This window comes from Lachnoanaerobaculum sp. MSX33 (genome assembly GCF_000512995.1).
Lineage (GTDB): Bacteria > Bacillota > Clostridia > Lachnospirales > Lachnospiraceae > Lachnoanaerobaculum.
This window is the reverse complement of record NZ_AZXX01000071.1, coordinates 1-57,671: the sequence shown is the minus strand read 5'-3', so window position 1 is coordinate 57,671 and position 57,671 is coordinate 1. Positions and strand designations below refer to the sequence as shown.

Here is a 57,671-nt window from a genome sequence, read left to right as displayed (position 1 = left end):
CTATATCACTGTTTAGATGCCCCATAATAACAGAGTACATTGAAAAGGCCACTCCCCAAACTATCTCATTTCCGAAGGCAGGAAGAGAATATTTCATAAAATCAAAAAATAATATTTTATTTACTTCCAAAACATTCTTTATATGAAAATGAATGGCTTTCGGTATAAAATTATCTATAACACATATTGTAAACTCAACACCTCTTGCAATTACGGTTGCCAGTGCAACACCAATTATTCCAAGTTTTGGTGCCCCGAAGAGACCGAAAATAAAAACAGCATTAAGTATAATATTTAAAATCAGTGCAACGGCATTTGTAACAGTTGAGAAATTAACTCGTTCTATACTTCTCATAGCACATAGATATACTTGAGAGAAACTCATAAATAGATATGAGAAACTTACCATTCTAAGATAAGGTATACCTGCAGTTATCAAGTTTACATCATTTGTAAAAATCCTCATTAAAATATGTGGAAAAAAGAATGCCATAATAAAAAACATACTTGATATAAACATGGACAGCTGCATACCTATGCCCATTATATGTTCAATTGTCTTTGTATCCTTTTTCCCCCAGTATTGTGCGGCAAGCATTATGACACCGGATGAAATACCTGTATATACAAGGTTTAATATAAACATAACCTGATTCGCCAGTGATCCGGCTGAAAGTGCATCTTGTCCTACAAAGCCCAGCATTATTACATCAGCTGAATTTACAGCGGTTGTAACAATATTTTGTAAAACTATCGGAACGGCAAGCCTTAAAATATCTTTATTAAAAGATGAGCTGCCTTTTGTAGCGGTGTACATAATAATCCTCCATACTGATAAATCTCTTATTTAAGAGCGTGATTTTACCATTATATGTGCAGTGTACTTACAAGTCAAATGATTACAAAGAATATGTTAAAATTCATTTTATGAAATATTTATTTTTATATGATATAATAAAATTTCATTAAGTATAATTTGATTTATAAATATATAAAAATATGAGGGAAACTATGGAATTAAATAAACGATTTGAATCTGATAAATTAAAAAGAATTCAAATCTTTTCAGGAGCACAGCTAAAATACATAGCATTTGTTTCAATGCTTATTGATCATATAAACAATGCTCTTATAACACCTTTACTTGACGGAAGCGGATTTTTATTGTACTTGTCAAATATATTCTCGGTATTGGGAAGAATTGCTTTCCCTATTTTTGTGTTTTTTATAGTGGAAGGATTTTATAAAACAAAAAACAGGAAGAAATATCTGCTTACTTTGACAGTGTTCGGAGTGATATCTGAAGTACCATTTGATATGTTTACATCGAAAACATTCTTTAATCCGTATTGGAACAATATGATGTTTACTCTGGCACTATGTCTAATAACTATATGGATAATAGATACCTTAAAAGGGAAGATTAAGGGTAAAGTTTTATGGTATACAGTTTCTATTATAATAGTTATTTTTTCAGGACTGTCGGCAATGGAACTTAGCCTTGACTATGATTACCACGCGGTAGTAGTGGCGTATATTTTCTATATTTTTTATGATAAACCTCTGATTGGAGCGGGGCTTGGATATTTATCTATTATAAAGGAGTTATACTCATGTTTGGGATTTTTTATGACTCTAACCTATAACGGAAAAAGAGGTAAACAATATAAGTGGTTCAATTATCTTTTTTATCCTGTACATATATTCATTTTGGGTATTTTACGTTTTTATTTAAATATTTAAATTCTATTGACAAACACAAAACACTAATGTAGAATATGTACTTGCAATGTGTGTGTAGCTCAGCTGGATAGAGCACTTGGCTACGGACCAAGGTGTCGGGAGTTCGAATCTTCTCACGCACGTTATTAGAACCTCAGCAACCTTGCTGAGGTTTTTGTTTTATAAAAAGTAAGTAAAAGGAAAATATGGGAATAGTAAAAGCAACAAAGCTTATATTTGATTATATAACAAGAGATGAAGCGGACAATGTAGAGGATGTAAAAAGAGCTATCAATAATTTAAATATTGATATTACACAAGGTGATTTTGTGGCGGTTTTAGGACATAACGGCTCGGGAAAATCTACTTTTGCAAAACATTTAAACGGTATATTATTACCTACAGAAGGTACTGTATTTATCTCTGATTTGGATACGGCAAATGATGAAACACTTCTTGATTTGAGAAAGATGGTAGGAATGGTATTCCAAAATCCGGATAATCAGATCATAGGAAATGTAGTGGAAGAAGATGTGGCATTCGGTCCTGAAAATATCGGTATTCCGACAGATGATATGTGGAAGAGGGTAGATGCTGCTCTGGAAGCGGTAGGAATGACTGCTTACAGATATAAATCTCCGAATAAACTTTCAGGCGGACAAAAGCAAAGAGTGGCTATAGCGGGTATTATGGCAATGAAGCCAAAATGTATAGTACTTGATGAGCCGACAGCAATGCTTGATCCAAATGGAAGAAAAGAAGTTATAAAGACGGTTCTTGAATTAAATAAAAAAGAAAAAATCACGGTAATACTGATTACTCACTATATGGAAGAGGTTATAGAAGCCGACAGAGTTATAGTTATGGATGAGGGTAAGATAGTTATGGACGGCACACCTAAAGAGGTCTTCTCACATGTTGAGGAATTAAAGAAACTTCGACTTGACGTACCAAGTACTACAGAGCTTGCATTTGAACTGAAACAATCAGGACTTGATTTACCGGACGGCATACTTACATTGGATGAGCTTGTAGACAGCCTTTTACCGATATTAAAATAAACACATTTGGAGATAATAATGCAAGATAATGTGCAAATAGAAGCAAAGAAATTAAACTTTATATATGGAGAAGGAACCGCATTTGAACAGTACGCCATAAAGGATGTATCATTTACCATCAAAAGGGGTGAGTTTGTAGGTATTATTGGGCATACAGGCTCGGGTAAATCCACTTTGATACAGCATCTGAACGGACTGATTAAGGCGACCTCAGGCGAGCTTTTCTTTAACGGAGAAAATATATATACAGCAAAGTATGATATGAAACTTCTTAGACAAAAGGTAGGTTTGGTTTTCCAATATCCCGAACATCAGCTTTTTGAGGTAGACGTACTTTCAGATGTGGAATTCGGACCGAGAAATCAAAAGCTTCCTGAAGATGTAGTGGAAGCAAGAGCAAAGGAAAGCCTTGCTTTGGTTGGTCTTGATGAAAGTTATTATAAAAAATCACCTTTTGAACTTTCCGGAGGACAAAAAAGAAGAGTAGCCATAGCCGGAGTTTTAGCTATGAATCCGGAAGTGCTTATCTTAGATGAGCCTACAGCAGGACTTGATCCTAAGGGAAGAGATGAGCTCTTTGATGAAATTATAGAATTGAAAAAATCAAGGGATATGACAGTCATTTTAGTTTCACACAGTATGGAGGACGTAGCAAAGTATGTCGACAGATTGCTTGTTATGAATGCCGGTGAGCTTGTTTTAGACGGAACACCTAAGGAAGTTTTCAAGAAGTATAAATATCTTGAGAGCATAGGACTTAGTGCGCCGGGAATAACTTATATAGTGGAGAGACTTAAAAAAGAAGGTGTAGACTTGGGAGACGATATTACCACAATAGAGGAAGCTAGGTATAAAATATTAGAATATATTAAGAGGAAGGATAAAAATGCTTAGAGATATTACATTGGGACAGTATTACCCAATAGATTCTGTAATACATAGACTTGATCCTAGAACAAAGCTTTTTGGAACCATGATTTTTATTGTTTCTCTGTTTATAGCAAATTCATGGCCGGGATACGCGCTGGCAACACTCTTTTTAGTGGTTGCTATTTCGCTTTCAAAGGTTCCTGTGAAATTCATGATAAAGGGTCTGAAAGCTGTCTTAATACTTTTGATTATCAGTGTCAGCTTTAATTTATTTTTGACTGACGGAGAAGTAGTATTCAAACTATGGATAATTAAAATAACTAAAGAAGGTATCAGAATTTCAATATTCATGGGACTGAGATTGATCTTCCTTATAGTGGGATCATCTGTAATGACCTTGACCACGACTCCGAATGCACTTACAGACGGTCTTGAAAAAAGCATGGGCTTTTTGAAAGTTATAAAGATACCTGTACATGAGATATCAATGATGATGTCGATTGCACTTAGATTTATTCCCATATTGATAGAGGAAACGGACAAAATAATGAAGGCTCAGATGGCAAGAGGTGCCGATTTTGAGTCGGGAAATATAATACAAAAAGCAAAGGCAATGGTTCCGCTTTTGGTACCGCTTTTTATTTCTGCAATGAGAAGAGCTACAGATCTTGCTATGGCGATGGAAGCCAGATGTTATCATGGTGGTGAGGGCAGAACCAAGCTGAAGCCTTTAAAATATAAGAAGATTGATATAATTGCATATTTATATTATTTGATATATATGCTTATATGTATTGCTTTGGTTTTTGTTTTTAGGAAGTAGGGTAATGAGAAGAATAAGACTTATAGTATCCTATGACGGTACAAATTACTGTGGCTGGCAAAAGCAGCCTAACGGAATAACTATAGAAGAAGTATTAAATAATGCCATTTCAAAACTTACAGGTGAAGAAACAGAGATAATAGGTGCCTCCAGAACAGACTCGGGAGTACATGCCTATGGAAATGTGGCCGTATTTGATACTAATGCAAGAATGGCGGCAGATAAGTTTGCATTTGCCATAAATCAAAGACTTCCTGATGATATCAGAATACAATATTCCGATGAGGTGGAAGCAGGTTGGCATCCGAGAAAGAATGACTGTATAAAGACATATACCTATAGAATCTTGAATCGAAAAATCGATATACCTACAGAAAGACTTTATGCACATTTTTGCTATTTCAATCTGGATGTTGAGAAGATGAGGGAGGCAAGCGGATACTTTATAGGAACACATGATTTTACAAGCTTTTGTTCACAGAAATCTCAGGCCTCATCATCTGTAAGAACCATCTTTTCTTTGGAAGTGTTACAGGATGAAGATATGATCACTGTTGTAATAAGAGGTGACGGTTTCCTCTACAATATGATTCGTATTATAGCAGGTACTCTTATAAAGGTCGGTATGGGAGTTTATCCGCCAAGTTATATAACAGAGATAATGAAAGCAAAAAACAGAAAACTTGCAGGGCAGACAATGCCCGCAAAGGGGCTTACTTTAGTTGAAATTGAATATATTTAAGCAGGATGCGAGATGATCGCATCCTTTTTTATAATAAAGATATTGTTTGCTTTTTAGTGTAAAATAATTCATAATAATAGGAATTATTATTAGTTAAAACGCCGAAATTACAAAAATGCTATTGTGTATACAATAATTTTATGGTAAATATAATAACAACAGGTTAGGAAAACCTATCATTTACCTTTTGAGTAAAGATATTTCCTATGCTGATTTAGAAAAAAAATATTTTATTTATATAAGGAGGCAGTTATGTCATTAATTAACAAAGAAGTTGGAGAGTTTAGCGTACAGGGATTTCATAAGGGAGATTTCGTTGAAGTATCTAAGAAGGATATCTTAGGAAAGTGGAGTGTATTCTTCTTCTATCCTGCAGATTTCACATTTGTATGTCCTACAGAGCTGGAGGATTTACAGAAGAATTATAAGGAGTTTAAAGAGGCAGGATGTGAGATCTATTCAGTTTCAACAGATACACATTTCACACATAAGGCATGGCATGATCATTCAGAGCGTATCTCAAAGATTGAGTATCCGATGCTTGCAGATCCTACACATGTACTTTCAAGAGATTTTGAAGTATATATCGAGGAGAACGGTTTGGCAGAGAGAGGTTCTTTCATCATCAATCCTGACGGAAAGATTGTTTCTTATGAAGTAAACGCAGGTGGCGTAGGAAGAAACGCTGAAGAGCTTTTAAGAAAGCTTCGTGCTTGCCAGTTCGTTCATGAGCATGGCGATCAGGTTTGCCCTGCTAAGTGGCAGCCGGGTGCTGAGACATTAAAGCCAAGTCTTGATCTTGTAGGTCAGTTATAATATTAGGGGACATTATGAGTAAAAACATGTATGATGCAGTCATTGTGGGCGGAGGTCCTGCAGGTCTGACAGCGGCTATTTATTTAGCCAGAGCATATTATCGTGTACTTGTTATAGAAAAAGAAAAATTTGGCGGTCAGATAACTCTGACCGCTGAAGTTGTAAATTATCCGGGTATAGAGCATATCTCAGGAGCCAAGCTTGGAGAGCAGATGAGAAAACAGGCGGAAAACTTCGGTGCCGAATTCTTACTTGCTACAGTGGACTCCATCGATATGGACGGTGATATCAAGAAGGTCCATACATCAAAGGGAGATATCGAGTGCTTCGGAGTAGTACTTGCAACAGGTGCATCACCAAGAATGATCGGATTTGAAGGTGAGGCAAAGTTTAAGGGTCATGGTGTTGCATATTGTGCTACATGTGACGGAGAATTCTTTAAAGGAAAGGAAGTCTTTGTTGTAGGAGGAGGCTTTGCGGCTGCGGAAGAAAGCGTATTCCTGACAAAGTATGCAAAGCATGTAACCATTCTTATCAGAGAGCCTGACTTTACCTGTGCAAAAACAACAGCACAACATGCATATGATAATGAGAAAATTACCGTACTTACACATACTGAGGTGGTGAAAGTTGAAGGTGGAGACGTACTTGAGAGAATTGTTTATAAGAACAATGAAACAGGTAAAGAAGAAGTATTTGAAGACAAGGAAGGTTTCGGTGTATTCGTATTTGCAGGATATGAGCCGGCAACCTCTTTGGTAAAGGACTTCGGAATACTTGATGAAAGAGGATATGTAATTACAGACGCCTCAAAGAAAACTGCAATTGACGGATTGTATGCGGCCGGAGATGTTTGTATAAAGCCGCTTAGACAGGTTGTAACAACTGTCGGAGATGCAGGTATTGCAGCAACGGAACTTGAAAAGTATATCTCTGTAATGCATAAAAAGACAGGTATCAAGCCGGTAGTTCCTATAAGGCAATCAGGAGCCGGAAAGGGAAGTTTGCCGAAAGAAGAAGTCAAGGAAGAAGGATTATTCTCATCTGATATGCTTGCACAGTTAAATACCGTATTCGGTAAGATGGAAAAAGATATCTTACTTAAGGTATTTGTGAAGGATGATGATGTATCAAAAGAATTGCTTTCATATATGACCGAGCTTGGTAAACTTACAGATAAGATATCTGTTGAAGAGGTTAAAGATGAAACAAAGGCGCCTGTTGTAGAAATACATAGAGACGGAGAGTTCAGCGGTCTGGCTTTCCACGGCGTTCCGGGAGGACATGAATTTACTTCGTTTATTCTCGGTATATACAATGTATCAGGTCCGGGACAGGGCTTAAGTGATGATATAAGAGAAAAGATACTTGAAATCAAAGATAAGGTTACATTTAAGATTTTAGTATCACTTAGCTGTACAATGTGCCCTGACCTTGTTGTAGCGGTTCAAAGAATTGCTTCTCTAAATCCGAATATTGATGCACAAGTTTATGATATAAATCATTTCGGGGATCTCAGAGAAAAATATCATGTAATGAGTGTGCCATGTTTGGTAATGAATGAAGACAAGGTATTTTTCGGTAAGAAGAGCATAGAAGAAGTCCTTGAGTATATAAACAATTAAACATTAAAACTATTGAATTAAGTAGGCTGAACAGTGTTATAAAAGTGAAGTTTTGTAACGGTTCAGCCTTGCTTTTTATATGAAAAAGATGATAAAATATTGAATATCTGACAACGTAAATTGTAATATATTTTAAGGTCGGAGTCGTGGCTTATAAATATCGTTTATAAGCTTTTTAGGTCAAAATGAGGAGAAGAATAATGAAACTCAATCAAAGAAGTATTTTAGAAAATGCAGCAGCTTGGGAAAAACTCGGATACTCTCTACCAAAGTATGACAGAGAGCAGGTGAAAAAGAATACACTTGCAAATCCGAACTGGATACATTTCGGTGCAGGAAACATTTTCAGAGCATTTCAGGCAAATGTTTTAAACAATCTTTTAAATGAAAAGAAAACCGATATAGGTCTTGTTGTTGCTGAAGGATTCGACTACGAAATAATAGATAAGGCATTCAAGTCATTTGACGATCTGACTATATATATGAAACTTTGCTGTAACGGAACGGTTGAGAAGAATATTGTAGGCTCTGTAGTAGAGTCTTTGAGGGTGGATCCTCAAAATTCAGACTATGAAACTTTAAAGGAGCTGTTTAGAAAGCCTTCACTTCAAATGGTAAGTTTTACAATAACCGAAAAAGGTTATGCGGTAGTTGACGGAAACGGAAACACTCCTGCAGGAATAGAGGCGGACTTTAAGGTGGGTCCTGATAAAGCCACAAGTTACATGGGTAAGGTATGTGCCATGCTTTATGAGAGATTTAAGGCGGGTGCTCTTCCTTTAGCCATGGTGAGCATGGATAACTGTTCACATAACGGTGACAAACTTAAGGCTGCTGTGGTAGCATTTGCAAAGAACTGGTGTGATAACAATGTCTGTGATAAAGACTTTTTAGCATATGTGGAAGATGAAAAAAAGGTAAGTTTCCCTTGGTCTATGATTGATAAAATAACACCGAGACCTGCAGAGTCCGTAATGGATATGCTTGTTAAAGACGGTATAGAGGATGTAGACTTTGTAAAAACAAGCAAGAACACATTTGTAGCACCTTTTGTAAATGCGGAAGAGGCTGAATATCTTGTAATAGAGGACAGCTTCCCAAACGGCAGACCTAAGCTTGAAGAAGGTGGAGTAATGTTTACAAAGCGTGAAGTTGTAGACATGGTGGAAAGAATGAAGGTGTGTACCTGCCTTAATCCTCTTCATACGGCACTTGCAATATACGGTTGTATATTGGGATATGAAAAAATCAGCGATGAGATGAAAGATGGCGAGCTTACAAAACTTATAAAGACAATAGGATATAAAGAAGGTCTTCCTGTAGTTACAGATCCGGGAATTATTAATCCTAAAGATTTCATAGATACCGTAGTGGAAGTAAGACTCCCAAATCCGTTTATGCCTGATACACCGCAAAGAATTGCCTGTGATACATCACAAAAGCTTGCAATAAGATTCGGTGAGACAATAAAGGCATATGAAAAGAACGAAAACTTAAAAGTATCAGACCTCCAGCTTATACCTCTTGTATTTGCAGGATGGGCAAGATATCTGATGGGAATAGATGACAATTTAAATAAATTTGAGCTCAGTCCGGATCCTTTACTTGAAAAGGTGGTTCCGATGGTGGCAGATATTAAGATAGGTGATACTGATGTACATTCAAGACTGGAAAAGCTCTTTGGCGATGCTTCCATATTCGGAGTAAACTTATATGAAGCAGGACTTGGTGAGCTTGCAGAAAAATACTTTGTGGAACTTATAGCAGGAAAGGGAGCTGTAAGGGAGACATTGAAGAAATATGTGGGATAATATCAGTGACTTAGGTTACTTATATTTATAGATACTATAGTAAGGAGAAATTTATGCAAATGACTTGGCGATGGTACGGAGAAGGAAATGACTCCGTTACTTTAAAGCAAATCAAGCAGATTCCCGGTGTTGAAGGTATTGTTTGGGCCTTGCACAACAAGGCAGCAGGAGAAGTTTGGGAAGTGGCCGAAATCGAAGAAGTAAGAAAGCAACTGGAACCATATGGCTTTAATATGGATGTGGTTGAATCTGTAAATGTTCACGATGATATAAAGATAGGTTTACCTACAAGAGATGCACTTATAGAAAACTATAAAACAACTCTAAGAAATCTTGCAAAATTCGGTGTAAAGGTTGTATGTTACAACTTTATGCCGGTATTTGACTGGACCAGAACTGATTTACATCATGAGTTGCCTGACGGGTCAAATGCACTTTTCTATGAAAAGAAAGTTATCAGAGAAGATCCTATTGAGATGGCAAGATATATCATAGAAGGATCAAAGGGATATACAATGCCGGGTTGGGAACCTGAAAGACTTGAGCATCTGAAGGAACTCTTTGAGGCATATAAGCCTGTTACCAAAGAAAAGCTTTGGGAAAACTTAAAGTATTTCCTTGAAGCGATAATGCCTACTTGTGAGGAATGTAATATCAAGATGGCTATTCACCAGGATGATCCGCCATGGGATATTTTCGGACTTCCAAGACTTTTGGTTGATGAAGCCGCAATTGATAAGTTTTTAAAGCTTGTAGATAATCCTTATTCAGGTCTTACACTTTGTTCAGGTTCACTTGGTGCAAATGAACATAACAGAGTTGCAGACATAGTCAGAAAGCACTGTGACAGAATCTACTTTGCACATATAAGAAATGTAAAGCATTATGAGGGAGGAGATTTCTCAGAAGTTTCACATAGAGATTGTGACGGAGATGTAGGAATCTTAGATATAATCAAAGCTTATCACGACTGCGGATATACAGGATATATTCGTCCTGACCACGGAAGACATATTTGGGATGAGAAGTGTAGACCGGGATACGGACTGTATGACAGAGCGCTTGGTGTAATGTATATACTAGGTGTATGGGATGCACTTGAAAAATTTGATAAGAAATAAGGTTTTAAGGGGAGGTTATGCCTTCCCTTTTATGTTATGTTAAAACTATTTAAACAATAGAATTTAACATATGTTAATTAATTGTATCAGTAAATATATGTGTTTCATAGATTACATTTGATTATGTAAGAAAGTTGTAATTTTTTAGAAAGGTAATTTACATTGCATTATTTGTTGAATGATGTTATTATCCTAAATGTTTCGTTAAGAAATATTAAATTAATTTGATATATGGAGGGATATATGAAACGTTTAATAGCGACACTTACATTAGGATTAGGTTTAACATTTGGAGCGGTTTTTGCAGCTAATGCAGCTCCATCAACAATTATTATACCGTCAAGAAGTACTGCTGCAGTAGTGGCAACATCATCAACAGCAACACCTTCAACACCATCTGTTGCAACACCTTCAAGTTCAGGAAGAGGAAGAGGCGGTTCTTCATCATCAGGCGGTTCAGGTTCAAGCAACAGAAGAAGCAGCTCGGTATCTACTTTAAGTTCTTCAGCAGGCACATGGGTAAAGGATGCTAAAGGCTGGTGGTTAAACTATGGTGCAGGAAATTATGCAAAGAATACTTGGGTATTCAAGGATTCTAAGTGGTATTATTTCAATGCAGACGGTTATATGTATACTTCATGGTTACATATCAATAACAACTGGTACTACTTACATGATGACGGACATATGAACATCGGTTGGTTACTCACAGAGAATACACATCTTTGGTACTATTTCGATGCTAACGGTGCTATGTGGTACAATGCAACAACTCCTGACGGTTACTATGTAAATAATGACGGAGTTTATGTAGCAAAATAATTCAAGAATTATTCAAGCGGACAGGGATATTGCCTGTCTGCTTTTTTAGTATAATGCTCGCAGAAAACTTTACGTATTCCGTTATGGAAAAGTAAGAAAAACACAAACTTTACACTTGAAGCACACATTTTGAACATATCTTTTGTAGATAATACAGAGCATAAACAACAAACCCCATTTTAGAAACGAGGTACAATATGAAAAAGAATAAAAAGAAAATGTGTGCTTGGCTTATAACTATGGCACTTGGATTAGCAATAGTAGGTTGTTCAAATAACAAGACAACAACTACAACAGAAACTACAATGCAGCAGAGCGAAACTACTGCAACCGATACTTCAAGTATAACAACAGTTGGTGAGTACTCGGATGAAGATCTGGATACTTCATATTCAGACTCAGATACGAAGATTGAACTCAGTGCAGGTAGTGCCGATATAACAGGTGACGGTGCTACATTTGAAGACGGAAATATTAAAATAACAAAGGCGGGTACATATGTTCTCAGCGGAGACTTTGACGGACAGATAATAACTGAAGTCGGTGATGAGGATGTGGTACATCTGGTATTCAACGATGTAAATATTACAAATACCACATCGTCAGCTATTAATGCAGCTACAGGAAAGAAAGTTGTAATTACACTTGTAGACGGAACAACAAATACACTCAGTGACGGAACAAGCTATGAGTATGCAGACGGTGAAGATGAGCCTGATGCAACACTTTTTGTTAAAAACAATTTAACTATTAACGGAAACGGAAGCCTAAACATTGATTCTAATTATGCAGCGGCAATAAAATCTAAAGACAACCTTATTATACTTGGAGGAAATATCACTATTGATTCTGTAGATAAGGCTATAAAGGGTAAAGATTCTGTTACTATTGAAAATGCAAATATAAATATAAATGCGGAAGATGACGGAATCACAACAGACGGAGCGCTGGTAATAAACAGTGGAAATATTAATATAGAGAAGGCCGGAGAAGGTCTTGAGGCTGTTACTATTGATATTAACGGTGGAAATATTGATATTGTTGCAACAGATGACGGTCTTAATGCAAGGGGACTTATCGATGACAGTGCCTCAGACGCCGAGAAGGAAGCATATGGAGAGGAAAACCAGGCTGATACGTACTTAAAGATCACAGGCGGTGTGGTGAATGTAGATGCAGGAGCAGACGGTATTGATTCAAACGGTCAGGTATATATTGAAGGAGGAACTGTATATATATCAGGAGCTACTTCAGGTCCGGACGTTGCACTTGATTACAACGGTGAAGCAACTATTTCAAGCGGTACATTTGTAAGTACAGGTGTTCAGGAGATGTCACAGACATTTTCAAGCAATTCAACACAGAACTTTATAACTGCTTACTATTCAAGTACTCTTGAGGCAGGAACGGAGATAAAGGTAACCGATAAGAGCGGTAATGTCATTGTAAGTTATACGGCAGCCAAGTCATTCAGTTTTGCGGTTATATCTTCAGATAAGTTAACCACAGGAGAGACATATACAGTAACTGCAGGAGATAACAGTGATGAGGTAACTATAACAGCAGGTGGAAATACTATCGGTGAAAGCACCGGTGGAGGACCTGGAGGTCAAGGAGGCATGGGTGCCCCTGATGGAAACGGAGGTCCGGGAGGAAATCCTCCTACAGGAGAGCCGCCACAAAAGCCTACCGATGCAAACGGAAATGAACTTGAAATGCCGGAGTCGCCAAGCAGTGATTCATCACAGACAGAAAAAAATTAAAAATTATATTTGATAAATGCATATAAAATGATAAACTTAGATAGAGGGTTGTTTGCCCTCTATTTTTTGATTTGAGGAGATTTATGGAGATATACATGGCACCTATGGAGGGTGTGACAAATTATGTTTTCAGAAAGGTATATATAAAGCATTTTAGCGGAGTGGACAAATTTTTTACACCTTTCATTACACCGCATATGAAAAAAGGGTTTTCAAAATCCGAATTGATGGAATTAAATACAGAGTACAATAAGGGACAATATTTGATACCGCAAATCCTTACAAACAGTGCAGAAGATTTTTTAAAGCTGGTAGATGAAATAGAAGAGATGGGTTATAGTGAATTCAATATAAATCTCGGCTGTCCGTCAGGCACTGTAACATCAAAGGGACGCGGCTCAGGTTTTTTACAGAACCCTGAAGTGTTAGACAGATTCTTTTATGAAATATTTGAAAAGAAAAACAATATAACAATTTCTGTAAAAACAAGAATAGGTTTTTCGGATTATGGAGAGTGGGATGATTTACTGAAAGTATATGAAAAATATGATTTTAATGAAATAATAATTCATCCGAGACTACGAAGTGATTTTTATAAAAATAATATACACTTACCTTCATTTACACAAGCGTGTAATACTTTGGAACAGAATATTATATATAACGGTGATATAAAGACATTAGACGATATCAATGTTTTGAAAACAAAAATTTTTGATGAGAAGGTTACAGGAATTATGATTGGAAGAGGTTTGGTAAGAAATCCTCTACTGGCCGAGTCCATAAAGGAAAATAAAGAAAACATCTGTATTGAAAGGACGGTAGCATTTTTGGATGATATAGTTGAAGAGTATATGTCTTTGGATTTCGGAGAAAGAAATACTTTGTTTAAACTCAAAGAAATCTGGGGAATGATACTTGGTGATGATGACAGATATGCTAAAATACTGAAAAAGATAAGAAAATCCGGTGGACTGAAAGAATATAAAATGGCTGTAAATGAATTATATTAAAGTGAAGCCCGAATTAAAAATAAAATTATTTATGAATAAGGATAATGTTATAAAAAAGTAAGAAAATTTAGAATATAAATTTGTTGCAGAATAATAAAAAGTACTATATACTTTAAAAAGTATTGATAAAAACTTAATGCGTTTTATCACTACAAGAAACTGTTTTAGGAGGCAAAATTATGGGTATATTGCAGTTCTTTGTTAATTGTTTTTCGTTTATTCTCTACGTACTTGCAGTTGTAGGAATGTTCAAGGTCTTTGAGAAGATGAATATTGAAGGATGGAAATCAATTATTCCATTTTATAATGATTATCTTTACGCAGGAAAGACATGGGATCAGAAATACATTATTTATTTATGGTGTGCGTTCATTCTTTCAAGAATAGTAGCATTGATAGCAGGTGTAGGCGGATTTATCGGTTTCTTATTCGGTTTGGTAAGCTTTGCATTTTTGGTAGTATTCATTGTTGCAAGAGCAAGATTCTGCTATTGGAAAGCAAAAGCTTTCGGATATGATGTAGGATTCGCAATAGGCTTATTCTTTTTACCGTTCGTATGTGAGATTATTCTTGGCTTCGGTGATGCACAGTATCAGGGAAATGTATTCACAGAGAGTGGATCACAGTATTAAAGTTAAATATTTACTACTATATAAAAGAGGGTTTTATCCCTCTTTTTTTATTTATATATTTTCGATATAAAAATATATAAAAGCTTTGAATGAGGTATCAAAATACTTAAATATATAGACTAATAATTAAAAGATAATATATGCGAATTCATAATAAACAATGTAAAAAAGAAAAACTAACCTTTGAAAAATTATATATAATTTATTGTGGCATTGAATAAAATTTTACAAAAATAGTAAAATATAGATTATATTATATCAATATATATATTACTTGACGATAATTATCTTTGGATATATAATAAATTTAAGTACAATTTTCACATATTTATATAAGGAGGATTTGAAATATGGGTAAAAGAAAGTTGTTAGAAGGCATACGAGTCATTGAATATGCGAATTTTGTTGCAGGACCTATAAGTGGTAGAGTTTTAGCAGATTGGGGTGCAGAAGTAATAAAAATTGAACCTGCATTTGGAGATATGACTAGAGCCGTAGGAATGCAATGGAATTTTCCTACCGGAGAAGATGAATGTCCACTGTTTGAGATGGAAAACTCCGGAAAGAAGGGTATTGTAGTTGACACAGGAACACCTGAGGGAGTCGAGATAATATACAAATTACTTGAATCAGCTGATATTTTCTTGACTAATACTCGAGAAAAAGCTTTGGTTAAAAGTGGTTTGGATTATGAGAGTGTTCACAAGAGACTTCCGCATGTTATATATGCTCATTTGTTAGGATATGGTGAAAAAGGTCCTGCAAAGGATAATCCGGCATTTGATTACACAGCATATTTTGCTAGAGGTGGAGTGGCTGCAAGTCTTATGGAGAAAGATACATCTCCATGTAATTCAGCGGCGGCATTAGGCGATCATTATGCCGGAATGAACCTTACAGCAGGTATACTGGCTGCTCTGTATAATAAAGGTCAGACAGGAGAAGGCGAAAAAGTAACAGTGTCTTTATTCCATACAGCTGTATTTGGATTAGGCTTATATGTTAATGCGGCACAGTATGGATATAATATGCCGATAACACGTAAGAATCCTCCAAATCCACTTAATACTACATATAAGTGTTCTGATGGAAATTGGTTACAATTGGCATTTTTCCAATACGACAAGTGGTTCCCGGGATTTTGCGATATAGTAATAGAACGTCCTGATTTAAAGGATTCTAAATATAGCACAATGAAAAGTGTTGTAAATTATATTGAAGAATTTGTAGATATGATGGAAGTTGAATTTGCAAAACGTCCTATCAATGAATGGTGTGAGAGATTACAAAAAGCGGGTATTCCATTTGAAAAGTTACAGACTCCTGTTGATATTGCGAATGATATGCAGTGTTGGGATAATGACTTCTTGATTAAAATAAAATACAGAAATGGAAATGAAAGAACTATGTTCACAAATCCTGTACAATTCCCAAAGAGAGAAAGGGAAGAATACAAGCTTTCACCTTTACTTGGAGAACATACAGTAGAAGTATTAAAAGAAGCAGGATACAGTGATGATGAGCTTAACAAACTCAGAGAAAACAAAGTTATAAATTAATCATAATTAATGAGGTAGAAAAGTGTATACAATGGGATTGGATTTCGGCTCTACTGCATCAAAGGGAGTTGTGCTAAAGGATGGTAAAGAAATCGTTTGTACGGCAATTATTACCTCAGGCACAGGTACCAGTGGACCGGAACGTGTAAAGGAAAAATTGTTAACGGAAAGTAATCTTTTAGAAAGTGATATGGAGGCTGTTGTTGTAACCGGTTATGGAAGGATGACATATCAGGGAGCAAAAAAGCAGATTAGTGAGTTGAGTTGTCATGCTAAAGGAGTACATTTTCTTGTTCCGGATGTAGGAACAGTTATTGATATTGGTGGACAGGATATAAAGGCACTTTTATTAGATAAGAATGGAAATTTATCTAATTTTGTCATGAATGATAAATGTGCAGCAGGTACAGGCAGGTTCTTAGATGTTATGGCAGGGGTATTGGAAACAGAGGTTTCAATGTTGGGTGAAATTTCAATGATGTCAAAATCACCTGTTAATATAAGCAGTACATGTACAGTATTTGCAGAGTCGGAAGTTATTTCGCATTTGTCTGCAGGTGTTAATAAAGAAGATATAATAGCCGGAATCCATATTTCTGTAGCAGGTAGAGTGGCAGCACTTGCAAAAAGAGTTGGTATAAAGGATAAAGTTGTCATGGTTGGTGGAGTGGCAAAAAACATAGGTGTCGTGAAGGCTATGGAGGATGCTCTTGGAAAGAATATAGAAGTTCCTAAACTCGCTCAGTTGACAGGAGCTTTAGGTGCAGCTCTTTTTGCATTCGAAGCATTGAATAAGTGATTATAAGTAAAGGAGGAAAAATGGCAGAAGAAAATAAAATCACTGCGATGAAGATGATTAACGGTCTTTTAGCCAAGTCTTACAAAGAGGCATGGGAGGCTAAAGAAAAAGGAATTCCGGTAGGTTGGTCTACATCCGTATTTCCACAGGAAATTGTAGAGTGTTTTGGATTACCTTTATTATATCCGGAAAACCAGGCGGCCGGTGTGGCAGCTAAAAAGGAATCATTGTCATTACAGGAAAAGGCTGAATCAAGAGGATATTCTATTGATTTATGTGCATATGCAAGAACAAATTTTGGATTACTTGAAAACGGCGGATCTGAAAATCTTAATATGCCGAAGCCTGATTTTGTGTGTTGTTGTAATAATATTTGTAATGAAGTTATAAAATGGTATGAGAGTCTTGCAAGAGAGCTTAATATACCTCTAATAATGATTGATGCGGCATATAATAATTCAGGAGAAGTGAGTCAGAGTCGTATTGACTATTTTGTAGAGCAATTTAAAGAAGCTGCAAATCAATTGGAAAAAATCTCAGGAAAGAAGTTCGATCCTAAAAAATTAGAAGAAGTTATGGCTATTTCATCCGAAAACGGCAAGTTGTGGAAAGAGTCAATGTCATTATCAAAAGATGTATATCCTGCTCCAATGAATGGATTCGACTTATTTTCATATATGGCAGTTATAGTTTGTTATAGAGGGAAGAAAGAAACTACAGAGGCCTTTAAGCTACTTATTTCTGAACTTAAAGAACATATAAAAAATGGTACAACTTCTAACAGATGTGAAGAAAAGTATAGAATAATGATGGAAGGAATACCGTGTTGGCCATATATCGGATACAAGATGAAGTCTTTTGGAAAATATGGTGTAAACATGACAGGAAGCGTTTATCCTCATGCATGGGCTTTAGTATATGAGAAGAATGATCTTGACGGATTAGCACGAGCATATTGTAGTATGTTCAACAATGTTGATTTGAATAAGATGACAGATTACAGAGTAAACGCTCTTAAAGACGGAAACTGTGAGGGTGTATTCTACCACATGAATCGTAGCTGTAAGCTTATGAGCTTTATACAATATCAAATGGCTAGAGAAGTACATGAAAAAACAGGTTTACCATATGCTTCATTTGATGGAGATCAAGCCGATCCGAGAGCTTTTTCAGACGCACAATTTGAGACAAGACTTCAAGGTTTAGTAGAAGTCATGGAACATCAAAAAGAAAATGGAGGTAAGGCAGATGACAACAATTGATAATTTAATAAGTGAATTGGAACATATTGCTGAAAATCCAAGAGAAGCGGTTGCTGATTATTTGAGTAAAACAGGAAGCAAAGCAGTTGGAGTTGCGCCTGTGTACACACCTGAAGAGTTGGTTCATGCAGCCGGTATGTTGCCGGTAGGCATTTGGGGTGGACAAAATGTTACATTAGATCTGGCCAAACAATATTTTCCTGCATTCTGCAATTCTGTAGTGTTTACTTGTATGGAATTAGCATTAAAAGGAACATATAATCAATTGTCCGCAGCTATTATTCCGGGTATGGATGATACATTGATTTGTTTGGGACAAAACTGGAAAGCTGCTATTAAGGATATTCCATTTATTACACTTGTATACCCACAGAATAGAAAATTATCTGCAGGTGTAAAGTATCTTGTTTCTGAACTTGAGAGCGTAAAAAAAGAATTAGAGAAGGTTTGTGAAAAAGAAATATCCGAGGAAGCAATTTTTAACAGCATAGATATTTATAATGAGCATAGAAAGACTATGAGAGAGTTTGTTGAGTTGGCAGCAACACATCCTAATTCTATAAATAATGTACAAAGAAGCCATATAATAAAGTCAGCTTACTTTATGTTAAAGGAAGAACATACACAAAAGGTAAAGCTCATCAATGATGAGTTAAAAAAATTACCTGAAGAAAAGTATGACGGTCACAAGATAATAACAACAGGATTCATTTTGGATTCCAAAGAAATTCTTGAAATTATGGAGTCTAACGCGTTAAGGATTGTTGGTGATGATATTGCTCATGAAACAAGACAGTTTAGAACCGATGTGCCAAGAAAAGAAAATGCGCTCTTAAGCATTGCAACACAGTGGTCAGAAATAGAAGGATGCTCTTTCGCATATGATCCTTTTAGAATTAGAGGAAAGATGGTTGCAAAGCTTGCAAAAGATAGAGATGCGGAAGGTGTTGTATTTGCACTTTTAAAATTCTGTGATACAGAAGAGTATGATGCTCCTATTTTGTTGGACGACATTCATGATGCAGGATTAAAGGCTGTTACAATTGAAATTGACCAGGAGTCAGGTAGTATTGAACAAATAAGGACAAGATTACAAACATTTGCTGAAATGCTTTAAAAAAGCGGGGGTAATATGATTTTAAAAAAAGAACACGAATTGTTAAGAAAAACTATCAGAGATTTCGTAGAAAGAGAGATGTCTACTTATCCTGATGAGGTTGATAAAACCGGGAAAATCCCGGAGGAAGTTATTGATAAACTGGTAAAGTATAAGTTTATTTCATCAATAATTCCAAAGGAATACGGTGGTGCAGGAGCAGATTATGTTTCTTATGCCATAATTATGGAAGAAATCAGTAGGAGATGTGCATCTACAGGAACATATATCACAGCAGGATCATCTCTTGTTGCACTTCCTTTGGTTAACTTTGGAACACCTGAACAAAAAGAAAAGTATTTAAGACCACTTGCAGAAGGAAAATACATTGGAAGCTTTGGATTAACAGAACCCGGAGCAGGATCAGATGCAGGAGCAGGACAGACAATTGCTATTGATAAGGGTGAATATTACGAATTAAGCGGAAGAAAATGTTTTATAACTAACGCTCCTATTTGTGATTTTGCAATAATTTCCGCAATGACAGATAAAAGTAAGGGAACTAAGGGGATAAGTACTTTTATAGTTGAATCTAAATGGGATGGTTTTTCAGTCGGTGCACATGAAGATAAGATGGGAATTCGTGGTACAGAGACTTCAGATATTATATTGGATAAAGTAAAGGTTCCTAAGTCTAATTTACTTGGAGGAGAAGGACGTGGCTTTAAGATAATGCTGAACACATTGGATTACGGACGAATTGGAGTCGCAGCACAGGCTCTTGGAGTAGCACAAGGAGCATTAGATGAAGCGATAAAGTACACTCAAGAAAGAATTCAGTTTAATAGACCTTTAGCAAAATTCCAAAATACACAGTTTACCATTGCAGATATGGCTACAAAGGTTCAGGCTGCAAGATTGCTTGTGTATGATGCAGCTATGAAAAAAGATAGTGGCGGAGTACCCGGACTTGAGTCAGCTATGGCAAAATATTATGCAGCAGAAACAGCAAACGAGGTTGCATATAAAGCACTACAACTCCATGGAGGATATGGATATATCAAGGATTATCCTATTGAGAGAATATATAGAGATGCAAGGATTTTGTCAATTTATGAAGGAACATCACAGGTACAACAAATGGTTATTGCAGGCCATGTGATAAAAAAGTGATAAAATAACAAGCTTATAGTTTATTTTAATTAACATGGAGGATTTATTTTGAGAATTATAGTATGTGCAAAACAGGTACCTGATACTACAGAAGTGCGTATAGATCCTAAAACAAATACGCTTATAAGAGATGGTGTACCTAGTATTTTAAACCCGGATGATGCAAATGCCTTGGAGGCAGCGTTAACAATAAAAGATAAGTTACCTGATACAATAGTAAGTGTCATTTCTATGGGACCGCCACAGGCTGAAAACATGCTTAGAGAGTGCTTGGCTATGGGTGCGGATGAAGCATATTTGATTTCAGACAGAGCGTTCGGCGGATCAGATACATGGGCTACATCAAATGCATTGGCATCGGCATGTCGCAAATTGAAAGATTATGATTTTATATTTGGTGGAAGACAGGCAATAGATGGAGATACAGCTCAAGTAGGGCCACAAACAGCAGAAAAACTTGGAATTCCACAGATAACATATGTGCAGGATATTGTATTAAATGACGATAACACTGTGACAGTACAAAGACAGCTGGAAGATGGATATGAAGTAATAAAGGTAAAGTCACCGGCTATGTTGACTGCTGTTAAAGAATTAAACAGTCCAAGATACATGAGCGTTGATAGAATATTTGAAGCTATGAAGATGGATATAACACGTTGGAATATTGATGATTTGGACGTATCACCAACAGATGTAGGTCTTAAGGCATCTCCTACAAGAGTATATAAATCCTTTACTCCACCGGCTAAGGGAAAGTCTGTTATGCTTGAAGGAAGCGTAAAAGATATGGTTGAACAATTGGCTATCAAGTTTAAACATCATCACATTATCTGATAGGAGGAAAGCATGGATAACAGAGATATAAAATCATTTAAAGGAGTGTGGGTATTTGCCGAACAACGTCAGGGAGTACTTACACCTGTAGTTATTGAACTTTTGGGAGAAGGAAAGAAACTCGCAAGTAAGATTGGCGTTGAGCTATGTGCATTTCTTGCAGGAGATAATGTTGATGATTTGATACCTGAGCTTATACAACATGGTGCCGATAAGGTATATTATGTAAATAACAAGTTATTACATAATTATACTACAGACGGTTATGCAAAGGTGTTGGAAAAGGCAGTAGAAGAGTATAAGCCTGAGATAATTCTTATTGGAGCCACCCATATAGGTAGAGATTTGGCACCAAGAATTGCTTCAAAACTTAACACAGGACTTACTGCAGATTGTACAAAGCTTGAAATAGATGAGGAAGATGGAAAGCTTTTGCAGACAAGACCTGCATTTGGCGGTAATTTGATGGCAACTATTATCTGCCCTGAAACAAGACCTCAAATGTGTACAGTTCGTCCGGGAGTTATGGATAAGGCTATAAAAGATACATCAAAAACAGGAGATATCATTGACGTAAAGGTTGATTTATCCGAGGACGATATAAGAACAGAAGTATTAGATATAATAAAAATTAAAAAGGATATGATTCCATTAACTGATGCAGATATTATAGTATCAGGTGGAATGGGAATCAAGAATGCGGACGGTTTTAAACTATTAAAGGAGCTTGCAGATATCTTGGGAGGCACTATAGGTGCTTCAAGAGCTACAGTTGATGCCGGATGGATTGACAGATCAAGACAAGTTGGGCAAACAGGAACAACTGTACGTCCAAAAGTGTATATTGCATGTGGTATTTCAGGTGCTATACAGCATTTGGCCGGTATGCAGGATTCGGGAATTATTGTTGCTATTAATACAAATCCTAACGCACCTATATTTGATGTAGCTGACTATGGTATTGTAGGAGATATATATGAAGTAGTCCCACAACTAATAGAGCTTTTAAAAGATGGTGCTCGTTTAGAAGAATTATTTAATAAAGGTTAAGGAGGAAGTATATGGATAAGAATACTTCTCAAAAATCAGCTTTAGGGGCAATGTTTTCAGTTGCAGCGGTTTGGTTTGGCACACATGTAGGTGGTGGATTTGCAACAGGTAATCAAACTGTACAGTATTTTGTAAAGTATAGATTTACCGCCCTGTTTATGCCTGCATTGGTAATAATACTTTTGGGATGGTGCTATTATAATGGTGCAGTAATGGCTAAGAATCACAAAGCTTTCCGTTATGATGAATTAGCACATCATTTATATGCTCCATTTTCATCTGCAGGTAAATTGTTTTTTGATATTGCTTTCTTCGTATTGGTTGTAGTCGGTGCCGGTATTGCAATTGCAGGTGGAGGAAAGTTGTTTGCAAGCCTTTGGGGATTGAACTTTTATATCGGTTGTATAATAACAGGAGCGATATTCTTTGTTCTGACTATATTCGGAGCAGGACTTGTTAGAAAGGCATCTACAATTATAACAATTATGATTTTGGTTTGCCTTATTGCACTATTGATTCCGGGATTGTCACTTGGACAGGCAGGCATAAGTGAAGTTGCTGCAACAAAGCATGTAGAAGGATCTTTAGGAACTGCAATATGGAACGGATTGTTGTACGCCGGATTTCAGAGTTTGGTAGTTGCATCTATTATCAGTACATCTCAGCTTCTTGATACAACAAAAAAATGTATGGGATTTGCTATAATTGGAACTGTTATAAACGGTCTTATGACAGCACTTTGTGCCATAATGATACTGGGAAATCTGAATGCGCTCACACAACTTGAAGATGGTATGAGTCTTCCAATTTTCAATATAGCCAAATTTATAAATGCACCAATTTTGTTATATGCATATTCAGTTATATTGTTCTGTGCATTTGTATCAACAGGTGTAGGAGTAGTATTTGGACTTGTAACAAGATTTGAGAAAGTTGGATTTAAATCATTAAATATCGAGCAAAGAAGAATAATTATATCACTCATTTCAATTGTGATAGCTACATTGTTGTCATTTGCAGGACTTACAAAGCTTATAGCTGTAGGTTATGGATGGATTGGTAGAGTTTGTGTATTCTTGCTTGTAATACCTTTGGCAGTTGTGGCTCCTATAAAGAACGCGAAGTTTAAAAAGGAACACCCTGAAGTAGAATAAGTTTTATAACTTAGGTTTATTATATAAGAGATATGGTAAACCTAAGTTTTTTTTATAATCAGATATAAAAAATACATAGGAGAAATGACAATATATGAGTGACAACCAAAAATTATCTTCACTGACCACGGAGCAAACAGAATTCAAGCGTGAAATCGGTGTGTTTGGTGGAATAAGCATTATTGGTGGTATTATGATCGGTTCAGGTATATTTTATCTTGGGTCATATGTATTACAAAGAACAGGAATGAATAGTGGATTGGCATTGATTTGTTGGATACTTGCAGGTATTGTATCTTTAGTAGCAGGACTATGCTATGCGGAACTTGGAACAGCAATGCCAAAAGCCGGTGGAAGAGTAATATATCTTAATGAGGCTTTTCATCCCGTGGTTGGATTTATGGCAGGTTTTACCGATTGGTTACTTGGTGGACCGGGTTCTATTGCTGCAGTTGCTATTGCTCTTATGAATGTAGCAAAATCTTTCTTTCATATTAGTGATTTAGGTATAAAGGTTGCAGCCATTATACTTATTATTGGCGCTACTATCTACAATTTAGTTGGAGTTAAGGTGGCTTCCGCCGTACAAAGCCTTTCAATGGTGGCAAAACTTGTGCCTATTGCAGTGGTTATGTTTGTTGCATTATTTGTTGGAAAAGTAAGTCCGGATCTTTCGCTTGGATCGGCAAGTACTTATGCTGTGGAACATAATACCAATATTATATCAATGTTAGCTATTGCAATTGTAGCGGCACTTTGGGCATATGAGGGATGGAGTAATCTAAATACTGTTGCTGAAGAAATAAAAAATCCAAAAAGAAATTTACCACTGGCTATTATCATAGGTATAGGTGGAGTGACTGTGTTATATGCATTATTTAATTTTGCAATTATGAAAGTATTGCCACATGAAAAGATTGTAGAAATGATAAATAATGATGATTTGTATCTTGGAACGGCAGTTGCAAAAACAGTTTTAGGAAATGCCGGTGGAATAATTGTTTCAATCGGAATGATATTCGCTATGTTTGGGACCATGAATGGAATGGTTCTTGCACAACCTAGAATGTATTATGCTATGGCAGAAGAAGGACATTTTTTCAAGAGTTTTAAAAAACTTCATCCAAAGTATAAAGTTCCAACTGTACCAATTATTGTTCAATGTATTTTCTCTGTAGTATTAGTATTACTTAGAAACTTGGATCAGTTGACAAATCTTGTGGTAATAAGTGGAATGATATTTAATGTGTTGGTTATACTTGCACTTCCTATATTGAGACACAAGTATCCCAATATAGATAGACCTTACAAAGTGTGGTTATATCCGATATCTGTTATTGTAGTTGCATTGGTATTTGTAGGGCTTTTGATCCAAGGTATTATAGAAGATCCTATAAATGGTTCATTGGGGCTTTTAGTTCCTGCAGCAGGTGCTGTTGTTTACTTTATCTTTGATAAAAGAATAAAGAGTGAGGCAAAGTAATATGAGAAAGGTCTTGTTTAATGCAAAAGTTTATGTTGAAAGAGGTAAGTTTGCACAAGCTGTTCTGGTAGAAAATGATAAAATTGTTGCTGTGGGCAGTAATGATGAGATTAAAAATAATTTAGATGATAAGCAAAAAATAGAAGTAATTGACTGCAAGGGGAAAACTCTTATTCCGGGATTGAATGACTCACATTTACATTTTATGCAATTTGGTGAGACGAGAAATCAAGCTATGATTGAAGGTGTTACTTCTATAGATGAGATGATTGATATTTGTAAAGAATTTGCAAGTACACATCAAAATTATGTGAAAGAAGGGCTTCATGCTATAGGTTGGAATCAAGATAATTTTACAGAAAGTAATAGATTACCTGATAAAAATGACCTTGATAAGATAAGTACTGATTTTCCTATTGTTTTAGAAAGAGTTTGTGGTCATATAGTTTCTGCAAACTCAAAACTTTTAGAGATGTTGGATATAGAAAATAATAAGAACTTGTTTAAAGATGGGGACTTTCTTGTGGGAGAGGATGGAAAGCCTAACGGTATTTTTACAGGGAACGGTTGCAATATTGCAAAACGTTTGATTCCGGATTTTTCACTTGAAGAACGTAGAAAAATTTTGATTGAAACCATGGAATATGCAGTAGCACATGGGCTTACCAGTGTGCAAAGCAATGATGTTGGAACAACATTTATGGATGGACCGGCCGCTTTTAAACTTTTTCATGATATATATGATAAAGGCGAAGGATTGCTTAGATATAGGCATCAAGTATGTTTTAATAATGTAGAAGACTTTAAAGAGTACTTAGAAAATGGTGAATATGTACATGGTGTTTATCCAAAAGATTCTTGGCTTACTCTTGGACCTTTAAAATTATTTAAAGATGGAAGTCTTGGGGCTAGAACAGCTCTTATGACAGATGGATATGTTGGTAGACCTGATGACCATGGGCTTGAATGGATTAGCGTTGAGGATATGGACAGGTACTGCAAGTTAGCTAAGGAAAAAGGACTTCAAGTTGTTACTCATGTTATTGGTGATGAGGCTGTAAAACGTACTATTGATAGTTATGAAAAGGCATTTGTGGATGGTGAAAATAAATTAAGACATACTTTGATACATTGTCAAATTACAAGTAGTGAGTTAATAGATAGGATTGCTAAACTCAATATACTTGTTTTTGCACAGCCAATATTCTTGGATTATGATATGAAGATCGCGGATAATCTTGTAGGCTCTAAGCTTGCCTCGACTTCATATGCATTTGGAAGTTTGGCCGGAAAAGGAGCACATGTAGCGTATGGTACAGATTGTCCGGTAGAAGATTGTAATCCGTTTCCAAATATATATATGGCTGTAACCAGGAAGGATAAAAATGAAAATCCTAAGGAAGGTTATTATCCTAATGAGTGTGTTGATGTGGAAACAGCCATTGATGCTTATACATTAGAAAGTGCATATGGAGAGTTCATGGAAGATGTTAAAGGACGTATAAAACCAGGATTTTTGGCGGATATGGTGCTACTGGACAAAGATATTTTTACCGTAGAACATGACGATATCAAAAATATATTGCCTGTATTGACTATGGTTGGTGGTAAAGTTGTATATAAGAAAGATTAAGAAAATATACGGTCTGTTATGAAATTACAGCGACCATAAGTTTTATATATAACCATGAAACTCCTTTTTTAAGTTATTCACCAGATTAGCAAGATAAAGTGCGCCGAAACTTATCAAGAAAAACTCTCGAATTCATGTTTTTATTGGCATATTATCAATAGAAAGTACACATATATTTGTGCGAGATTAATATAATCAAAAATATTATAAGGTCAATATTCACAAAGTTATAAAGGGGATATTGACATAAAATTAGTTGCTATTTATAATTAAATCATTAGAAGATTGTTGAAGCAACAATGAATATATCGGTAGTATTTGATATATTCAAATATTGATATAAAGATATTATATCTTTATATATAAAGGGCTATCATAAATGCTACAGGAAAGACTTGATTTGAATGACTTATAATTAATCCTGCAGTGTATGATAGCCTTCATTTTATGTCCATCCGCCGTCTATTGTGATTATTTGTCCTGTAAGATATTTGGATGTTGCAATTTTGTATACAAGATCGGCAACTTCATCGGTTTCACCACTTCTTCCAAGCGGTATTTCATCAAATATAGCGTTTAATTCATCATTATCAAAGCATTTATTCATTTCAGTATTAATAAATCCGGGAGAGATTGCATTTACCAAAATATTACTTGGTGCAAGCTCTTTTGCCAGTGCTTTTGTAAAACTGTTTAAACCTCCCTTGGAGGCTGAATATGCCACCTCCATGGATGCACCTATATTCCCCCAGACAGACGAAATATTTATAATATGCCCTTTTTGTTCCTTTAACATGTATGGAATTATATGCTTTGACATTAAAAATACTGATGTGAGATTGGTATTAATTACATTATTCCACTCATCTATTGACATATCCTGCATCAAACCGATAAAGGATATACCTGCATTATTTACCAGTATTTCTGTAGGTCCTATTTCTTTTATTGAAGATGATATAAAATCTATTACAGCTTTTTCATTCGTGATATCACAGAGTTCTGTATAACATTTTACACCTGTATCTTCAATTATCTTTTTTGTTTCTTCAAGTCCTTTGGCATTTGTTTTTGCACAGCCGATTATATTACATTTATGTTTTGCGAATTCTATTGCGACGGCTCTGCCGATACCGCCGGAAGCACCTGTTATAAGTACATTCATAATGTTCCTCTTTTTGTATATTTTATTTTACATTAAGGTAAAGAAAACGATATAATTAATATGAATAATGCAGTTTATACCTTAAAAACCGTATTTTATACCTTTCATGTAGATTATATAGAAATTCATGTATAATGGCAATTGTTAGAGAAATCAGATGTTAAAGAGTGATACGGGAGTTCCATCCAATCTTGAGTGAATTTGTTTGGAGTATATAGGAGATCACAGTAAAAAAGCTATCATTTAGATAGCTTTTTTACGTTAAAAATTAAAACAAATAGATTTACTGCAGTTTGTACCTTAAAAACCGCAGTTTATACTTTTTTTATAAAAAGTATATTTTTGCTGCTATAATCATAATTGTCAAAGCCAAGAAATGTTTGAGAAGTCAAACTTTTCATAAATATCAATGTTTTATTTTAGAGTGATTGTTACAGTGATATAGCAAAGGCTGAGTGATAATAGGAGTGTTTTAAGGGTGATTGTAGAGTGTGTTATATAGTTAGAGCGATATAACATAGTTAGAGTGATTCTTAGAGTGATATATTTACGCAAGGGTTAGAGTTATATAAAAATGTTAGAGTAAAATAAAAGGCATGGTGATGTAAGGCGCCATGCCTTTTATTTTTGCACTGTCAAAGGTAGAATATGAGATATATAAATGGTATAATAGAACCGGACATGATTAAGGAGAAGATATGAAGAAGATATTGTCTTATATATTTGTAGCGGTTTGGTGTATTTGTATTATATTACTTGCATTAAACAGCTCTACCGATATTGTTAAATTAAGTGATAAAACTTTTGAATTCATTATTTTCATGATGGTGTTTGGAATATTCGGGACAATGGTATTTTCAAATATTTTAACAGGCAGACTTAAATTTAGGTTAGCAAGGATTGTTATAATAATACTATCCGGGATATTTTCAGTACTTTCGTTGTATACGTTTTTAACCAAATAAAATATTGAGGTGTTGTATGAGAAGGAGTTTGCATTTTATATTTGATTCTATATAGATAATATGTTTATTAGTATTGTCTTTAAATAATTTTACAAAGTATATTGATTTAAGTGAAAAGTATGAGACCTTGTTGTTTTGCAAACTGAAACGGTTGCCTCATATCACCTTTATGTGATTTTATGGCAACCGTTTTTATCATTTGATTCAAGTTCTTTTTCTCTTTTTCTAATATCAAGTTCATCATCAACCAGATCTTGCAGTGATATATTGTCAACTACATTATTTATAGCATCTTCAACCTTTTTAAACAGGTTCTGTGTTACGCAAAAGTCTGAATGCACACAGGAACCGTTGCCGTCAAGACAGTCAACCGGAGAGAGTGAGCCTTCGGTAAGTCTCAGTATTTCACCAACAGTATATTCTTCTACAGGTTTGATGAGTAAATATCCGCCTTGAGCACCACGAATACTTTTTACAAGCTTAGCCTTTGAAAGAATGGAAACTATCTGCTCCAAGTATTTTTCTGAAATTCCGTAGGATTTGGAAACCTGATTTATTTTTGTGGGTGTATCGGAGTTTATTGCAAACTCGACCATCATTTTTAAAGCATATCTACCTCTAGTAGAAATTTTCATTTGATTCCTCTTTTCTATGTAATCTGATGATTTATTTCAGCCGAGAGCCTTTGGAGTTTGAGCGAAATCATCAGTTTGCTTTGATTTAATACCTAGTGTCTAACTAGGAATTGATACCATCATATCAAATATGGAAATAAATGTAAACTAAGTATGGTGATATTATTATAAATATGTGGTATAATAAAGACTTTAAGAGAGCTTATTAATTTACATATATTATGTTTTACGATAGAAAGGGCAAAGATGGAGAAGAACAGTCGATTTTTTGATAATGCCGAAGCTATATTTAACGGTATGAATACTTTTCTTACAACAAAGACTGTAGTGGGAGAACCTATTGTTGTAGGTGATACTACAATAATACCATTGGTGGATGTAAGTTGCGGAATGGCAACGGGTACATTTGAAGAAACCTCAAAGTCAAAGGGTGGCGGCGGAATGAGTGCCAAGATAACACCGAGTGCAATGCTTATTATTCAAGACGGAAGAACCAAGGTTGTGAATATAAAAAATCAGGATGCATTCACTAAAATCCTTGATATGATTCCTGAGCTTATAAATAAGGTTACAAATAAGTCTGATGTAGACAAGGATGCTACAAAGCAGGCTGAGACAATATTAAATGAAAGTGAAAGTAAATATATTGATTGACAATCACTATATTTTTAGTGTATACTTAGTAGGTATGCCGCTCAATGTTGGTTTCAAGCCTGTTTCAGGCACCAATTTTGGCGAGTAATGATAATAGGAGGTATCCTTATGTACGCAATTATTGCTACAGGTGGTAAGCAGTATAAGGTTTCTGAAGGAGATATCATTAGAGTAGAGAAACTTGGAAAAGCAGACGGTGAGGCTGTTACATTCGATCAGGTTCTTGCACTAAACGATGGAGAACTTAAAGTTGGAACACCTACTGTAACAGGAGCAAGTGTTAGTGCATCTGTTCTTAAAGAGGGCAAGGCTAAGAAGGTTATTGTATACAAGTACAAGCCTAAAAAAGGTCACCACAAGAAGAACGGTCACAGACAGCAGTTTACAGAAGTTAAGATTGAAAAGATTAATGCATAATCTTTATGATTGACGTTATTGCATTTGCTAAAGATGGCAAATACACCGGTTTGAAAGTTTCGGGACATGCAAACTTTGATGAAGAAGGCAAGGATATAGTATGTGCGGCGGTTTCGGTGCTTACACTGAATCTGGCAAATTCTATTGAACATTTTTGTGATGACGACTTTACGGTCGATTCTGATGACGGCTTCTTTTCGTTTGTTTTGCATGATAGAAGTGAAAAATCGGGACTATTACTGGATTCATGTATTCTTGGTCTTATGGATATAGGAGAAGAGTACGGAGATTTTATCAAGATTAATTTACAGGAGGTCAAGTAAATGTTAAAAATGAACCTTCAGCTTTTCGCTCATAAAAAGGGAGTTGGATCTACAAAGAACGGTCGTGACTCTGAGTCAAAAAGACTTGGTGCTAAGAGAGCAGACGGACAGTTTGTTTTAGCTGGAAATATACTATACAGACAGAGAGGTACAAAGATTCATCCGGGACTTAATGTAGGTCGTGGTGGTGATGATACTTTGTTCGCTACAGTTGACGGTGTAGTTCGTTTTGAAAGAAAGGGCAGAGACAAAAAGCAGGTTTCTGTTTACCCAAGAGCTATTGCTGAATAAGAGTTGAGACGGGAGGCTTCATACAGATGTATGAGGCCTTCTTTAATACAAAGAGGTATTTATGTTTGCTGACAGTGCAAAAATTTTTATAAAATCGGGCAAGGGCGGAGATGGACATGTAAGCTTTAGAAGAGAGCTTTTTGTGGCAGCCGGCGGTCCTGACGGTGGTGATGGTGGAAAAGGCGGAGATATCATTTTTGAAGTGGATGAAGGTCTGAATACACTCACCGATTTTAGAATGAAGAGAAAATATGTGGCGGGAGACGGTGAGCCGGGTGGTAAGAGAAAATGCCATGGTGCTGATGCCAAGAGTCTGACGCTTAAAGTACCTGAGGGTACGGTAATAAAGGACTTTGAAACAGGCAAGGTAATTGCCGATATGTCCGGAGAAAATAAGAGAGAGGTTATCCTTAGAGGCGGTAAAGGCGGTTTCGGAAATATGAATTTTGCCACCGCTACCATGCAGGTACCTAAGTTTGCAAAGCCCGGTCAGCCCGGAAAAGAGATGTTTGTTCTCTTGGAGCTGAAGGTTATAGCTGATGTAGGTCTCGTAGGATTTCCTAATGTAGGTAAGTCAACACTGCTCTCCAGAGTAAGTAATGCAAAGCCTAAGATTGCTAATTATCACTTTACAACACTTGATCCTCATCTGGGAGTGGTGGATGTAAAGGGAGCAGGCGGTTTTGTTATGGCGGATATTCCGGGACTTATAGAGGGTGCCAGTGAAGGTGTAGGCCTTGGACATGATTTCCTAAGACATATTGAAAGAACCAAGGTACTTGTACATGTGGTAGATGCGGCTTCTACTGAAGGCAGAGATCCTGTAGAGGATATAAAAACCATCATGAATGAGCTTAAGAGTTATGATGAGAGCCTGCTTGAAAGACCACAGCTTATTGCTGCAAATAAAATAGATGCAATCTATGATGAAGAGAACAGTCAAATAGAGAGAATAAAGGAGGCTTTTCCCGACATTAAGGTATTCCCTATATCGGGAGTAAGCGGAAAAGGCATACAGGAGCTTCTCTATGAACTTGTAAATGTTTTAAGTACAATAGACAGAACTGTTAAAGTTTTTGAGAAAGAGTTTGAAGTAGATTATTCAAGTGATAAGAATCTTCCGTTTACAGTTGAAATCGATGAGGACGGAGTATTTGTGGTAGAAGGTCCAAGAATTGAAAAGATGCTTGGATATACAAATCTTGATTCTGAGAAGGGATTTGATTTCTTCCAGAAATTCTTAAAGACTTCAGGTGTTTTGGAAAAGCTGGAAGAGGCAGGAATAGTTGATGGAAATACTGTTCGTATGTATGGCCATGAGTTTGACTATTATAAGTAAATAGGAGAAAAATGAATAGTAGACAAAGAGCATATTTAAAGGGACTTGCTATGAACCTTGACCCTATAATGCAAATAGGTAAAGCTTCTCTTACAGAGGAGAATGCTGCAGCTATTGCAGAGGCTATGGAGCCCAGAGAGTTAATAAAGATATCTGTTTTGAAAAACTGTGCCGACGATCCTAAGATAATTGCAGCTGAAATTGCAAAGCTTACAAGAAGCGAAGTGGTGCAGGTTATAGGAAAGAAGATAGTACTTTATAAACAGGCTGATGAGCCTAAGAACAGAAAGATAAACCTTCTGAAATAATATGAAAAGAATCGGTATTCTTGGCGGTACATTCGATCCGATACATTTCGGACATTTGATACTGGCAGAGGAAGCAAAAGAGTTGTGTAATCTTGATGAAGTATGGTTTATGCCCGCAAAGACACCGCCACATAAGCTTGGTAAAAAGATCAGTGAATTCTCTATCAGAAAATCCATGATTGAATTGGCGATACAGGGGCATGGCGGACTTTATTGTTCGGATTTTGAAAATACTTTAGAAGGTAATTCCTACACTTTCAATACTTTGGAAAAACTTCAGAGTAAGTACATTGACGATGAGTTTTACTTTATTATGGGTGCGGATTCGTTTTATGAGATAGAAACCTGGAAAAATCCTGATATCATATTAAAGGTAGTAAAATTGATAGTGGCATCAAGGGATTACAGCAATGAAAATCTTACCTTAAAAAAACATTTTGAGCATCTGAAAAGTAAATATGAAATTAAAGGTATTTACTTTTTGGATACTATGGATATTGATATTTCTTCAACTCAGATAAGGGAATTGGCCGGAGGCGGAGAAAGTATTACAAAGTATGTTCCTGAGAGTGTTTGCAGATATATAGAAGAGAATAAAATATATGTTTGATTTTAGTCGAGAAAATATAGACCTTATAAAGGCTGATTTGAAGGATAAATTGCCGAAAAAAAGATATGAGCATACTCTTGGAGTGGCTTATACATCGGCCGCTTTGGCCATGCGCTATGGAGAGGATATTGTAAAGGCGGAACTTGCAGGTATTTTGCATGATGTTGCAAAAGGAGAGAAGGTTTCAAAACTCAAAGAGGATATGAAAGGATTTGACGATCCTTATACCGATAAAACTTATGTTGCTTTGGTGGCAGATAAAGCGCCTCAAATTCTTCATGCAATATACGCACCTTACTTAGCAAGAAAAAACTACAATATTAAAGATGAAGTTATCTTGTCGGCTATAAGATGGCATACAACAGGTAAAAGAGATATGAGTATGTTGGAAAAAATTGTATTTGTTGCAGACTATATAGAACCTAACAGAAAACAATTACCGGGTCTTGATGAGATAAGAAAACTTGCATTTGAGGATATAACTAAAGCGATAGGAAGAATTGCAAAATCAACTATTGAGTATTTGAGCAGTCAGGATATGTATATAGATAAGTTTACATATGAATTGAGAGATGAAGAGGTGTAGATGGAAATAAAAGAAATTGTAAAAAAGATTTATAATATAATTGATGACAAAAAAGGCGAATATATCAAGGTTATTGATATAACAAAAGTAAGTTCCGTAGCGGATTATTTTATAATAGCCAGTGCAAATAATGTAAATCAGGTTCAGGCTATATCTGATGAGATTGATTTTATTTTAGGTAGAGAAGGAATTGTTCCGCATGCTATAGAAGGAAATAAGAATGCAACATGGATGTTGCTGGATTACAGAGATATTGTTGTTCATATTTTCCTTAGAGAAGACAGAGCTTTCTATGATCTTGACAGAATCTGGAGAGACGGAATAGAAGTGGAAATGTAAAAAAGCTGCCGAAAGGCAGCTTTTTTAAGCTCGCGATCGGACTCGAACCGACGACCTACTCATTACGAATGAGTTGCACTACCAACTGTGCTACACAAGCATATATATGAATAAAGGAAGAGTTTCACTCTTCCTTTAATGACCAATCCGGGAATCGAACCCGGGTTTGCGCCGTGAGAGGGCGCCGTCTTAGCCGCTTGACCAATTGGCCCTTTAACGGGATATATACTTTTTGATGACCAATCCGGGAATCGAACCCGGGTTTGCGCCGTGAGAGGGCGCCGTCTTAGCCGCTTGACCAATTGGCCTTATAAATCGAGGTGACAAGATTCGAACTTGCGACCTCAGCGTCCCGAACGCTGCACTCCACCAAACTGAGCCACACCTCGAGATTTAAAGCAGGGGAAGAGGGGCTCGAACCCCCATTTACGGTTTTGGAGACCGTTGCTCTACCATTGAACTATTCCCCTCTGTAAGGTACTTTGATACTATACCAGTTAAGCTCTAATCTGTCAACTAAAAGTTTTTATTTTTTATAAAAAATTTGATTGAATTTTTTTGGATTCGTATTATAATCAAAGTAAATATTTGAAGGGGTGCTAATACGGCTGAGAGAGGTTTTTACCTTAACCCATAACCTGATCCGGGTAATGCCGGCGTAGGAAAGAAAAAGACTGCCGTAGAGCAGTCTTTTTTTGGAGGTAAATATGAATGCGAGTGTAGCTATACAGACATTACCTGAAGTATATGACAATGAAGAAATAGTAAGAATTGTAGATGAGGTAATAGCATATATAAAGAGTACAGGTTTGAAATATTATGTCGGTCCTTTTGAAACAACCATTGAGGGCGAATATGACGAACTTATGGATATTGTAAAGGAATGCCAACATGTGGCGATAAGAGCAGGTGCACCGGGGGTAATGGCTTATATTAAAGTAAGCTTTAAACCTGACGGAGACTTGCTTACAATAGACAGAAAGGTGACAAAACACCATACAGATGAAAAATAAAAGAGACAGTATATACCCGATCGGATTTGGTGTTTTATTTTTGTTGATCTGGCAGATGCTTTGCAGCCTACAAATAATACCGGGATATCTTATGCCTTCACCTGTGCAGATAGTAAGTGCATTGGTAGAAGATTTTTCATTACTCATGTATCATCTTTTGTATACGCTGCTTGAAAGTATGCTTGGACTGACAGTAGGAGTGCTACTGGGACTTTTATTTGCATTGTTAATGGACAGATTTTCAAAACTTTATAAAACCTTTTATCCGATTATTATTATCAGCCAAACGATTCCTACAATAGCAATTGCACCGCTTTTGGTATTATGGTTCGGATATGATCTTTTGCCTAAAATTATACTGATAGTACTTGTGACTTTTTTCCCTATTACGATAGGTGTACTTGAAAGTTTTAAGAGTACGGACAAAGATGAGATAAACCTTTTAAAGTCTATGGGTGCAAGCGAAATTGATATTTATAAATTTATAAAGCTGCCTTCATCTATGGGAAAATTTTTTGCGGCATTGAAGATTTCAGCTTCATACTCTGTAGTAGGAGGTGTAATATCTGAATGGCTTGGTGGATTTAGAGGTCTTGGCGTATATATGACAAGGGTAAGAAAGGCATATGCCTTTGACAAGATGTTTGCAGTTATAATTATTATATCTATACTTAGTTTATTATTATTAAAGGCGGTGGATATATTACAGAAGATATCCATGCCATGGGAGGAGAAACATGAAAAAAGTAATTAAGAATTTATTTGTCGCATTAAGCGTAGGTGCTTTGGTTTTGGGAAGTACTGCCTGTGGGAGTAAAAAGAATACAGAAACCGGCAGTAAAAAGCTGACTTTGGTACTTGATTGGACGCCGAATACAAATCATACAGGATTTTATGTTGCAATGGAGAAGGGATACTATAAGGATGCAGGAATTGAACTTGAAATAGTTCAACCGCCTGAGGACGGTGCGGAAGTACTTGTTGCAAGCGGTAAGGCAAACTTTGGCGTATCCTTTCAGGATACTATGGCAGGAGCACTTTCAGGAGACAATGCGCTTCCTATAAAGGCGGTTGCAGCTATAACACAGCATAATACTTCAGGAATAATGTCAAGAAAAGATGACGGAATTACATCACCTAAGGGACTTGAAGGTAAAAATTATGCGACATGGGATATGCCTATAGAAAAAGCTATGTTAAAAAATGTAGTTGAAAAGGACGGTGGAGATTTCAGCAAGGTAAATCTTATACCCTCAACAGTTACAGATGAGGTATCTGCACTTAGCAGCAAACAGGTAGACGCTATCTGGGTATATTATGGATGGGCAGGTATTGCAGCAAATGTCAAAGGATTTGAATTTGATTATTTTGCTTTTAAAGATATAAATCCAACATTTGACTATTATACACCTGTAATTTTTACAAATGATGATATGATAAAAAATGATAAGGACACGGTTAAGAGCTTTCTTGAGGCTACAAAAAAAGGATACGAGTTTGCTGCAGGAAATCCGAAGGAGTCTGCGGAAATACTGTTAAAATATGCACCTGAGATAGATAAAAATCTTGCTATGGCATCTCAGGAGTATTTATCAGCTCAATACATCGATGAAGGTACTCCATGGGGGTATATTGATGCCGACAGATGGGGAGAATTTTATAAATGGCTAAATGAGAACAACCTTTTAGAAAACCCTATAGACGAGGGAGCGGGACTTGATAATGAATTCATCACAAAATAGTGAGGTTATTTTAGAAGTAAGAAATGTAAGCTTCGGATATGATGAAAGACAGATTATTTCAAATGTAGATATCGAACTTAAAGATAATGAGTTGGTTTCACTTCTTGGAGTAAGCGGAAGCGGAAAGAGTACATTATTCAATATAATAGCAGGACTGTTAAAGCCCGATGCAGGAAAGGTAATATATAGAGGAGAGGATATCACAGGTAAATCAGGGATTATAAGCTATTCATTTCAAAAAGACCTTTTGCTGCCTTATATGACGATAGAAGAGAATGTGGCACTTCCTCTTTTGATAAAAAAGGAAAAGAAAGCGGATGCATTGGTAAAGGCAAATGAAATGTTAAAAGAGTTTAAGCTGGATGCCTATGCAAAGAAATATCCTAAAGAACTCTCAGGAGGTATGAGGCAAAGAATTGCACTTTTAAGGACATATCTTTTTTCAAAAGATGTTTCTTTACTTGATGAGCCATTTTCCGCACTGGATGCCATTACAAAGGATGAGATGCATGACTGGTATATGAATATGAGAAGAAAATATAAAACTTCTACCATATTTATAACCCATGATGTGGACGAGGCGATACTTCTGTCGGACAGAATTTATATTCTTGGAGACGGAGGTATAAAAACGGAGATAAAAATAGAAACCTCGGTAAGAGATAATTCTTTTAAGCTTACAAAAGAGTTTTTGGACTATAAAAAGTCTGTAATAGGTTGCCTTGAAAGCGGTAATACATAAAACCGGATATAAAAACACCCCGAATATTAAGTTATCCGGGGCGTTTTCAGGTTTAATTTATCTTTTTCAATTCATAAAGATCCATAACTTCAAATGTTTCAAAGTTAGGAATAGCTGCAAATGAGCAGTCAAGATATGTTTTAGAGTCTTTTGCATTCATACTGAAAATATAATTATAACCTGCTTCAAAAAGGTAGTCAGGTGAAAGCTCACTGCTTGGACCGTATATTCCTTTTATTTTTGCATTGGTACAGGCATTTAATATATCAAGGTATGAGTTATTTACAAGAGTGGAACCTGACATAATAATTATATCAAGATCCTTAAGCACGTCCTTATGCATCATAGCATCTTCACCAAGATGGAAATAAATATTTTTCGGATAAACCTCAGTACTGTCCTTTGATATATGATAGCTTAGAATCTGTTTTTCAGGAAGCAGATCAAATGCATGGAATTCCTTACATTTGTTAAGGAAAAATCTGATATAAACACCATATCCTATAAGTCCTACTTTCATATCCTTTACATCATATTTAAAATTAAGACCTTCGCTACGCTCAATACCTCTGTCTTTTAGAAGCTCAACGGTGTTTAAAGGTTTGCTCATCAAATTGCTAAGTACAACAAGTATAGTACGAAGTGTTTCATCTTCTTTAAGTAAAAGTTCAACAATACATTGATCTAAAGGCTTGCCTATAAGCTCTCTTATGATAGACTCATATTCAGCTATAGGCTTTTCATTACCTATTCTGAGTGCAAAACTTATTTTTTGATTATTATCAATAGCCATTGCCCATTTGAATCCGAAGACAAATTCTTCCAAATTGGATATGGGAATATCATATTTCTTATACAGAGCAAGATTGAGCTCCAGTATTCTTTTAATATCCTTCATAATTCTCCTTTATTAAAAGTAAATACATTAATATTAAAATGCATACAATTTACTGCTGCAAAATAATTATAAGGCAAAGTATATTGCTTGTAAATAGGTAAGACTAACTTAATAGAAGTTAATAAATTTTATTTGTTTAACATTAAATTAGCATAATTGACATTATTTAAAACCTTGTATAGGACAATTAGCTATGATAGAATAAACTATATACTTTAAAAAACGAAGTAATCGGGGTATTTTATATGAGTGAATTGACCGGAGAGTGGAAGGAAGTACTTAGCGGAGAGTTTAAAAAACCATACTACAGAAGTTTGTATGAATTTGTAAAAGAGGAGTACAGTACACATACGGTATTTCCGCCGGCAGATAAGATATTTGAGGCATTACATCTTACACCTTTATCAAATATTAAAGTTGTGATTTTGGGACAGGACCCTTATCATGGAGAAAATCAGGCACATGGTTTATCTTTTTCAGTACCTAAGTCTCAAAAGAAAATTCCGCCATCTCTTGTAAATATATATAAAGAGCTTCATGACGATGTAGGTACATATATACCTAATAACGGAAATTTGTTAAAATGGACTGAACAGGGCGTGCTTTTACTTAATACCATACTGACAGTAAGAGCTCATAAAGCCTTTTCACATCAGGGAAAGGGCTGGGAGAATTTTACAGATGCGATAATAAATATTATAAATGAGACGGACAGACCTATTGTGTTTATGTTATGGGGAAGTGCCGCAATATCAAAAGCTAAGATGCTGAATAACCCTAAGCATTTGGTATTAAAGACTGTGCATCCAAGTCCGCTTTCCGCATATAGAGGTTTTTTCGGATGTAAACATTTTTCAAAAGCAAATGAATTTTTGATAAAAAATAATATATCGCCGATTGATTGGCAGATAGAGAATATTTAGAAGATAAATATGGAAAGGATTAGTATGAATATACTGGAGATACTCAAGGTCATAATTATCGGTATTGTAGAGGGTATAACGGAATGGTTGCCTATAAGTTCCACAGGTCATATGATTTTGATTGATGAGCTTATCAGACTTAATGCAAGCACAGAATTCAAATCAATGTTTATGGTGGTTATACAGCTTGGTGCTATTTTGGCTGTTGTGGTTTTATATTTTAAAAAGCTGAATCCGTTCAGCAGGGGTAAAAGTTCAAAGATGAGAAGACTTACCATTGAATTGTGGAAGAAGATTATTATTGCATGTTTGCCGGCTGCTATGCTTGGGTTTTTAATTGATGACTGGCTGGATGCACATCTTTATAACGGATTTGTGGTATCTATGGCACTGATTATCTATGGAATTTTATTTATTATGATAGAAAATTCCAATAAAAAGAGGATTGACAGTATCAAAAGCGTTCATGCAATAGATTATCAGACCGCTTTATTTATCGGATTCTTTCAGGTGCTTGCACTTATACCGGGAACATCAAGGTCAGGGGCGACTATTATAGGCGGCATGATTTTAGGAGCTTCAAGAGCCGTATCGGCTGAGTTTTCTTTTTTCTTAAGTATACCGATAATGTTCGGTGCAAGCCTTTTGAAACTGGTTAAATTCGGTTTCCACTATACTGCAGCGGAAGTTGTATATCTTTTACTTGGAATGATAGTTGCATTTGTGGTATCTGTTTTCTCTATAAGTTTCTTATTGAACTGGATAAAGAAAAATGATTTTAAATTCTTCGGTTACTACAGAATCGGTCTTGGACTTGTAGTGCTTGTATGGTATTTTGTATCATCTTTGATGGGATAAATTTCAGGCATATATTTATAATGAAAAACACATTATAAATATATGCCTTTTACTTTGACAATCTGTTAAAAAAGCATTATCATAAAGAAATTGTACGCAAACAGATAGGAGGATTATGCTTAGACTGGTTAGATATTTAAAAGATTATAAAGTTGAGTCTGTTCTTGCACCATTATTTAAATTTTTGGAGGCGGCATTTGAACTTTTGGTACCGCTTGTTATAGCAAAAATTATTGATATCGGAATAGGAAATAAAGATTCAAATTATATTATAAAGATGGGAATCCTGCTTGTGACATTAGCTGTAATAGGGCTTACATCAGCTATAGTTGCACAGTATTTCAGTGCAAAGGCTGCAACCGGTTTCGGAACAAAACTTAGGGATGATTTGTTTGCCCATATTTTACAGTTTTCACATGCAGAGACTGATATACTTGGAAGAGAAACTTTGGTAACCAGAATAACAAATGACAGTGATCAGGTACAAAACGGTGTAAACAGATTTTTCAGATTGGTTTTGAGGTCGCCATTTATAGTTGCAGGTGCATTTATAATGTCTTTTAATATAGATGCTAAAATGTCACTGATTGCATTTATTGTAATATTAATATTATCAATAATAGTTGCACTCATAATGTCCAAGAGTATAGGACTCTATAGAAATGTACAAAGAAAGCTTGATAAGGTACTTGGAAAAACAGGAGAAAATCTTACAGGTATCAGAGTGATTCGCGCCTTTTCAAAAGAAAGAAGTGAAATCGGTGAATATGATATTGCGACAGAGGATCTCTACAAAGATCAGGTAAGGGTGGGAAATATATCCGCACTTTTAAATCCTCTTACTTATGTTGTAGTTAACTTAGGTATAGTAGCCATACTTCAGGCAGGAGGTATACAGGTAAATATAGGTAATCTTACCACCGGTCAGGTAGTTGCTCTTATAAATTATATGTCACAGATACTTGTTGAGCTTGTGAAGTTTGCAAATCTTATAATACTTTTAGCAAAGGCTAGTGCATGCGCAAAGAGAATAAATGAAATATTTGATATTAAATCTTCGATAAATGGAGGTAACAGTGAACTTGTCTTAAATGATTTTGACGGAGATATAATAACTTTTGAAAACGTGGGATTCGCATATCCAAAATCAAAAGAAGAGGCGATTTCAGATATAACATTCTCTGTAAGAAAGGGAGAAACCATAGGTATAATCGGAGGTACGGGTTCAGGAAAGAGCTCTTTAATAAACCTGATTCCAAGATTTTATGATATAAGCAGAGGCAGTATAAAAATTGCGGGTAGAGATATAAAGGAATACACTTTAGATTCTCTAAGAAAAAATGTGGCTTTGGTTGAGCAAAAGTCAAGACTTTTTAGAGGAAATATAAGAAACAATCTGCTTTGGGGAGATGAAAGTGCAACTGATGAAGAATTGTATAAAGCCGCAGATATCGCTCAGGCAACAGATGTAATAAACTCAAAAGAAGGCAAGCTTGATTCCGAGGTTGCAATGTATGGAAATAATTTTTCCGGAGGTCAAAAACAGAGGCTTTCCATTGCAAGAAGTCTTGTAAAAAGAGCGGGAATACTTATACTTGACGATTCATCTTCAGCACTTGACTATGCAACAGATTCAAGACTCAGAAGGGCAATTAAAGAGATAGAAAATATTACAACTTTTATAGTAAGCCAAAGAATAGTTTCAATAAAAAGTGCCGACAGAATAATAGTACTGGATGACGGAAAAATTGTAGGTATCGGTACTCATGAAGAACTTTTGGAGAATAATCCTATCTACAAGGAAATATACAGTTCACAGATAATGACGGAGGAGGATTAAAATGAAGAAAAATAAAAATACTTTAAAAAGAATTTTAAGCCTGTTGCATCCGTACAGATTCAGAATGTTTGTAAGCCTTTTACTTGCTGTGGTTATCGTGCTTACAACTTTATATCTTCCGATACTTACAGGTAGAGCTGTGGATACAATTGTTTCAAAGGGAAATGTAGACTTTGAAAAGCTTATAAAAATTATTTTTACAATGATAATTGTAATGTGTATTACAGCTGTAGCTCAGTGGTGTATGACCGCTATAAATAACGGAGTTGCATATCATATGGTAAGAGATATCAGAAATCAGGCATTTGCCAAGATAATGAAACTTCCTATATCATATGTAGATTCTACAAGTCATGGTGAGATAATAAACAGAGTTATAAATGATGTGGATCAGTTTTCCGAAGGACTTTTGATGGGTTTTGCCCAGTTTTTTACAGGCATACTGACTATTATACTGACTATTATCATATTGTTTAAAATAAATGTATATGTTACATTGGTAGTTCTTCTTGTTACACCGCTTGCAATGCTGGTTGCAGGGCTTATTGCAAAGAATACTTACAAGCATTTCAAGTCACAATCGGAAAGAAGAGCCAGAATGACAGGAATAGTTGATGAAATGATTGCAGGACTTGGAACTGTGAAAAACTTCAACATGGAGAAGGAAATAGAAAACGAGTTTAAAGAATCTGATGAGGCGCTCAGGGTGGCAAGCCAAAATGCTATATTTATTTCGGCTATAGCATTTCCTGCTACAAGATTTGTAAACTCTTTGGTGTATGCAGGTGTTGCAATCTCAGGAGCATTGCTTGCAATTACAGGAAAAATGAGTGTAGGACAGCTTACTTCCGTACTCAGTTATGCAACACAGTATACAAAGCCTTTCAATGAAATATCGGGAGTGGTTACTGAACTGCAAAATTCATTTGCCTGTGCCGCAAGGGTATTTGCACTTATAGATGAAGAAGAGATACTTCCTGATAGGGATGTAAATAATAAGATTGAAAATGTAGACGGAAATGTAGAAATATCACATGTTTACTTTTCGTATGATAAATCAAAGAAACTTATCGAGGATCTTAACCTTGATGTAAAAGCCGGACAGAGAATTGCAATAGTGGGACCGACAGGAAGCGGAAAATCCACTATTATAAATCTTTTGATGCGCTTTTATGATATAGACAGCGGCTCTATTAAGATAGAGGGCAAGAATATCAATGATATTACAAGAAAATCAATCAGAGAAAACTTCGGTATGGTTTTACAGGAGACATGGTTAAAGAATGCTTCGATAAGGGATAATATTGCATTCGGAAAACCTGATGCTACATTTGAGGAGATTGAGGCGGCAGCCAAAGAAGCCTATGCCGACAGTTTTATTAAAAGATTACCTGACGGATATGATACAATAGTAACCGAAGGTGGTGAAAATCTTTCGGCAGGACAAAGACAGCTTCTATGTATTGCAAGAATAATGCTTGTACTTCCACCTATGCTTATACTTGATGAGGCTACCTCAAGTATAGATACAATGACTGAAGCAAGAATAAGTAAGGCATTTGATAAGATGATGACAGGTAGAACAAGTTTTGTAGTTGCTCACAGACTTTCAACCATAAAAAATGCAGATGTGATTTTGGTACTTAAAGACGGTCATATAATAGAACAGGGAAATCATAATGAGCTTATGGAGATGAAGGGCTTCTATTATGAATTAAATAATGCAGTTTAAAATTAGAAAGAGGAATATATGAGAAAATTGGCACTAAGCGATGATATACTGCTTAGCGTAGACAAGCCGGCAAGATATATCGGCGGTGAGTTGAATTCAAGAGATAAAAGATTAGAGGATGTAGATATCAGATTTGTTATGTGTTTTCCTGATGTTTATGAGATAGGAATGAGTCATATAGGGATGCAAATTATATATGACATGTTAAATAAAAGAGAAGACACATTCTGTGAGAGATTATTTTCACCATGGGTAGACCTTGATAAGATACTTAGAGAAAAGAATATCCCGCTGTTTTCTCTGGAGAGTCAGGAAAATGTAAAGGATGCCGATATTTTAGGTATTACATTACAGTATGAGATGTGCTATACAAATATTTTACAGGTTTTAGAGCTTTCACAGATTCCGATGTATTCAAAAGACAGAGGAGAGGAATATCCTATAGTAATAGGTGGCGGACCATGTTCTTATAATCCTGAACCTTTGGCACCTTTCTTTGATATATTCTATATAGGTGAGGGCGAAGTGGTTTATGACAAGTTGCTTGACCTTTATAAGGAGTGCAAAAGTGAAAATCTTTCAAAGCATGAGTTTTTAAGAAAAGCGGCAAAACTTGAAGGTATGTATGTACCTGAGTTCTATGATGTGAGTTATAAAGAAGATGGTACTATAGCTTCATTTAAACCTAAATATGAGGATGTTCCAAGTGTTGTACATCGAGTTGTTGTTCAAAATATGGATACCGTATCATATCTTTCAAAGCCTGTAGTTCCTTTTATTAAGGTCACACAAGACAGAGTGGTACTTGAGATAATGAGAGGATGTATCAGAGGATGCAGATTCTGTCAGGCTGGAAATGTATACAGACCGCAAAGAGAACATTCCCTTGATTACCTTATAAATTATGCAAAAACAATGCTTGATATTACAGGAGCGGAAGAAATTTCACTCAGTTCACTCAGTTCAAGTGATTACAGTCAGCTTGATAAACTTCTTGATTTCCTTTTGGAATATACAAAGGATAGAGGAATCAATATATCTTTGCCTTCTTTACGTATTGATGCATTTTCATTGGATGTAATGAGTAAGGTTCAGGATGTAAAAAAGAGTTCTTTAACATTTGCGCCTGAGGCCGGAACACAAAGACTGAGAGATGTTATAAATAAGGGAATTACAGAGGAAGATATATTAAGCGGTTCTATGGAGGCATTTAAAGGAGGATGGAATAAAGTAAAGCTTTATTTTATGCTTGGACTTCCTACAGAAACTGATGAGGATATTAAAGGAATACCTTTGCTTTGTGAAAAAATAGCTGAAAATTATTACTCTATTCCAAAGGATCAAAGAATAGGTAAGGTATCTATTACCGCAAGTTCATCTTTCTTTGTGCCGAAGCCTTTTACACCTTTCCAGTGGGCGAAGATGGAAACTGAGGAGGAGTACCTTAGAAGAGCACATCTTGTAAAGGATACTTTCAGAGAGCAGTTAAACCAAAAGAGTATGAAGTATCAGTACCATGATGCGGAGGTGACACTGCTTGAGGGACTTATGGCAAGAGGTGACAGAAAAATTGCGGATGTCATAGTCAATGCTTATAAAAATGGTGCAATGTATGATTCATGGTCGGATCAGTTTAATATGGAATATTGGCTTAAAGCATACGAGCAAAGCGGTATAGATCCAAGCTTTTATACATTAAGAGAAAGAGATCTTGATGAGCTGTTCCCTTGGGATTTTATAGATTCAGGAGTTACAAAGGAATTCCTTATCAGAGAGTGGAAAACAGCACATGAAGATAAGATCTCACCAAACTGCAGACAGCAGTGTTTAGGTTGCGGTGCAAGAAAATATAATGGAGGTGTTTGCTTTGAAGGTAAGAATTAAGTTTGAAAAAACCGAGCAAATGCGTTTTATAGGCCATTTGGATATAATGAGATATTTTCAAAAAGCTATGAGAAGGGCGGACATTCCTATAAAATACAGTGAAGGATTTTCGCCTCATCAGATAATGTCATTTGGTGCTCCCCTTAGTATGGGTGTATCGGGACTTGGTGAATATATGGATATAGAGTTAAAGGAAGGTAGTCATATTTCATCTAAAGAAGCAATAAGAAGGCTCAATGAGATGATGTGCACCGGAATGAAGGTTACCAAGTTTTTACAGATTCCCGATAATTCCAAACCGGCTATGGCTTTGATGGATACAGCCGATTTCAAGGCGGAATTTAAAACTGAAGTAAAAGAAACAGACATTAATACAGCTATAGAAAAGCTTATGTCAAAAGAGTCTATATTACTGACCAAGGTATCAAAAAAGAAAAAGAAAAATCAGTTTGGAAAGTTTGTAGAGGTGGAAACAACTTCAGTTGTGGATATAAAGCCTTTTATATATAAGCTTGAAGCTATAAAAAATGGTGTATACATGCATCTATCACAGGGAAGTACAAATAATATAAAGCCTGCCGCAGTTATGGAATTTTTATATGAAGAAGGATTATCGGCAGCTAAAAGGAATGAATATTATTTATATAGATTAGATATGTATACGGATGAAGGGAAGGCCCTTGATGAATACGGCTGTGAAATTATCTAAGCTTCTTATCACAAGCTATAAGAATAAAAATTTTGCAATATCATATGATGAGAATAGGGCAAACGAGATAGAGTATATCGAGGATACTTCTTTACTTGGCAGTATTCATATAGGTAAGGTAAAAAAAATTGCTAAAAACATAAATGCCGCCTTTGTAGAGATTGAGTACAATTCAGAACGCCAAACTGTATATTTTGATATGGCTGAACTTAAGCATCTTATATTTGCCGATGAAAAAGAGCATACGGTTTTACACGAGGGCGATGATATTGTAATAAAGATTTCAAAGCTTCCCATAAAGAATAAATTGGCAGGTGCTACTGCAAATCTTTCCGGCTGTGAAGTACTTGATCAAATTCTTGCAAAGAAAAACTATATAAAGGCACCTGCAATGCTTTATGCGGGTTCCAAAGACTATATAGATATTGTTAAAGACAGACTAAAATATGCCGATTTTGATATAGTAACGGATATCAAGGATATATACGAAGAAATAGTTGATTTTTTTAAAGAAGAGCGTGAAGATATGCTTTGCAGAGTCAGATTCTATGACGATAATATGATAAGTTTAAATAAGCTTTACTCCATAGATACTCTTTTTAGTGAATCATTAAGCAAAAAAGTATGGTTAAAGGATGGAGGCTATCTATGCATAGAATCTACGGAAGCTCTTACAGTTGTTGATGTAAATACCGGGAAAAATGTCCGGAAAAAAGAAGCCGGAATAATTAAATTAAACACAAATCTTGAAGCAATAAAAGAGACTGCAAGACAGTTAAGGCTTAGAAATATCTCAGGTATTATAATTATAGATTTAATAAATACCACGGATAAATCCGAAATAGATTTGATATATCATATGATGAAAGATTATCTTAAAGAGGACAGATTAAATACAGTGGCAATAGATATCACAAAATTATGCCTGTTTGAGATAACCAGAAGAAAAAGAAAGCCAAGTCTTGAAGAGGTTATATATAATAATTTTAAGTTGACGAAAAATATTTTGTATAGTTATAATAGAGTTAGGCTCTAATAACTCACATGCTCAGTTGTTTGATTAAAAAGGGGGAAAATATGAAACTGGAATTTATAGGTGCAGATCATGAGGTTACAGGAAGTTGTCATTATGTTGAAGTCGGAGATAAAAAGTTTTTAGTGGACTACGGTATGGAGCAGGGAATTAATGTGTATGAAAATGCTCCGCTGCCTGTTTCACCGGCAGAGATAGATTATCTTTTTGTGACACATGCTCATATCGATCATACAGGCATGATTCCACAGCTTGTTGCAAGAGGATTTAAGGGAGAAATATATTCATCAAATGCCACAATGGAGCTTTGTACCATAATGCTTCGAGACTGTGCGCATATACAGGCTGAAGAGTTAAAGTGGAAAAACAGAAAAGCTGAAAGAGCAGGCAGACAAAAGGAAGCGGCGGTATATGAACTTTCCGATGTTGAAGCAAGTATTAAACTCTTTAGAGGTATTGAATATAATAAAAAAATAGATATTGATGAAAATATAAGTATCAGATTTATAGATGCAGGACATATTCTGGGTTCGGCGTCTATAGAGGTTTGGCTTAAAGAAGGAAATGAGAGCAGAAAAATAGTATTTTCAGGTGATATCGGTAATTTCAATAAGCCTCTAATCAGAGATCCGGAGTATATAAAGGACGCTGATTATGTTTTGATGGAATCAACCTATGGTGACAGATATCATGAAGAAGGCGCAGATCATGTGTCAGATCTGGCAAGAATTCTTGAAGAAACATTTGAGAGGGGCGGAAATGTGGTAATACCTGCATTTGCAGTCGGAAGAACACAGGAGCTGCTTTATTTTATGAGACAGATAAAGCAGAATAATCTTGTAAAAAACCTTCCGAACTTCCCTGTATATGTAGACAGTCCGCTGGCAATAGAAGCAACCAATGTATTTAAAGATAACTTGCTTGAATGTTATGATGAGGAAACTAAGGAGCTTGTTGAAAACGGTATAAATCCGATAGCTTTCCCAAATCTGAAAATGACTGTAAGCAGTGATGAGTCAATGGCCATAAATATTGATAAATCACCAAAAGTTATAATATCAGCTTCGGGAATGTGCGATGCGGGTCGAATTAGACATCATTTAAAGCACAATCTTTGGAGAAGTGAATGCAGCGTGGTATTTGCCGGATATCAGGCGTTCGGTACTCTTGGAAGAACTCTGCAGGACAATGTTTCAGAGGTAAGACTTTTTGGAGAAAATATTTCTGTAAACGCACATATTGAAACTTTAAAGAGTATAAGTTCACATGCCGATAAAAACGGACTTATAAAATGGGTTACAGCTTTTGAAGAAAAGCCGAAGCAAGTGTTTATTGTGCATGGTGATGATAAAGTATGTGAAAGCTTTTCAAATGAACTTAAAAGTAAATACGGAATAAATTCATTCGCGCCTTTTTCAGGCTCTGTTTTTGACCTGATAAGCGGAGAGTGGATAAAGAAGACTAAGGGAGTTGCTGTTGCCGTTAAGGAAGTAAAGGAACCGGAAAGCAGTGTTTATTTGAGACTTCTTGGTGCAGGAGAGAGACTCTTAAAAATCATAAAAGAAAATAAACATGGAGCCAACAAGGATTTGGCTAAATTTGCAGATCAGATAAATGATTTGGCAAAAAAATGGGAAATTTAGTAGGAGTATATTTTGAAACAATTTAATAAAAAAAATATAATAGCTATTGCAATGGTTGTTTTTGTGTTGCTGATAATTGCAATTTTAGGAAAACGTACAAACCCTAAGGCTATAGCCAATAATTTTGATTTTTCAATAGATAAGAACAAAAATGACGAACCTTTGACAGATACGACATTTGCACTTGATACATTTATTACAGTATCCATATATAATGGTGGTGATGAGAATGTTTTAAAAGAGTCAATGCAGTTTATAAGAAATTATGAGAGTATATTTTCGGCAACAAGCGAATCTGCGGAATTGTATAAATTAAATCATAGAGAAAAAGGGACTATGAGTGTGGAAGTAAGTGATGAACTTGCCTATCTTATAGATAAGGCATTGTATTACAGTAAAGTTTCACATGGTGCATTTGATATTACGACAGAACCGTTAAAGGAATTATGGGATTTTAATGCAGAGGAACCTGAGCTTCCAAGTGATGAAAGTATTAAAGAGTCACTTCCTAAAGTGGATTATACAAGAGTAAGTGTGGAAGGAAATACAGTAAAGTTTACTTCAGATGACACAAGAATAGATCTCGGTGCTATTGCAAAGGGATATATAGCGGATAAGACAAAGGAATATCTTCTGAGTAAAGGTGTTGACAGTGCTATTATAAATCTTGGAGGCAATGTTTTATGCGTGGGTAAAAAGCCAAATGGGGACAACTTTACAATAGGACTTCAAAAACCTTATGCGGACAGAAATGAAACGGTCGCTTTACTTACGGTGGATGATGAATCGGTTGTTTCATCAGGTGTTTATGAGAGACATTTTGTTATAGACGGTAAAAACTATCATCATATTCTGAATCCGAAAACAGGTTATCCTTATGATAACGGGCTTGTGGAAGTAAGTATACTTACAAAATCATCAACAGAAGCGGATGCACTTTCAACTACATGCTTTTCACTGGGAGTTGAAGAGGGTGTAAAGCTTCTTGACAGTATACCTGATACCTATGGTTATTTTATCCTTTCAGATTACTCCATAGTTTATTCTGAAGGTGCAAAAGAGCAGCTTGTGCAACCATAAATTTTTGTAAAGATATTATTAATTTGACTTTGATAGTCAAAGAGTATATAGTAGTTTCATAACAAATAAAATTTTTGGAGATAAAAATGGAGAGAAGAGAAGTACTTGCAAGTATTCCAAAGGCAGTAAATCTATATTTAATTCAGTCAGACTTTACCAGACTGCCATTTGTTTATTGTGATGATGAGAGTTTTGATGATGTGGCGTTTTTGTTTGATGAAAAAGAAAATGCTTTGAAGAAATCGGCGGAGTTGGCAGCCAATAAGCAGAAGAATACTGTATTGGAACTTAATCAGGAAGGTATTTTAAGAGCCTTTACACATATGGCAATAGCCGGTGTGAATGCTGTTAAGTACAATTATCAGGGTAATGAATTTACAATTCAGCTTGAAGAAATAGTGAAACTCTCGGATTTTAGCGAGTTACCACCTGAAAAAAGACCTGTGGAGAACAGATCATTACAGCTTACAATGCTCTATTTCGGACAGGAGATAAGAGCAAACCTTGATAATCCTAATACACCTGAGATTCGTGAGTTGGAAGAGGAGATGCTTGTAAATATTTTGAAGGCAAGATTCCTTGTACCGGTTAGAGAAGCACAGGTAGACGGAGAAACACAGATGCAGATGCTTATGTTAAGGATAAGTGATAACGGCGGAAATATGATACCTATATTTACAGACAATATAGAGTTTGACAAAATGCCGGGTGATGCAACTGTAAAGAAAACAATAATAGAGGCTAAGCATCTTATAAACTTCCCTATGACACCTGAGTGTGACGGATTCCTTATAAATCCTATGGGTGTAAGTATTCCGCTGAATGCCACTATATTAAATAATCTCAGAAATATGGAAATAACACCTGCAAACAAAGAATAAAAATAAAGTGTGAAAGATGAGAATTCATTTTTCACACTTTTTTTATATAAAAATTATCTGTTCTTCATTTCGATATAGTTTTCGTGCTCCTTAACAGCCATATAAGCAGGTCTTATAATCTTATCGGTATTAATAAGCTCTTCAATTCTGTGAGCGCTCCATCCGACAATTCTTGAACAGGCAAATATCGGGGTATAAAGCTCGGTAGGTAAATCAAGCATTCCGTAAACAAAACCGCTGTAGAAGTCAATATTTGCACTTACACCTTTATATATATGTCTTTCAGCTCCTATTACTTCGGGTGCAAGCCTTTCAACTGCACTGTAAAGTTTAAAGTCATTATTTTTATGCTTTGCATTTGCAAGCTGTTCAACATATTTTTTAAATATATTGGCACATGGATCTGAAAGCGAATATACCGCGTGTCCCATACCATATATTAATCCGGCTTTATCAAAGGCTTCTTTTCTTAACAGCTTTAAAAGGTAAGTTTTTATTTCTTCGTCATCATTGATATCCTTTATATGTTTTTTCATATCCTTAAACATTTCAACAACTTTTATATTGGCGCCGCCATGTTTCGGACCTTTCAAAGAACCGAGAGCAGCCGCTATAGCCGAATAGGTATCTGTACCTGAGGATGTTACCACATGAGTTGTAAAAGTGGAATTGTTACCACCGCCATGTTCCATATGTAAGACCATGGCAAGGTCAAGCACTTTGGCTTCAAGATCCAAGTATTTCTTATCCTCTCTAAGCATCAGTAAAATATTCTCGGCAGTAGAAAGCTCGTTTGACGGACGATGAATATACATACTTTTATCTCTGATATAGTGATTGTAGGCATGGTAACCGTATACGCACATCATAGGGAAGGTAGCTATAAGATTTATACACTGGCGTAATACATTTGGAAGAGAGGTATCATCAGCCTTTGAGTCATATGCATACAATGTAAGTACAGATCTGGAAAGCGTGTTCATCATATCCTTACTTGGTGCTTTCATAATGATATCTCTTGTAAAGTTTTTGGGCAGAGATCTCTGTTCACCAAGTAAACGTTTGAAATCGTTAAGCTCATTTGAAGTAGGCAGATTGCCGAAAAGCATTAAATATGCCACCTCTTCAAATCCGAATCTGTTTTCTTTTAAAAATCCGTCTGTGAGTTCATGTATATCAATACCTTGATATCTAAGCTCACCGTCACATGGTATCTTCTCACCGTTTTCCCTTTTAAATGAGGTTATCTCGGAAATGCGGGTAAGGCCGGCTCTTACACCTTCACCTTGAAGATTGCGCAATCCTCTTTGCACATCAAATTCTTTATACAAGGATTGGTTTATAGTTAAATTTGTAAGGCATTTTGAGGTCAAATCCTCTATTTCTTTTGTAATCTTTTGGTTGTAGCTCATATATTCCTCCTTTAAAAAATCATACATGTACAAAGTTACTTATATTAATTATACAGTTGTAATAATTATACATTATTTTATAGCATATTTAAATTAAGAAATTATGTACAGTTAGTGAATAAATAATGATTTTAGACAGCGTAACATAAGTTAAAGTGTGTTAATCTACACAATTAATTATTAATATACATTTGTAAGGTAAGAAATATATAGAAAAATTTAAATTATATAGAAAATTTTTCTGTTTACAGCTGTGAAAAAAATTCAATAAAAAGAGTAAAAATATTCTCTGTAAAATAATCGTAAGTAATATTAAAATAAGCTTACAAATAAACGAACAAACCTAAGGGAGGAAAAACAATGAAATTGTTCAAAAAAGTTTTAGCAGTATCAGTAGCATCTGTGTGTGCTCTTTCATTAGCAGCATGTGGAGGTGGAAGCAAGCCGGCAGAGACAACTGCAGCAGCTACAGAGTCAAAGGAAGAAAGCAAGATGGCTGAGAGTGTTTCAGAGGCAGTTGCAGCTACAGGTAAGGATGCAAAGGATATCAAAGTAGGCATCTCAATTTATAAGTTTGATGATAACTTCATGACATTATATCGTAACGAGCTTGTTAGATATCTTACAGAGGAAGTTGGTATTCCAAAAGAGAACGTAGTAGTTCAGGACGGTAAGAACGATCAGGCTGAGCAGACAAACCAGATTAACAACTTTATCGCAACTAAGGTTGACGTTATGATTCTTAACCTTGTACAGTCATCTTCAGCTCCAACAGTTACAGATCTTGCTAAGGAAGCAGGAATCCCTGTAGTATACATCAACCGTGAGCCTGATGAGGCTGAGGAGTCAAGATGGGCAGCAGACGGTATCAGCGCAACATATGTAGGTGCAGATGCTCGTCAGTCAGGAACATTCCAGGGTGAGGAAATCGCAGAACTTGAGAATAAGGGTGACATTAACGGTGACGGAACAGTTAAGTACATCATGATCCAGGGTGACCCTGAGAACATTGACGCACAGTACAGAACAGAGTATTCAGTTAAGGCTCTTACAGAGAAGAGCGGATTAAAGGCTGAGCAGCTCTTAATTCAGAGAGGTGACTGGGATCAGGCTAAGGGACAGCAGATTGCACAGGATGCTCTTACACAGTATGGAAACGACATCGAAGTTATCTTCTGTAACAATGACGCTATGGCACTTGGTGCACTTCAGGCTATCAATGCAGCAGGAAGAAAAGTTGGTGAAGATATCTATATCGTAGGTGTTGATGCACTTGCAGAGGCAGTTCAGAACGTATCAGAAGGCAAGATGACAGGTACAGTATTTAACGATTTCATCAGCCAGGCACAGGCAGCAGCAAAGGCAGCTGTATCATTTGCCGGTGGTGAGAAGGTTGATACAAAGATTCCTGTAGACTATGTAAAGGTTACAAAGGATAACGCAGCAGAGATCTTAGAGCTTGTAAAATAATCAAAAATTAACTTAAGTAAACATCTTTCGGGTGTGCCGGTGCACACCCGATTTTTGAAAGGAGCAATGGATGTCAGAGTACAGATTGGAAATGAAAGGGGTTTCTAAAAGTTTCCCCGGTGTAAAAGCACTGGACAATATCCATCTTAATGTCAGACCGGGCAGCGTACATGCTCTTATGGGTGAAAACGGAGCAGGCAAGTCTACACTTATGAAATGTCTGTTCGGAATATATACAATGGATACCGGTGAGGTCTATGTAGACGGAGAAAAAATGAATATATTAAACCCTGATGATGCACTTCATAAGGGATTGGCAATGGTTCATCAGGAGTTACAGCCTGTACCTGCAAGATCTATTGCTGAAAATATGTTTTTGGGCAGATATCCTACAATAAATATAGGCCCTCTAAAAGTAATAGACCATAAGAAGATGGAAAATGAAGCTACCAAATGGCTAAAAGAAGTAAAACTTAATGTAAATCCCAATGCATTATTGCAGACATTATCTATATCACAGATGCAGTCTGTAGAAATAGCAAAAGCTGTTTCGATGGGAGCAAAGATCATCATTTTGGATGAGCCTACATCATCACTTACTGAAAATGAAGTAAGCGGATTATTTAAAATAATAAGAGAATTAAAAGAAAAAGGTGTATCTCTTATATATATCTCACATAAGATGGCGGAGATAAGAGAGATTGCCGATGATATCACAATAATGAGAGACGGAACCTATGTTGGTACATGGGAAGTAAAAGATATCAGCGACGGTGAAATCATAAGACAAATGGTTGGTAGAGAGCTTTCAAATATCTATCCGCCAAAAGATAACATAGAAAAAGGTGAAGTTATACTTAAGGTCGACGGCCTTACAAGTATACATGAAAATATATTCAGAAACTGCTCATTTGAACTTAGAAAAGGTGAGATACTCGGATTTGGCGGACTTGTGGGTGCAGGTAGAAGCGAACTTATGGAAGCCATATTTGGACTTAGAAGTGTGAAATCCGGAAAAGTATACATGAAGGGCAAAGAGCAAAATATAGCAAGACCGAGAGATGCTATAAAAGACGGCCTTGGAATGATTACAGAGGACAGAAGAGGAACAGGAATTCTCGGATGCCTTTCAATAGCGGACAATGTGGCTATTTCCTCACTCAATAATTATCTTGTAGCAGGTATTGCATTGGATGACGGTAAAATTAAACGGGTCGTAGATGAAAATGTAAGCAAGCTGAGTATAAAGACTCCAAGTAATAAGACATTGATTCAGTCTTTGTCAGGAGGTAATCAGCAAAAGGTTATTATAGCAAGATGGCTTGCAAACAACCCGGATGTATTGATAATGGATGAGCCTACAAGAGGTATTGACGTAGGTGCAAAGTATGAAATATACCAGATAATGATAAACCTGGCAAAGCAGGGAAAGGGCATCATAATGATTTCTTCCGAGATGCCTGAACTTATTGGAATGTCTGACAGAATAATCGTTATGTGCAATGGTGAGATCACCGGTGAAGTATCAAAAGATGATGCTACACAGGAAAATATCATGGCATTGGCTACAAAATTTTAGGAGGGATACTTATGAATACAAAATCTTTAGATATAAAGAAATTGTTACTGGATAACGGTATCATAATAGTTTTACTTTTGCTTGTACTGTTTACAGGTATAATGAAGGACAATTTCTTTTCGGCAAGTAACTTAAGAAATGTTTTGGTAAATGTGGCACCAAGAGTAATAATCGCCTTCGGTGTATCGGCATGTCTTATAACAAAGGGTACCGATCTTTCAGCAGGTCGTTTGGTAGGTTTATCAGCTTGTATAGCAGGTACACTTTTACAGAATAAAGACTATGCAGGTAAGATGTTCCCAAATCTTGGTGATATGAATATCCTTGGAGTACTTTTAATAGCTATAGCTATTTGTGCTGTATTCGGATGTATCAACGGTATTGTTATAGCTCATTTGAATGTTCCTGCATTTATCGGAACACTCGGAATGCAGCTTATAGTATATGGTGTATGTCTTGTTTATACAAAGGCAGAGCCTATCGGTGGATACAGAACAGCATATACAACAGTTGCTACAGGAAACTTCTTAAAGATTCCGTATCTTTTCATCTATGCACTTGTTATCGGACTCATCATGTGGTTTGTTTTCAATAAAACAAGACATGGTAAGTATATGTATGCAATTGGTGGAAATGAGGCGGCAGCAGAAGTATCAGGTGTTAATGTAAAGAAGACAAAGATACTTATCTACACATCAGCAGCAGTTCTCTATGCAATTGCAGGTTTCCTTTTGGGAGCTAAATCAGGTGGTTCATCTGTAAACATGGGTGCATCATACGAGCTTGAGGCGATTGCGGCTTGTACAATCGGTGGTGTATCTGTAAACGGTGGTATCGGTAGAATATCAGGTTGTGTAATCGGTGTTTTGGTGTTCGAGTTATTGAAATCCTCAATGCAATTCCTCGGAATCAAGCCGGACTTCCAGTTCATAGTACAGGGTATCATCATTGTAGTTGCTATTGCACTCGATATCAGAAAATATATACAGAAGAAGTAATTGATTGAATATAAAACTCCATTTACACCCCTTATATGAATGATATTCATATAGGGGGTGTTTTTTAAACAGGTATTGACACCTCTTGTATGTACGCTATAATGTACATATAGGAGGTAGCTTTGTGGTCAATACAAATATAACAAATTTTAGAAAAGATATTTTTGGATTATTAGAACAGACTGTAAAATACAACGAGCCGATAAATGTAAAAACTAAGGACGGAAATGCGGTTATTATAAGTGAGGAAGACTACAATGGTTTGATGGAGACATTATATTTATCATCAATTCCCGGTATGAAAGAAAAGATTGTTGAAGGAATGAAGACTTCCATAGAGGATTGTATACCTGAAGATCAGGTGGAATGGTAATGTACTCTATTGTTTATACTAAAAAAGCGGTATGTGATATTCCCAATTTAAAATCTGCAAAGCTTGATAATAAGGCTAAGGCATTGATAGAATTAATAAGGAATGATCCATATAAGACTCCGCCTTCATATGAGAAATTACAAGGGGATTTGAAAGGGGCTTATTCACGAAGAATAAATATAAAGCATAGACTTGTCTACGAGGTATATGAGGAAGATAAAATAATTAAAATTATCAGTTTATGGAGCCATTATGATTTTTAATAAGTTAACCTTTATAAAACAATTTTATATGGAATTAAATGAATGATATTATATCTATGTTAATCCTAAATTATTCATATTTATCTTCGTGGTGATAGA

At 35.8% G+C, this 57,671-nt stretch carries 57 protein-coding genes, 6 tRNA genes and 1 riboswitch (1 of these 64 running past the window's edge); of the genes, 53 read left to right on the top strand and 10 right to left on the bottom strand.

Translation table 11 applies throughout. The features are described from left to right. Positions 1–817, bottom strand: partial view of an MATE family efflux transporter gene (locus HMPREF1495_RS08225; protein ID WP_034213675.1) — the 5' portion only. The gene continues 542 nt to the left of window position 1, outside the view; only the first 817 of its 1,359 coding nucleotides appear in the window; its start codon is at positions 815–817; the stop codon falls past the left edge of the window. A gap of 194 nt (positions 818–1,011) precedes the next feature. Between HMPREF1495_RS08225 and HMPREF1495_RS08220 the strand changes: the two genes are divergently transcribed. From HMPREF1495_RS08220 to HMPREF1495_RS08105, 24 genes are all read left to right on the top strand, one after another. Next, on the top strand, positions 1,012–1,743 hold the full coding sequence (locus tag HMPREF1495_RS08220; RefSeq protein WP_034213672.1) for a TraX family protein: 732 nt from the start codon (positions 1,012–1,014) through the stop codon (positions 1,741–1,743). 48 nt (positions 1,744–1,791) lie between these two features. After that, positions 1,792–1,865, top strand: a tRNA-Arg gene (locus tag HMPREF1495_RS08215). A 63-nt stretch (positions 1,866–1,928) separates the two neighbouring features. Continuing rightward, positions 1,929–2,783 (top strand): energy-coupling factor transporter ATPase, encoded by an 855-nt coding sequence (locus tag HMPREF1495_RS08210; RefSeq protein WP_034213669.1) that lies wholly within the window; start codon positions 1,929–1,931, stop codon positions 2,781–2,783. 18 nt (positions 2,784–2,801) lie between these two features. Next, complete coding sequence (locus HMPREF1495_RS08205) at positions 2,802–3,677, top strand: energy-coupling factor transporter ATPase (protein WP_034213666.1); 876 nt, start codon at positions 2,802–2,804, stop codon at positions 3,675–3,677. After that, positions 3,670–4,476, top strand: coding sequence for an energy-coupling factor transporter transmembrane component T family protein (locus HMPREF1495_RS08200; RefSeq protein WP_034213663.1), 807 nt, complete (start codon positions 3,670–3,672; stop codon positions 4,474–4,476). The genes HMPREF1495_RS08205 and HMPREF1495_RS08200 overlap by 8 nt, the downstream gene beginning before the upstream one ends. Before the next feature lie 4 nt (positions 4,477–4,480). Continuing rightward, entirely contained in the window at positions 4,481–5,218 is a 738-nt protein-coding gene (gene truA, locus HMPREF1495_RS08195; protein WP_034213660.1) for a tRNA pseudouridine(38-40) synthase TruA, read from the top strand. Between the two features lie 252 nt (positions 5,219–5,470). After that, a complete protein-coding gene (ahpC, locus tag HMPREF1495_RS08190) occupies positions 5,471–6,034 on the top strand; it encodes an alkyl hydroperoxide reductase subunit C (RefSeq protein WP_007592352.1) in 564 nt (187 codons plus the stop codon). 14 nt (positions 6,035–6,048) lie between these two features. Continuing rightward, the gene (locus tag HMPREF1495_RS08185) at positions 6,049–7,659 is read left to right on the top strand and encodes an FAD-dependent oxidoreductase (protein ID WP_034213657.1); all 1,611 of its coding nucleotides are present in this window, start codon (positions 6,049–6,051) and stop codon (positions 7,657–7,659) included. A gap of 200 nt (positions 7,660–7,859) precedes the next feature. Beyond that, complete coding sequence (locus tag HMPREF1495_RS08180; RefSeq protein ID WP_034213654.1) at positions 7,860–9,470, top strand: mannitol dehydrogenase family protein; 1,611 nt, start codon at positions 7,860–7,862, stop codon at positions 9,468–9,470. A gap of 53 nt (positions 9,471–9,523) precedes the next feature. Then, complete coding sequence (uxuA, locus tag HMPREF1495_RS08175; RefSeq protein ID WP_034213652.1) at positions 9,524–10,591, top strand: mannonate dehydratase; 1,068 nt, start codon at positions 9,524–9,526, stop codon at positions 10,589–10,591. A 243-nt stretch (positions 10,592–10,834) separates the two neighbouring features. After that, positions 10,835–11,413, top strand: coding sequence for a cell wall-binding protein (locus HMPREF1495_RS08170; protein WP_034213650.1), 579 nt, complete (start codon positions 10,835–10,837; stop codon positions 11,411–11,413). 197 nt (positions 11,414–11,610) lie between these two features. Continuing rightward, entirely contained in the window at positions 11,611–13,176 is a 1,566-nt protein-coding gene (locus tag HMPREF1495_RS08165) for a carbohydrate-binding domain-containing protein (RefSeq protein WP_034213648.1), read from the top strand. 83 nt (positions 13,177–13,259) lie between these two features. Further along, complete coding sequence (locus HMPREF1495_RS08160) at positions 13,260–14,189, top strand: tRNA dihydrouridine synthase (protein ID WP_034213646.1); 930 nt, start codon at positions 13,260–13,262, stop codon at positions 14,187–14,189. A 179-nt stretch (positions 14,190–14,368) separates the two neighbouring features. Continuing rightward, positions 14,369–14,821: a DUF5684 domain-containing protein gene (locus HMPREF1495_RS08155; RefSeq protein ID WP_034213644.1), complete on the top strand. Its 453-nt coding sequence runs from the start codon at positions 14,369–14,371 to the stop codon at positions 14,819–14,821. A gap of 350 nt (positions 14,822–15,171) precedes the next feature. Beyond that, a complete protein-coding gene (locus HMPREF1495_RS08150; protein ID WP_034213642.1) occupies positions 15,172–16,380 on the top strand; it encodes a CaiB/BaiF CoA transferase family protein in 1,209 nt (402 codons plus the stop codon). A 22-nt stretch (positions 16,381–16,402) separates the two neighbouring features. After that, positions 16,403–17,179: an acyl-CoA dehydratase activase gene (locus tag HMPREF1495_RS08145; RefSeq protein WP_009663507.1), complete on the top strand. Its 777-nt coding sequence runs from the start codon at positions 16,403–16,405 to the stop codon at positions 17,177–17,179. 20 nt (positions 17,180–17,199) lie between these two features. Continuing rightward, positions 17,200–18,441, top strand: coding sequence for a 2-hydroxyacyl-CoA dehydratase subunit D (locus HMPREF1495_RS08140; protein WP_009663532.1), 1,242 nt, complete (start codon positions 17,200–17,202; stop codon positions 18,439–18,441). After that, on the top strand, positions 18,428–19,558 hold the full coding sequence (locus HMPREF1495_RS08135; RefSeq protein WP_034213639.1) for a 2-hydroxyacyl-CoA dehydratase subunit D: 1,131 nt from the start codon (positions 18,428–18,430) through the stop codon (positions 19,556–19,558). Before HMPREF1495_RS08140 ends, HMPREF1495_RS08135 begins: the two co-directional genes overlap by 14 nt. A gap of 15 nt (positions 19,559–19,573) precedes the next feature. Next, entirely contained in the window at positions 19,574–20,710 is a 1,137-nt protein-coding gene (acdB, locus tag HMPREF1495_RS08130; RefSeq protein ID WP_009445643.1) for a putative isocaproyl-CoA dehydrogenase AcdB, read from the top strand. A 48-nt stretch (positions 20,711–20,758) separates the two neighbouring features. Then, positions 20,759–21,547, top strand: coding sequence for an electron transfer flavoprotein subunit beta (gene etfB, locus HMPREF1495_RS08125; RefSeq protein ID WP_034213634.1), 789 nt, complete (start codon positions 20,759–20,761; stop codon positions 21,545–21,547). Positions 21,548–21,559: 12 nt separating this feature from the next. Then, complete coding sequence (locus HMPREF1495_RS08120) at positions 21,560–22,597, top strand: electron transfer flavoprotein subunit alpha/FixB family protein (protein ID WP_034213631.1); 1,038 nt, start codon at positions 21,560–21,562, stop codon at positions 22,595–22,597. 11 nt (positions 22,598–22,608) lie between these two features. After that, positions 22,609–23,751 carry a YkvI family membrane protein gene (locus tag HMPREF1495_RS08115; protein WP_034213629.1) on the top strand — a complete coding sequence of 381 codons (1,143 nt, stop codon included), beginning with the start codon at positions 22,609–22,611 and terminating at the stop codon, positions 23,749–23,751. A 94-nt stretch (positions 23,752–23,845) separates the two neighbouring features. Next, a complete protein-coding gene (locus HMPREF1495_RS08110; RefSeq protein ID WP_034213626.1) occupies positions 23,846–25,234 on the top strand; it encodes an APC family permease in 1,389 nt (462 codons plus the stop codon). 1 nt (position 25,235) lies between these two features. Further along, entirely contained in the window at positions 25,236–26,867 is a 1,632-nt protein-coding gene (locus HMPREF1495_RS08105) for an amidohydrolase (protein ID WP_034213624.1), read from the top strand. Between the two features lie 445 nt (positions 26,868–27,312). Here the strand turns inward: HMPREF1495_RS08105 and ymfI are convergent, their stop codons facing one another. After that, positions 27,313–28,032 (bottom strand): elongation factor P 5-aminopentanone reductase, encoded by a 720-nt coding sequence (gene ymfI, locus HMPREF1495_RS08100; RefSeq protein WP_034213621.1) that lies wholly within the window; start codon positions 28,030–28,032, stop codon positions 27,313–27,315. A 698-nt stretch (positions 28,033–28,730) separates the two neighbouring features. Here ymfI and HMPREF1495_RS08095 point away from each other — a divergent pair. Beyond that, complete coding sequence (locus HMPREF1495_RS08095; RefSeq protein ID WP_034213618.1) at positions 28,731–28,997, top strand: hypothetical protein; 267 nt, start codon at positions 28,731–28,733, stop codon at positions 28,995–28,997. A 167-nt stretch (positions 28,998–29,164) separates the two neighbouring features. Here HMPREF1495_RS08095 and HMPREF1495_RS08090 read toward each other — a convergent pair whose 3' ends face one another. After that, positions 29,165–29,632 carry an RrF2 family transcriptional regulator gene (locus tag HMPREF1495_RS08090; RefSeq protein WP_034213616.1) on the bottom strand — a complete coding sequence of 156 codons (468 nt, stop codon included), beginning with the start codon at positions 29,630–29,632 and terminating at the stop codon, positions 29,165–29,167. 246 nt (positions 29,633–29,878) lie between these two features. Between HMPREF1495_RS08090 and HMPREF1495_RS08085 the strand changes: the two genes are divergently transcribed. The 9 genes from HMPREF1495_RS08085 to rsfS all read left to right on the top strand — a co-directional run bounded on the left by HMPREF1495_RS08085 (position 29,879) and on the right by rsfS (position 34,499). Continuing rightward, a complete protein-coding gene (locus HMPREF1495_RS08085; RefSeq protein WP_034213615.1) occupies positions 29,879–30,286 on the top strand; it encodes a GerW family sporulation protein in 408 nt (135 codons plus the stop codon). Positions 30,287–30,394: 108 nt separating this feature from the next. Next, positions 30,395–30,703 (top strand): 50S ribosomal protein L21, encoded by a 309-nt coding sequence (rplU, locus tag HMPREF1495_RS08080; RefSeq protein ID WP_007592302.1) that lies wholly within the window; start codon positions 30,395–30,397, stop codon positions 30,701–30,703. Between the two features lie 5 nt (positions 30,704–30,708). Then, on the top strand, positions 30,709–31,026 hold the full coding sequence (locus HMPREF1495_RS08075) for a ribosomal-processing cysteine protease Prp (protein WP_034213612.1): 318 nt from the start codon (positions 30,709–30,711) through the stop codon (positions 31,024–31,026). Further along, on the top strand, positions 31,027–31,317 hold the full coding sequence (gene rpmA / locus HMPREF1495_RS08070) for a 50S ribosomal protein L27 (RefSeq protein WP_007592297.1): 291 nt from the start codon (positions 31,027–31,029) through the stop codon (positions 31,315–31,317). A 61-nt stretch (positions 31,318–31,378) separates the two neighbouring features. Continuing rightward, the gene (gene obgE, locus HMPREF1495_RS08065) at positions 31,379–32,656 is read left to right on the top strand and encodes a GTPase ObgE (protein WP_009663503.1); all 1,278 of its coding nucleotides are present in this window, start codon (positions 31,379–31,381) and stop codon (positions 32,654–32,656) included. Positions 32,657–32,667: 11 nt separating this feature from the next. Then, on the top strand, positions 32,668–32,964 hold the full coding sequence (yhbY, locus tag HMPREF1495_RS08060) for a ribosome assembly RNA-binding protein YhbY (protein ID WP_034213609.1): 297 nt from the start codon (positions 32,668–32,670) through the stop codon (positions 32,962–32,964). Between the two features lies 1 nt (position 32,965). Then, a complete protein-coding gene (gene nadD, locus HMPREF1495_RS08055) occupies positions 32,966–33,574 on the top strand; it encodes a nicotinate-nucleotide adenylyltransferase (protein ID WP_034213606.1) in 609 nt (202 codons plus the stop codon). Next, a complete protein-coding gene (yqeK, locus tag HMPREF1495_RS08050) occupies positions 33,567–34,160 on the top strand; it encodes a bis(5'-nucleosyl)-tetraphosphatase (symmetrical) YqeK (RefSeq protein WP_034213603.1) in 594 nt (197 codons plus the stop codon). Before nadD ends, yqeK begins: the two co-directional genes overlap by 8 nt. Next, positions 34,161–34,499, top strand: a complete 339-nt coding sequence (gene rsfS / locus HMPREF1495_RS08045; RefSeq protein ID WP_034213600.1) for a ribosome silencing factor — start codon at positions 34,161–34,163, stop codon at positions 34,497–34,499. A gap of 27 nt (positions 34,500–34,526) precedes the next feature. Here the strand turns inward: rsfS and HMPREF1495_RS08040 are convergent. The 5 genes from HMPREF1495_RS08040 to HMPREF1495_RS08020 form a co-directional block, all read right to left on the bottom strand. Continuing rightward, positions 34,527–34,599 (bottom strand) — tRNA-Thr (locus HMPREF1495_RS08040). A 39-nt stretch (positions 34,600–34,638) separates the two neighbouring features. Beyond that, positions 34,639–34,710: transfer RNA gene (locus HMPREF1495_RS08035), tRNA-Glu, on the bottom strand. 25 nt (positions 34,711–34,735) lie between these two features. Next, a tRNA-Glu gene (locus HMPREF1495_RS08030) sits at positions 34,736–34,807 on the bottom strand. 7 nt (positions 34,808–34,814) lie between these two features. Continuing rightward, positions 34,815–34,888, bottom strand: a tRNA-Pro gene (locus HMPREF1495_RS08025). 10 nt (positions 34,889–34,898) lie between these two features. After that, positions 34,899–34,969: transfer RNA gene (locus HMPREF1495_RS08020), tRNA-Trp, on the bottom strand. 112 nt (positions 34,970–35,081) lie between these two features. Next, positions 35,082–35,181: riboswitch (TPP riboswitch) on the top strand. Between the two features lie 25 nt (positions 35,182–35,206). On the opposite strand from HMPREF1495_RS08020, the gene HMPREF1495_RS08015 reads away from it, so the two are divergent. Genes HMPREF1495_RS08015 through HMPREF1495_RS08000 form a run of 4 tightly spaced genes read left to right on the top strand, consistent with a single transcriptional unit; the run spans position 35,207 to position 37,996 of the window. Next, positions 35,207–35,512, top strand: a complete 306-nt coding sequence (locus HMPREF1495_RS08015) for a thiamine-binding protein (protein WP_007592285.1) — start codon at positions 35,207–35,209, stop codon at positions 35,510–35,512. Beyond that, on the top strand, positions 35,502–36,266 hold the full coding sequence (locus HMPREF1495_RS08010; protein WP_034213597.1) for an ABC transporter permease: 765 nt from the start codon (positions 35,502–35,504) through the stop codon (positions 36,264–36,266). Before HMPREF1495_RS08015 ends, HMPREF1495_RS08010 begins: the two co-directional genes overlap by 11 nt. Next, positions 36,250–37,254 (top strand): ABC transporter substrate-binding protein, encoded by a 1,005-nt coding sequence (locus tag HMPREF1495_RS08005; RefSeq protein WP_007592280.1) that lies wholly within the window; start codon positions 36,250–36,252, stop codon positions 37,252–37,254. The genes HMPREF1495_RS08010 and HMPREF1495_RS08005 overlap by 17 nt, the downstream gene beginning before the upstream one ends. Then, positions 37,235–37,996: an ABC transporter ATP-binding protein gene (locus tag HMPREF1495_RS08000; protein ID WP_007592279.1), complete on the top strand. Its 762-nt coding sequence runs from the start codon at positions 37,235–37,237 to the stop codon at positions 37,994–37,996. Before HMPREF1495_RS08005 ends, HMPREF1495_RS08000 begins: the two co-directional genes overlap by 20 nt. 52 nt (positions 37,997–38,048) lie before the next feature. Here HMPREF1495_RS08000 and HMPREF1495_RS07995 read toward each other — a convergent pair whose 3' ends face one another. Further along, positions 38,049–38,894, bottom strand: coding sequence for a Rossmann-like domain-containing protein (locus HMPREF1495_RS07995; RefSeq protein WP_034213594.1), 846 nt, complete (start codon positions 38,892–38,894; stop codon positions 38,049–38,051). A gap of 245 nt (positions 38,895–39,139) precedes the next feature. Between HMPREF1495_RS07995 and ung the strand changes: the two genes are divergently transcribed. The 10 genes from ung to HMPREF1495_RS07945 all read left to right on the top strand — a co-directional run bounded on the left by ung (position 39,140) and on the right by HMPREF1495_RS07945 (position 51,477). Beyond that, positions 39,140–39,817 (top strand): uracil-DNA glycosylase, encoded by a 678-nt coding sequence (gene ung / locus HMPREF1495_RS07990; RefSeq protein ID WP_034213591.1) that lies wholly within the window; start codon positions 39,140–39,142, stop codon positions 39,815–39,817. Positions 39,818–39,841: 24 nt separating this feature from the next. After that, complete coding sequence (locus HMPREF1495_RS07985; protein ID WP_007592272.1) at positions 39,842–40,675, top strand: undecaprenyl-diphosphate phosphatase; 834 nt, start codon at positions 39,842–39,844, stop codon at positions 40,673–40,675. A gap of 115 nt (positions 40,676–40,790) precedes the next feature. Then, positions 40,791–42,515: an ABC transporter ATP-binding protein gene (locus HMPREF1495_RS07980; RefSeq protein ID WP_034213588.1), complete on the top strand. Its 1,725-nt coding sequence runs from the start codon at positions 40,791–40,793 to the stop codon at positions 42,513–42,515. Position 42,516: 1 nt separating this feature from the next. Further along, the gene (locus tag HMPREF1495_RS07975) at positions 42,517–44,247 is read left to right on the top strand and encodes an ABC transporter ATP-binding protein (protein WP_034213585.1); all 1,731 of its coding nucleotides are present in this window, start codon (positions 42,517–42,519) and stop codon (positions 44,245–44,247) included. A gap of 18 nt (positions 44,248–44,265) precedes the next feature. After that, positions 44,266–46,131 (top strand): TIGR03960 family B12-binding radical SAM protein, encoded by a 1,866-nt coding sequence (locus tag HMPREF1495_RS07970; RefSeq protein ID WP_034213581.1) that lies wholly within the window; start codon positions 44,266–44,268, stop codon positions 46,129–46,131. Beyond that, the gene (locus HMPREF1495_RS07965; RefSeq protein ID WP_330368694.1) at positions 46,115–46,840 is read left to right on the top strand and encodes a TIGR03936 family radical SAM-associated protein; all 726 of its coding nucleotides are present in this window, start codon (positions 46,115–46,117) and stop codon (positions 46,838–46,840) included. The genes HMPREF1495_RS07970 and HMPREF1495_RS07965 overlap by 17 nt, the downstream gene beginning before the upstream one ends. Further along, the gene (locus HMPREF1495_RS07960; protein WP_034213578.1) at positions 46,815–47,876 is read left to right on the top strand and encodes a ribonuclease E/G; all 1,062 of its coding nucleotides are present in this window, start codon (positions 46,815–46,817) and stop codon (positions 47,874–47,876) included. The genes HMPREF1495_RS07965 and HMPREF1495_RS07960 overlap by 26 nt, the downstream gene beginning before the upstream one ends. Before the next feature lie 41 nt (positions 47,877–47,917). Beyond that, entirely contained in the window at positions 47,918–49,516 is a 1,599-nt protein-coding gene (locus HMPREF1495_RS07955) for an MBL fold metallo-hydrolase RNA specificity domain-containing protein (RefSeq protein WP_034213575.1), read from the top strand. 12 nt (positions 49,517–49,528) lie between these two features. Further along, complete coding sequence (locus tag HMPREF1495_RS07950) at positions 49,529–50,596, top strand: FAD:protein FMN transferase (protein ID WP_034213572.1); 1,068 nt, start codon at positions 49,529–49,531, stop codon at positions 50,594–50,596. An 86-nt stretch (positions 50,597–50,682) separates the two neighbouring features. Beyond that, complete coding sequence (locus HMPREF1495_RS07945) at positions 50,683–51,477, top strand: SseB family protein (protein ID WP_007592250.1); 795 nt, start codon at positions 50,683–50,685, stop codon at positions 51,475–51,477. Between the two features lie 53 nt (positions 51,478–51,530). Here the strand turns inward: HMPREF1495_RS07945 and HMPREF1495_RS07940 are convergent, their stop codons facing one another. Further along, positions 51,531–52,889 (bottom strand): citrate/2-methylcitrate synthase, encoded by a 1,359-nt coding sequence (locus tag HMPREF1495_RS07940; RefSeq protein ID WP_034213569.1) that lies wholly within the window; start codon positions 52,887–52,889, stop codon positions 51,531–51,533. 360 nt (positions 52,890–53,249) lie between these two features. Between HMPREF1495_RS07940 and HMPREF1495_RS07935 the strand changes: the two genes are divergently transcribed. The 5 genes from HMPREF1495_RS07935 (at position 53,250) to HMPREF1495_RS07915 (ending at position 57,572) form a co-directional block, all read left to right on the top strand. Further along, positions 53,250–54,359, top strand: coding sequence for a galactose ABC transporter substrate-binding protein (locus HMPREF1495_RS07935; RefSeq protein ID WP_034213566.1), 1,110 nt, complete (start codon positions 53,250–53,252; stop codon positions 54,357–54,359). Positions 54,360–54,429: 70 nt separating this feature from the next. Further along, the gene (locus tag HMPREF1495_RS07930; protein ID WP_034213563.1) at positions 54,430–55,938 is read left to right on the top strand and encodes a sugar ABC transporter ATP-binding protein; all 1,509 of its coding nucleotides are present in this window, start codon (positions 54,430–54,432) and stop codon (positions 55,936–55,938) included. 11 nt (positions 55,939–55,949) lie between these two features. Next, entirely contained in the window at positions 55,950–56,936 is a 987-nt protein-coding gene (locus HMPREF1495_RS07925) for a galactose/methyl galactoside ABC transporter permease MglC (RefSeq protein WP_007592242.1), read from the top strand. Between the two features lie 124 nt (positions 56,937–57,060). Next, positions 57,061–57,309: a type II toxin-antitoxin system Phd/YefM family antitoxin gene (locus HMPREF1495_RS07920; protein WP_034213561.1), complete on the top strand. Its 249-nt coding sequence runs from the start codon at positions 57,061–57,063 to the stop codon at positions 57,307–57,309. Next, positions 57,309–57,572, top strand: coding sequence for a Txe/YoeB family addiction module toxin (locus HMPREF1495_RS07915; protein WP_034213558.1), 264 nt, complete (start codon positions 57,309–57,311; stop codon positions 57,570–57,572). Before HMPREF1495_RS07920 ends, HMPREF1495_RS07915 begins: the two co-directional genes overlap by 1 nt. The last annotated feature ends 99 nt before the right edge of the window (positions 57,573–57,671 follow it).

Coding starts and splice junctions, on each gene's coding strand:
- HMPREF1495_RS08220 (WP_034213672.1), top strand. CDS start 1,012: ATGGAATTAAATAAACGATTTGAATCTGATAAATTAAAAAGAATTCAA.
- HMPREF1495_RS08210 (WP_034213669.1), top strand. CDS start 1,929: ATGGGAATAGTAAAAGCAACAAAGCTTATATTTGATTATATAACAAGA.
- HMPREF1495_RS08205 (WP_034213666.1), top strand. CDS start 2,802: ATGCAAGATAATGTGCAAATAGAAGCAAAGAAATTAAACTTTATATAT.
- HMPREF1495_RS08200 (WP_034213663.1), top strand. CDS start 3,670: ATGCTTAGAGATATTACATTGGGACAGTATTACCCAATAGATTCTGTA.
- truA (WP_034213660.1), top strand. CDS start 4,481: ATGAGAAGAATAAGACTTATAGTATCCTATGACGGTACAAATTACTGT.
- ahpC (WP_007592352.1), top strand. CDS start 5,471: ATGTCATTAATTAACAAAGAAGTTGGAGAGTTTAGCGTACAGGGATTT.
- HMPREF1495_RS08185 (WP_034213657.1), top strand. CDS start 6,049: ATGAGTAAAAACATGTATGATGCAGTCATTGTGGGCGGAGGTCCTGCA.
- HMPREF1495_RS08180 (WP_034213654.1), top strand. CDS start 7,860: ATGAAACTCAATCAAAGAAGTATTTTAGAAAATGCAGCAGCTTGGGAA.
- uxuA (WP_034213652.1), top strand. CDS start 9,524: ATGCAAATGACTTGGCGATGGTACGGAGAAGGAAATGACTCCGTTACT.
- HMPREF1495_RS08170 (WP_034213650.1), top strand. CDS start 10,835: ATGAAACGTTTAATAGCGACACTTACATTAGGATTAGGTTTAACATTT.
- HMPREF1495_RS08165 (WP_034213648.1), top strand. CDS start 11,611: ATGAAAAAGAATAAAAAGAAAATGTGTGCTTGGCTTATAACTATGGCA.
- HMPREF1495_RS08160 (WP_034213646.1), top strand. CDS start 13,260: ATGGAGATATACATGGCACCTATGGAGGGTGTGACAAATTATGTTTTC.
- HMPREF1495_RS08155 (WP_034213644.1), top strand. CDS start 14,369: ATGGGTATATTGCAGTTCTTTGTTAATTGTTTTTCGTTTATTCTCTAC.
- HMPREF1495_RS08150 (WP_034213642.1), top strand. CDS start 15,172: ATGGGTAAAAGAAAGTTGTTAGAAGGCATACGAGTCATTGAATATGCG.
- HMPREF1495_RS08140 (WP_009663532.1), top strand. CDS start 17,200: ATGGCAGAAGAAAATAAAATCACTGCGATGAAGATGATTAACGGTCTT.
- HMPREF1495_RS08135 (WP_034213639.1), top strand. CDS start 18,428: ATGACAACAATTGATAATTTAATAAGTGAATTGGAACATATTGCTGAA.
- acdB (WP_009445643.1), top strand. CDS start 19,574: ATGATTTTAAAAAAAGAACACGAATTGTTAAGAAAAACTATCAGAGAT.
- HMPREF1495_RS08120 (WP_034213631.1), top strand. CDS start 21,560: ATGGATAACAGAGATATAAAATCATTTAAAGGAGTGTGGGTATTTGCC.
- HMPREF1495_RS08115 (WP_034213629.1), top strand. CDS start 22,609: ATGGATAAGAATACTTCTCAAAAATCAGCTTTAGGGGCAATGTTTTCA.
- HMPREF1495_RS08110 (WP_034213626.1), top strand. CDS start 23,846: ATGAGTGACAACCAAAAATTATCTTCACTGACCACGGAGCAAACAGAA.
- HMPREF1495_RS08105 (WP_034213624.1), top strand. CDS start 25,236: ATGAGAAAGGTCTTGTTTAATGCAAAAGTTTATGTTGAAAGAGGTAAG.
- ymfI (WP_034213621.1), bottom strand. CDS start 28,032: ATGAATGTACTTATAACAGGTGCTTCCGGCGGTATCGGCAGAGCCGTC.
- HMPREF1495_RS08095 (WP_034213618.1), top strand. CDS start 28,731: ATGAAGAAGATATTGTCTTATATATTTGTAGCGGTTTGGTGTATTTGT.
- HMPREF1495_RS08090 (WP_034213616.1), bottom strand. CDS start 29,632: ATGAAAATTTCTACTAGAGGTAGATATGCTTTAAAAATGATGGTCGAG.
- HMPREF1495_RS08085 (WP_034213615.1), top strand. CDS start 29,879: ATGGAGAAGAACAGTCGATTTTTTGATAATGCCGAAGCTATATTTAAC.
- rplU (WP_007592302.1), top strand. CDS start 30,395: ATGTACGCAATTATTGCTACAGGTGGTAAGCAGTATAAGGTTTCTGAA.
- HMPREF1495_RS08075 (WP_034213612.1), top strand. CDS start 30,709: ATGATTGACGTTATTGCATTTGCTAAAGATGGCAAATACACCGGTTTG.
- rpmA (WP_007592297.1), top strand. CDS start 31,027: ATGTTAAAAATGAACCTTCAGCTTTTCGCTCATAAAAAGGGAGTTGGA.
- obgE (WP_009663503.1), top strand. CDS start 31,379: ATGTTTGCTGACAGTGCAAAAATTTTTATAAAATCGGGCAAGGGCGGA.
- yhbY (WP_034213609.1), top strand. CDS start 32,668: ATGAATAGTAGACAAAGAGCATATTTAAAGGGACTTGCTATGAACCTT.
- nadD (WP_034213606.1), top strand. CDS start 32,966: ATGAAAAGAATCGGTATTCTTGGCGGTACATTCGATCCGATACATTTC.
- yqeK (WP_034213603.1), top strand. CDS start 33,567: ATGTTTGATTTTAGTCGAGAAAATATAGACCTTATAAAGGCTGATTTG.
- rsfS (WP_034213600.1), top strand. CDS start 34,161: ATGGAAATAAAAGAAATTGTAAAAAAGATTTATAATATAATTGATGAC.
- HMPREF1495_RS08015 (WP_007592285.1), top strand. CDS start 35,207: ATGAATGCGAGTGTAGCTATACAGACATTACCTGAAGTATATGACAAT.
- HMPREF1495_RS08010 (WP_034213597.1), top strand. CDS start 35,502: ATGAAAAATAAAAGAGACAGTATATACCCGATCGGATTTGGTGTTTTA.
- HMPREF1495_RS08005 (WP_007592280.1), top strand. CDS start 36,250: ATGAAAAAAGTAATTAAGAATTTATTTGTCGCATTAAGCGTAGGTGCT.
- HMPREF1495_RS08000 (WP_007592279.1), top strand. CDS start 37,235: ATGAATTCATCACAAAATAGTGAGGTTATTTTAGAAGTAAGAAATGTA.
- HMPREF1495_RS07995 (WP_034213594.1), bottom strand. CDS start 38,894: ATGAAGGATATTAAAAGAATACTGGAGCTCAATCTTGCTCTGTATAAG.
- ung (WP_034213591.1), top strand. CDS start 39,140: ATGAGTGAATTGACCGGAGAGTGGAAGGAAGTACTTAGCGGAGAGTTT.
- HMPREF1495_RS07985 (WP_007592272.1), top strand. CDS start 39,842: ATGAATATACTGGAGATACTCAAGGTCATAATTATCGGTATTGTAGAG.
- HMPREF1495_RS07980 (WP_034213588.1), top strand. CDS start 40,791: ATGCTTAGACTGGTTAGATATTTAAAAGATTATAAAGTTGAGTCTGTT.
- HMPREF1495_RS07975 (WP_034213585.1), top strand. CDS start 42,517: ATGAAGAAAAATAAAAATACTTTAAAAAGAATTTTAAGCCTGTTGCAT.
- HMPREF1495_RS07970 (WP_034213581.1), top strand. CDS start 44,266: ATGAGAAAATTGGCACTAAGCGATGATATACTGCTTAGCGTAGACAAG.
- HMPREF1495_RS07960 (WP_034213578.1), top strand. CDS start 46,815: ATGAATACGGCTGTGAAATTATCTAAGCTTCTTATCACAAGCTATAAG.
- HMPREF1495_RS07955 (WP_034213575.1), top strand. CDS start 47,918: ATGAAACTGGAATTTATAGGTGCAGATCATGAGGTTACAGGAAGTTGT.
- HMPREF1495_RS07945 (WP_007592250.1), top strand. CDS start 50,683: ATGGAGAGAAGAGAAGTACTTGCAAGTATTCCAAAGGCAGTAAATCTA.
- HMPREF1495_RS07940 (WP_034213569.1), bottom strand. CDS start 52,889: ATGAGCTACAACCAAAAGATTACAAAAGAAATAGAGGATTTGACCTCA.
- HMPREF1495_RS07935 (WP_034213566.1), top strand. CDS start 53,250: ATGAAATTGTTCAAAAAAGTTTTAGCAGTATCAGTAGCATCTGTGTGT.
- HMPREF1495_RS07930 (WP_034213563.1), top strand. CDS start 54,430: ATGTCAGAGTACAGATTGGAAATGAAAGGGGTTTCTAAAAGTTTCCCC.
- HMPREF1495_RS07925 (WP_007592242.1), top strand. CDS start 55,950: ATGAATACAAAATCTTTAGATATAAAGAAATTGTTACTGGATAACGGT.
- HMPREF1495_RS07915 (WP_034213558.1), top strand. CDS start 57,309: ATGTACTCTATTGTTTATACTAAAAAAGCGGTATGTGATATTCCCAAT.